The 56,509-nt window shown below is 60.3% G+C and carries 52 protein-coding genes and 1 pseudogene (2 of these 53 only partly in view); 24 read left to right on the plus strand and 29 right to left on the minus strand.

Annotation, left to right across the window (positions count from 1 at the left end; genetic code table 11):
• The 5 genes from ACP15U_RS12335 to ACP15U_RS12355 form a co-directional block, all read right to left on the minus strand.
• Positions 1-151 carry the 5' portion of a pyruvate dehydrogenase complex E1 component subunit beta gene (locus ACP15U_RS12335; protein ID WP_425045445.1) on the minus strand. Its footprint begins 1,214 nt before the window's first position, so only the first 151 of its 1,365 coding nucleotides appear in the window; the start codon lies at positions 149-151; the stop codon falls past the left edge of the window.
• Between the two features lies 1 nt (position 152).
• Positions 153-542 (minus strand): VOC family protein, encoded by a 390-nt coding sequence (locus ACP15U_RS12340; protein WP_425045446.1) that lies wholly within the window; start codon positions 540-542, stop codon positions 153-155.
• Positions 542-1,540 carry a pyruvate dehydrogenase (acetyl-transferring) E1 component subunit alpha gene (gene pdhA / locus ACP15U_RS12345; protein ID WP_425045447.1) on the minus strand — a complete coding sequence of 333 codons (999 nt, stop codon included), beginning with the start codon at positions 1,538-1,540 and terminating at the stop codon, positions 542-544. Before pdhA ends, ACP15U_RS12340 begins: the two co-directional genes overlap by 1 nt.
• A gap of 136 nt (positions 1,541-1,676) precedes the next feature.
• Positions 1,677-1,976, minus strand: coding sequence for an FtsB family cell division protein (locus ACP15U_RS12350; RefSeq protein WP_425045448.1), 300 nt, complete (start codon positions 1,974-1,976; stop codon positions 1,677-1,679).
• Positions 1,977-2,165: 189 nt separating this feature from the next.
• Positions 2,166-3,365, minus strand: coding sequence for a phosphoglycerate kinase (locus tag ACP15U_RS12355; protein ID WP_425045449.1), 1,200 nt, complete (start codon positions 3,363-3,365; stop codon positions 2,166-2,168).
• Positions 3,366-3,495: 130 nt separating this feature from the next.
• Here ACP15U_RS12355 and ACP15U_RS12360 point away from each other — a divergent pair, with 130 nt between their 5' ends.
• The 3 genes from ACP15U_RS12360 (at position 3,496) to ACP15U_RS12370 (ending at position 5,674) form a co-directional block, all read left to right on the plus strand.
• Complete coding sequence (locus tag ACP15U_RS12360) at positions 3,496-4,002, plus strand: peptidylprolyl isomerase (RefSeq protein ID WP_425045450.1); 507 nt, start codon at positions 3,496-3,498, stop codon at positions 4,000-4,002.
• Positions 3,995-4,540 carry a peptidylprolyl isomerase gene (locus ACP15U_RS12365; RefSeq protein ID WP_425045451.1) on the plus strand — a complete coding sequence of 182 codons (546 nt, stop codon included), beginning with the start codon at positions 3,995-3,997 and terminating at the stop codon, positions 4,538-4,540. The genes ACP15U_RS12360 and ACP15U_RS12365 overlap by 8 nt, the downstream gene beginning before the upstream one ends.
• Positions 4,541-4,711: 171 nt before the next feature.
• On the plus strand, positions 4,712-5,674 hold the full coding sequence (locus ACP15U_RS12370; protein ID WP_425045452.1) for a DUF3179 domain-containing protein: 963 nt from the start codon (positions 4,712-4,714) through the stop codon (positions 5,672-5,674).
• A 111-nt stretch (positions 5,675-5,785) separates the two neighbouring features.
• Here the strand turns inward: ACP15U_RS12370 and ACP15U_RS12375 are convergent, their stop codons facing one another.
• The 3 genes from ACP15U_RS12375 to ACP15U_RS12385 all read right to left on the minus strand — a co-directional run bounded on the left by ACP15U_RS12375 (position 5,786) and on the right by ACP15U_RS12385 (position 8,668).
• Positions 5,786-6,310: a bactofilin family protein gene (locus tag ACP15U_RS12375; protein ID WP_425045453.1), complete on the minus strand. Its 525-nt coding sequence runs from the start codon at positions 6,308-6,310 to the stop codon at positions 5,786-5,788.
• Positions 6,300-7,622, minus strand: coding sequence for a DUF5930 domain-containing protein (locus ACP15U_RS12380; protein ID WP_425045454.1), 1,323 nt, complete (start codon positions 7,620-7,622; stop codon positions 6,300-6,302). The genes ACP15U_RS12375 and ACP15U_RS12380 overlap by 11 nt, the downstream gene beginning before the upstream one ends.
• Before the next feature lie 188 nt (positions 7,623-7,810).
• Complete coding sequence (locus ACP15U_RS12385; protein WP_425045455.1) at positions 7,811-8,668, minus strand: ferritin-like domain-containing protein; 858 nt, start codon at positions 8,666-8,668, stop codon at positions 7,811-7,813.
• A 208-nt stretch (positions 8,669-8,876) separates the two neighbouring features.
• On the opposite strand from ACP15U_RS12385, the gene ACP15U_RS12390 reads away from it, so the two are divergent.
• The 3 genes from ACP15U_RS12390 to ACP15U_RS12400 are packed head-to-tail and all read left to right on the plus strand — an operon-like array spanning position 8,877 to position 10,838.
• Entirely contained in the window at positions 8,877-9,695 is an 819-nt protein-coding gene (locus tag ACP15U_RS12390) for an energy-coupling factor ABC transporter ATP-binding protein (protein ID WP_425045456.1), read from the plus strand.
• On the plus strand, positions 9,670-10,278 hold the full coding sequence (locus ACP15U_RS12395; protein WP_425045457.1) for an energy-coupling factor transporter transmembrane component T family protein: 609 nt from the start codon (positions 9,670-9,672) through the stop codon (positions 10,276-10,278). The genes ACP15U_RS12390 and ACP15U_RS12395 overlap by 26 nt, the downstream gene beginning before the upstream one ends.
• A 14-nt stretch (positions 10,279-10,292) precedes the next feature.
• Positions 10,293-10,838 carry a biotin transporter BioY gene (locus ACP15U_RS12400; RefSeq protein ID WP_425045458.1) on the plus strand — a complete coding sequence of 182 codons (546 nt, stop codon included), beginning with the start codon at positions 10,293-10,295 and terminating at the stop codon, positions 10,836-10,838.
• Between the two features lie 57 nt (positions 10,839-10,895).
• Here the strand turns inward: ACP15U_RS12400 and ACP15U_RS12405 are convergent, their stop codons facing one another.
• The 4 genes from ACP15U_RS12405 to bcp form a co-directional block, all read right to left on the minus strand.
• Entirely contained in the window at positions 10,896-11,456 is a 561-nt protein-coding gene (locus ACP15U_RS12405; RefSeq protein WP_425045459.1) for an antibiotic biosynthesis monooxygenase family protein, read from the minus strand.
• Between the two features lie 100 nt (positions 11,457-11,556).
• Positions 11,557-12,687, minus strand: a complete 1,131-nt coding sequence (locus tag ACP15U_RS12410; RefSeq protein WP_425045460.1) for a thiolase family protein — start codon at positions 12,685-12,687, stop codon at positions 11,557-11,559.
• Entirely contained in the window at positions 12,684-13,964 is a 1,281-nt protein-coding gene (locus tag ACP15U_RS12415) for a class I adenylate-forming enzyme family protein (RefSeq protein WP_425045461.1), read from the minus strand. Before ACP15U_RS12415 ends, ACP15U_RS12410 begins: the two co-directional genes overlap by 4 nt.
• 12 nt (positions 13,965-13,976) lie before the next feature.
• Positions 13,977-14,441 (minus strand): thioredoxin-dependent thiol peroxidase, encoded by a 465-nt coding sequence (bcp, locus tag ACP15U_RS12420; protein WP_425045462.1) that lies wholly within the window; start codon positions 14,439-14,441, stop codon positions 13,977-13,979.
• A 74-nt stretch (positions 14,442-14,515) separates the two neighbouring features.
• Here bcp and ACP15U_RS12425 point away from each other — a divergent pair, with 74 nt between their 5' ends.
• The 4 genes from ACP15U_RS12425 (at position 14,516) to ACP15U_RS12440 (ending at position 21,276) form a co-directional block, all read left to right on the plus strand.
• Positions 14,516-17,875, plus strand: a complete 3,360-nt coding sequence (locus ACP15U_RS12425; protein WP_425045463.1) for a DUF3971 domain-containing protein — start codon at positions 14,516-14,518, stop codon at positions 17,873-17,875.
• A gap of 50 nt (positions 17,876-17,925) precedes the next feature.
• Entirely contained in the window at positions 17,926-18,981 is a 1,056-nt protein-coding gene (gene queA, locus ACP15U_RS12430; RefSeq protein WP_425045464.1) for a tRNA preQ1(34) S-adenosylmethionine ribosyltransferase-isomerase QueA, read from the plus strand.
• A gap of 172 nt (positions 18,982-19,153) precedes the next feature.
• Positions 19,154-20,425, plus strand: a complete 1,272-nt coding sequence (locus ACP15U_RS12435) for an MFS transporter (protein WP_425045465.1) — start codon at positions 19,154-19,156, stop codon at positions 20,423-20,425.
• Positions 20,426-20,697: 272 nt separating this feature from the next.
• The gene (locus ACP15U_RS12440) at positions 20,698-21,276 is read left to right on the plus strand and encodes a DUF924 family protein (protein ID WP_425045466.1); all 579 of its coding nucleotides are present in this window, start codon (positions 20,698-20,700) and stop codon (positions 21,274-21,276) included.
• On the opposite strand, the gene ACP15U_RS12445 is transcribed toward ACP15U_RS12440, so the two are convergent.
• Positions 21,273-21,710, minus strand: a complete 438-nt coding sequence (locus ACP15U_RS12445) for a hypothetical protein (protein ID WP_425045467.1) — start codon at positions 21,708-21,710, stop codon at positions 21,273-21,275. The genes ACP15U_RS12440 and ACP15U_RS12445 overlap by 4 nt on opposite strands.
• A 321-nt stretch (positions 21,711-22,031) precedes the next feature.
• Between ACP15U_RS12445 and lpdA the strand changes: the two genes are divergently transcribed.
• Both lpdA and uvrA read left to right on the plus strand, forming a co-directional pair.
• Complete coding sequence (gene lpdA, locus ACP15U_RS12450; RefSeq protein ID WP_425045468.1) at positions 22,032-23,426, plus strand: dihydrolipoyl dehydrogenase; 1,395 nt, start codon at positions 22,032-22,034, stop codon at positions 23,424-23,426.
• Between the two features lie 219 nt (positions 23,427-23,645).
• On the plus strand, positions 23,646-26,504 hold the full coding sequence (gene uvrA, locus ACP15U_RS12455) for an excinuclease ABC subunit UvrA (RefSeq protein ID WP_425045469.1): 2,859 nt from the start codon (positions 23,646-23,648) through the stop codon (positions 26,502-26,504).
• A 46-nt stretch (positions 26,505-26,550) separates the two neighbouring features.
• On the opposite strand, the gene ACP15U_RS12460 is transcribed toward uvrA, so the two are convergent.
• The 5 genes and pseudogenes from ACP15U_RS12460 to ACP15U_RS12480 all read right to left on the minus strand — a co-directional run bounded on the left by ACP15U_RS12460 (position 26,551) and on the right by ACP15U_RS12480 (position 31,237).
• Positions 26,551-26,754: a YgaP family membrane protein gene (locus ACP15U_RS12460; protein WP_425045470.1), complete on the minus strand. Its 204-nt coding sequence runs from the start codon at positions 26,752-26,754 to the stop codon at positions 26,551-26,553.
• Positions 26,755-26,823: 69 nt separating this feature from the next.
• Positions 26,824-27,696, minus strand: a complete 873-nt coding sequence (gene mmsB, locus ACP15U_RS12465; protein ID WP_425045552.1) for a 3-hydroxyisobutyrate dehydrogenase — start codon at positions 27,694-27,696, stop codon at positions 26,824-26,826.
• Positions 27,697-27,786: 90 nt separating this feature from the next.
• A pseudogene (locus ACP15U_RS12470) lies at positions 27,787-28,743 on the minus strand (enoyl-CoA hydratase/isomerase family protein); the annotation flags it as partial.
• A 2-nt stretch (positions 28,744-28,745) separates the two neighbouring features.
• A complete protein-coding gene (locus ACP15U_RS12475; RefSeq protein WP_425045471.1) occupies positions 28,746-29,888 on the minus strand; it encodes an acyl-CoA dehydrogenase family protein in 1,143 nt (380 codons plus the stop codon).
• 233 nt (positions 29,889-30,121) lie between these two features.
• Positions 30,122-31,237, minus strand: a complete 1,116-nt coding sequence (locus ACP15U_RS12480) for a carboxylate-amine ligase (protein WP_425045472.1) — start codon at positions 31,235-31,237, stop codon at positions 30,122-30,124.
• A 208-nt stretch (positions 31,238-31,445) separates the two neighbouring features.
• On the opposite strand from ACP15U_RS12480, the gene ACP15U_RS12485 reads away from it, so the two are divergent.
• Both ACP15U_RS12485 and ACP15U_RS12490 read left to right on the plus strand, forming a co-directional pair.
• Entirely contained in the window at positions 31,446-32,291 is an 846-nt protein-coding gene (locus ACP15U_RS12485) for a class I SAM-dependent methyltransferase (protein ID WP_425045473.1), read from the plus strand.
• A 135-nt stretch (positions 32,292-32,426) separates the two neighbouring features.
• Positions 32,427-32,903 (plus strand): hypothetical protein, encoded by a 477-nt coding sequence (locus ACP15U_RS12490; protein WP_425045474.1) that lies wholly within the window; start codon positions 32,427-32,429, stop codon positions 32,901-32,903.
• Between the two features lie 88 nt (positions 32,904-32,991).
• Here ACP15U_RS12490 and ACP15U_RS12495 read toward each other — a convergent pair whose 3' ends face one another.
• Complete coding sequence (locus tag ACP15U_RS12495; RefSeq protein WP_425045475.1) at positions 32,992-33,591, minus strand: L,D-transpeptidase; 600 nt, start codon at positions 33,589-33,591, stop codon at positions 32,992-32,994.
• Positions 33,592-33,784: 193 nt separating this feature from the next.
• Between ACP15U_RS12495 and ACP15U_RS12500 the strand changes: the two genes are divergently transcribed.
• Entirely contained in the window at positions 33,785-34,159 is a 375-nt protein-coding gene (locus tag ACP15U_RS12500; protein WP_425045476.1) for a glycine zipper family protein, read from the plus strand.
• 85 nt (positions 34,160-34,244) lie between these two features.
• On the opposite strand, the gene ACP15U_RS12505 is transcribed toward ACP15U_RS12500, so the two are convergent.
• The gene (locus ACP15U_RS12505; protein ID WP_425045477.1) at positions 34,245-35,744 is read right to left on the minus strand and encodes a CoA-acylating methylmalonate-semialdehyde dehydrogenase; all 1,500 of its coding nucleotides are present in this window, start codon (positions 35,742-35,744) and stop codon (positions 34,245-34,247) included.
• Positions 35,745-35,883: 139 nt separating this feature from the next.
• Between ACP15U_RS12505 and ACP15U_RS12510 the strand changes: the two genes are divergently transcribed.
• The 3 genes from ACP15U_RS12510 to coaD all read left to right on the plus strand — a co-directional run bounded on the left by ACP15U_RS12510 (position 35,884) and on the right by coaD (position 37,891).
• Positions 35,884-36,780 carry a LysR family transcriptional regulator gene (locus tag ACP15U_RS12510; protein WP_425045478.1) on the plus strand — a complete coding sequence of 299 codons (897 nt, stop codon included), beginning with the start codon at positions 35,884-35,886 and terminating at the stop codon, positions 36,778-36,780.
• Positions 36,781-36,840: 60 nt separating this feature from the next.
• Positions 36,841-37,278 (plus strand): CBS domain-containing protein, encoded by a 438-nt coding sequence (locus tag ACP15U_RS12515; RefSeq protein WP_425045479.1) that lies wholly within the window; start codon positions 36,841-36,843, stop codon positions 37,276-37,278.
• A 121-nt stretch (positions 37,279-37,399) separates the two neighbouring features.
• Positions 37,400-37,891, plus strand: a complete 492-nt coding sequence (gene coaD / locus ACP15U_RS12520) for a pantetheine-phosphate adenylyltransferase (protein WP_425045480.1) — start codon at positions 37,400-37,402, stop codon at positions 37,889-37,891.
• 58 nt (positions 37,892-37,949) lie between these two features.
• Here the strand turns inward: coaD and ACP15U_RS12525 are convergent, their stop codons facing one another.
• Together ACP15U_RS12525 and gap are read right to left on the minus strand one after the other, a co-directional pair.
• The gene (locus tag ACP15U_RS12525) at positions 37,950-38,093 is read right to left on the minus strand and encodes a hypothetical protein (protein ID WP_425045481.1); all 144 of its coding nucleotides are present in this window, start codon (positions 38,091-38,093) and stop codon (positions 37,950-37,952) included.
• Positions 38,094-38,169: 76 nt separating this feature from the next.
• A complete protein-coding gene (gene gap, locus ACP15U_RS12530) occupies positions 38,170-39,171 on the minus strand; it encodes a type I glyceraldehyde-3-phosphate dehydrogenase (protein WP_425045482.1) in 1,002 nt (333 codons plus the stop codon).
• Positions 39,172-39,556: 385 nt separating this feature from the next.
• Here gap and ACP15U_RS12535 point away from each other — a divergent pair, with 385 nt between their 5' ends.
• Both ACP15U_RS12535 and ACP15U_RS12540 read left to right on the plus strand, forming a co-directional pair.
• Positions 39,557-40,528, plus strand: coding sequence for a DUF808 domain-containing protein (locus ACP15U_RS12535; protein ID WP_425045483.1), 972 nt, complete (start codon positions 39,557-39,559; stop codon positions 40,526-40,528).
• Between the two features lie 86 nt (positions 40,529-40,614).
• Entirely contained in the window at positions 40,615-41,415 is an 801-nt protein-coding gene (locus ACP15U_RS12540) for a thioesterase family protein (protein ID WP_425045484.1), read from the plus strand.
• An 83-nt stretch (positions 41,416-41,498) separates the two neighbouring features.
• On the opposite strand, the gene tkt is transcribed toward ACP15U_RS12540, so the two are convergent.
• Positions 41,499-43,520 carry a transketolase gene (tkt, locus tag ACP15U_RS12545; protein WP_425045485.1) on the minus strand — a complete coding sequence of 674 codons (2,022 nt, stop codon included), beginning with the start codon at positions 43,518-43,520 and terminating at the stop codon, positions 41,499-41,501.
• Positions 43,521-43,797: 277 nt separating this feature from the next.
• Between tkt and ACP15U_RS12550 the strand changes: the two genes are divergently transcribed.
• Together ACP15U_RS12550 and ACP15U_RS12555 are read left to right on the plus strand one after the other, a co-directional pair.
• The gene (locus ACP15U_RS12550; RefSeq protein ID WP_425045486.1) at positions 43,798-44,634 is read left to right on the plus strand and encodes a hypothetical protein; all 837 of its coding nucleotides are present in this window, start codon (positions 43,798-43,800) and stop codon (positions 44,632-44,634) included.
• Positions 44,634-45,029: a cell division protein ZapA gene (locus tag ACP15U_RS12555; protein ID WP_425045487.1), complete on the plus strand. Its 396-nt coding sequence runs from the start codon at positions 44,634-44,636 to the stop codon at positions 45,027-45,029. The genes ACP15U_RS12550 and ACP15U_RS12555 overlap by 1 nt, the downstream gene beginning before the upstream one ends.
• Positions 45,030-45,127: 98 nt before the next feature.
• On the opposite strand, the gene grxD is transcribed toward ACP15U_RS12555, so the two are convergent.
• The 6 genes from grxD to ACP15U_RS12585 all read right to left on the minus strand — a co-directional run bounded on the left by grxD (position 45,128) and on the right by ACP15U_RS12585 (position 51,997).
• The gene (grxD, locus tag ACP15U_RS12560) at positions 45,128-45,490 is read right to left on the minus strand and encodes a Grx4 family monothiol glutaredoxin (RefSeq protein ID WP_425045488.1); all 363 of its coding nucleotides are present in this window, start codon (positions 45,488-45,490) and stop codon (positions 45,128-45,130) included.
• Positions 45,483-45,758, minus strand: a complete 276-nt coding sequence (locus ACP15U_RS12565; protein WP_425045489.1) for a hypothetical protein — start codon at positions 45,756-45,758, stop codon at positions 45,483-45,485. The genes grxD and ACP15U_RS12565 overlap by 8 nt, the downstream gene beginning before the upstream one ends.
• Before the next feature lie 17 nt (positions 45,759-45,775).
• Positions 45,776-46,012, minus strand: a complete 237-nt coding sequence (locus ACP15U_RS12570; protein ID WP_425045490.1) for a BolA/IbaG family iron-sulfur metabolism protein — start codon at positions 46,010-46,012, stop codon at positions 45,776-45,778.
• 161 nt (positions 46,013-46,173) lie between these two features.
• The gene (gene purL, locus ACP15U_RS12575; protein WP_425045491.1) at positions 46,174-48,333 is read right to left on the minus strand and encodes a phosphoribosylformylglycinamidine synthase subunit PurL; all 2,160 of its coding nucleotides are present in this window, start codon (positions 48,331-48,333) and stop codon (positions 46,174-46,176) included.
• Positions 48,334-48,495: 162 nt separating this feature from the next.
• On the minus strand, positions 48,496-50,799 hold the full coding sequence (locus ACP15U_RS12580; RefSeq protein WP_425045492.1) for a mechanosensitive ion channel family protein: 2,304 nt from the start codon (positions 50,797-50,799) through the stop codon (positions 48,496-48,498).
• Between the two features lie 292 nt (positions 50,800-51,091).
• Positions 51,092-51,997, minus strand: a complete 906-nt coding sequence (locus ACP15U_RS12585) for a LysR family transcriptional regulator (RefSeq protein ID WP_425045493.1) — start codon at positions 51,995-51,997, stop codon at positions 51,092-51,094.
• Between the two features lie 171 nt (positions 51,998-52,168).
• Here ACP15U_RS12585 and ACP15U_RS12590 point away from each other — a divergent pair, with 171 nt between their 5' ends.
• Positions 52,169-55,588, plus strand: a complete 3,420-nt coding sequence (locus ACP15U_RS12590; RefSeq protein ID WP_425045494.1) for an indolepyruvate ferredoxin oxidoreductase family protein — start codon at positions 52,169-52,171, stop codon at positions 55,586-55,588.
• Between the two features lie 82 nt (positions 55,589-55,670).
• Positions 55,671-56,509: the 5' portion of a lysophospholipid acyltransferase family protein gene (locus ACP15U_RS12595; RefSeq protein WP_425045495.1), read on the plus strand. Its footprint extends 40 nt past the window's final position; the window shows 839 of its 879 coding nt (coding positions 1-839); the start codon lies at positions 55,671-55,673; its stop codon lies beyond the right edge, outside the window.

Below are 56,509 nucleotides of genomic sequence, written 5' to 3' on the forward strand. Positions count from 1 at the left end.
CGGCTTCGAACTCCATCGTGGCCTTGTCGGTTTCGATCTCGGCGATGATGTCACCGGACGCAACGGTGTCGCCCTCCTTGACCAACCACTTGGCCAAGGTGCCTTCCTCCATCGTCGGGCTGAGGGCGGGCATGAGAATTTCTGTTGCCATATCAATGTTCTCCTGCGGCAGGCGTAATCAGCCCGACGATGTTGCCGTGACCGTCCTCGACATAGGCGCAGCGGCCAATTCCGGGATAGTCTGTCGGCGGCAGAGCTTCGGCGCCACCATTTTCCAGTGCCCAGGCATAAGAGGCATCGCAGTCTTCGACCTCGAAGGTCATCGTTCCACCCCGCACCGGTGAGCCGGGATCCGGGGCCGAACCCAGGCGGCGCATCATCCCGCCCGTCAGCGGAGAGTCCTGACCGATCTGATTGCCTTCGATCAGGTTGTATTCGACATCCTCACCACCGGGCATGGGTTCAAAACGCCAGCCCAGCAATCCGGCGTAGAACTGTCTGGCTTCAGCCGGGTTCGATACATGAATTTCGAAATGGGGCATCACGACACCTCGGCGTAGATGTCGGTCCAGAGCTCTTCGACGGCAGGCTCGGGGCTTTCCTTGGCAAAGTCGGCAGCCTTGCTGACAATCCCCTTGATCTCCTTGTCGATCGCCTTGAGATCGTCCTCGCTGGCATGTTTGCCTGACAGCAGAAGGTCGCGCACATGTTCGATCGGGTCGCTGGTTTCGCGGACCTTCTTCACCTCTTCTCGGGTCCGGTACTTGGCCGGATCCGACATCGAATGCCCACGATAGCGATAGGTTTTCACTTCGAGGATGTATGGCCCCTTGCCGGACCGGCAGTGCGCGATGGCCTTCTGGCCTGCTTCCCTGACGGCCAAAACGTCCATGCCGTTGACGATCTCGCCGGGAATGCCAAAGGCTTCGCCGCGATGATAGATATCCTTGGTCGAGGTCGAACGCTGCTGCGCGGTGCCCATGGCGTACTGATTGTTCTCGATGACGAACACCACTGGCAGTTGCCAGAGCGCGGCCATGTTGAAGGTTTCATAGACCTGCCCCTGATTGGCCGCGCCATCTCCAAAGTAGGTAAAAGTGACACGGCCATTGCCCTTGTATTTGTCGGCAAAGGCAAGCCCGGCTCCGATCGGCACCTGCGCCCCGACGATGCCGTGCCCGCCATAGAAGTGCTTCTCCTTCGAGAACATGTGCATCGAGCCGCCCTTACCCTTGGACAGCCCGCCGACACGGCCTGTCAGCTCGGCCATGACGCCGCCGGGATCCATGCCGCAGGCCAGCATGTGCCCGTGGTCCCGATAAGAGGTCAGCCGCTTGTCACCCTCCTCTGTGACGGATTCCAACCCGACGACAACGGCCTCCTGACCGATATACAAATGGCAGAAGCCACCGATCAGGCTCATGCCATAGAGCTGACCAGCCTTCTCCTCGAATCGCCGGATCAACAGCATCTCGCGGTAGTACGAGGTCAATTCCTCGGAGGAAACGTTTGATTTTTTTGTGGTTTTTCGCGTAGCCATGGCGGCACTCTCCCCTCGCGCCCAGATAGTTTAGCGTTAAACTATAAGTAGATCATATCGTCGCATGTGACGAGGGGGAATGTCACCCTGCCGGCAGACGCCACAGCGCGAAGAAAAAAGATGATTGTGCCGGATGTCAGCGGATGACGATTTCGTCCGATCGCAGCACCCCGAGGACAGCGCGAGCTTGCTGATCGAGAAGGTCGAGATCAAGGTAATCGTCTGACAGGCGGCGGGTGAGGTTTTCCATTTCACCGATCTGCGCGTTCAGCCGGTCAAGATCCCGTTCCAGAGCCTGCGCCTCGGCGGAGATCTCCACCCGGCGGAACAGACCGAAATCGCCCTGCACTGCGGCAAAGGTAAAATAGCTTGCCAGCGCAAATGCCACCGCAAAAAACATCAGGGGGCCAAATCTGAAACGGTTGGACCGGATCACGTCAAAAATACCTGCGCTTTGCCTGTCTGCTCTGTTCGTTCCCGCGTTCGTTCACGGGCTTTCCAAGCGTTATGACACAGGTGATTCGCCTTGTGAATCCCTCTTGAACACCCACATGGTCTTTTTTTGGTTTCCTGTGCTGCGGTGGAACGCAGCCAATGCGGAACCATCTTTGACGGGCCGGGACGGTCAGTCCCGGCTTCCGTTCAGAGCAGCCACCCCGGGCAGCGTCTTGCCTTCCATCCATTCCAGGAACGCGCCGCCGGCGGTTGAGATATAGGTGAAATCCTCGGCCGCGCCCGATGCGTTCAGGGCGGCAACCGTATCGCCGCCACCGGCCACCGAGATCAGCTTGCCCGCGCGCGTCAGTGCCGCTGCCTTCAGCGCGGCGGCGTTAGTGGCGGCGTCAAAGGGTTCCAGTTCGAACGCGCCCAGCGGACCGTTCCAGATAACGGTCTGGCTCTGTGCAAATATACCGGTGATGACGTCGACACTGTCCGGGCCGGCATCAAGGATCAGGCCATTCTCGGGGCATTGATCCGCAGGCAGCACCAGATGCGGTGCGTGGCTTTCGAATTTCTCCGCGACCACGATGTCAGTTGGCAGGATCACTTTGCAACCGGTGCTGTCGGCTTTGGCGAGGATTTCCGCGGCGGTGTCTTTCATGATCCGCTCGGCGAGCGATTTGCCCACGTGATGGCCCTGCGCCACCAGAAACGTGTTGGCCATGCCGCCACCGATCACGAGGTAATCCACCTTTTCAATCAGGTTCGACAGCAGTTCCAGCTTGGTCGATACCTTTGCACCGCCGACAACGGCCGTCACCGGGCGCTTTGGGGCGCCGAGCGCGGATTCCAGTGCCTCAAGTTCGGCCTGCATCAACCGTCCGGCACAAGAGGGCAGCAACCGTGCGATTGCCTCGGTCGAGCTGTGCGCCCGGTGCGCGGCCGAGAACGCATCGTTGCAGAACACATCGCCAAGTCGGGCCATGCCTGCCGCCAGTTCGGGATCGTTCTTGGTCTCAGCGGCATGAAAACGGGTGTTTTCCAGCAACAGAACCTCGCCCGGCTGCAATGACTCGGCGGCCAGTTCGGCAGCGGTTCCGACACAGTCGGCAGCAAACAGAACGCGGGTTTCAAAGGCGCGCTCCAGCGTCGGAACCAGCTTGTTCAGCGACAGGTTCTCGCGGCGTTCACCGCCCGGGCGACCGAAATGCGCCAGCAGGATCGGGCGGCCGCCAGCGGAAAGGATATCACGCACGGTCGGAGCGATGCGCCGGATCCGGGTGCTGTCGGTCACAACCCCGTCCACGACCGGAACGTTGATATCAACCCGCACCAGCACACGCTTGCCGTTCAGATCCATGTCATCGAGAGTTTTCCAGCCCATGTCCCGCATTCTCCTGCATCCAACTTTTCCCGCTTCTCTAACGGAAAGTGCGACCGGGTCAATGCCGCGACTTGTCCATTCTGTCCCGCGTGATTAGGTTCGCCGCAAGCGATATGACAGGAGGGCCCAAATGGCCGATATCAACGATCCCGAAAACACCATCATCGTCGAGTTGAAAGATGGCAATGTCGTCATCGAACTGCTGCCCGACGTGGCTCCGAAACATGCCGAGCGGATGAAGGAACTGGCCCGTGCCGGTGAGTATGACAACGTGGCCTTTCACCGGGTAATCGACGGTTTCATGGCACAGACCGGCGATGTCCAGCACGGCGACATGGAAGACGGGTTCAACATCCGTATGGCCGGCACAGGTGGCTCGTCGATGCCGAACCTGCCAGCCGAATTTTCCAAGCTGCCGCATGATCGTGGAACACTGGGCGCCGCGCGTTCGGCCAACCCGGATTCGGCCAATTCGCAGTTCTTCATCAACTTCAAGGACAACCATTTCCTCAATGGCCAGTACACGGTCTATGGTCGTGTGATCGAGGGTATGGAGCATGTGGATGCCATTACCCGTGGCGAGCCGCCTGCAAGCCCTGACCGGATGATCAGCGTAAAGGTGGCCTCCGATGCGTAAACTGGCAGCCCTTCTGGCGCTGGTTGCCAGCCCTGCACTTGCCACCGAGCTCACAATCGAGATCGAAGGCGAGGCGAACGGCACCGTCACCATCGATCTGTTCGAAGACGTGGCCCCGGGCCACGTCGAGCAGATCGCTGCTCTGGCTGCCGAAGGAAAATATGACGGGGTGGTCTTTCACCGCGTGATAGACGGCTTCATGGCGCAGACCGGCGACGTTCAGTTCGGCAAGATGGGCGGTGACATGAGCCGCGCGGGCATGGGCGGATCCGAGCGGCCTGACCTCACGGCCGAATTCTCGAAAGAGTCGTTCGACCGCGGCGTCGTGGGAATGGCCCGCGGCCCCAATCCCAACAGCGCCAATTCGCAGTTCTTCATTATGTTCGCTCCGGCACCGCACCTTAACGGTCAGTATACGATCGTCGGCAAAGTCACCGATGGGATGGACGTGGTCGATGCGATCAAACGGGGCACTGGCAACAATGGTTCGGTTGTCGGTCAGCCTGACATGATGAAATCTGTCACTGTCATCAAGTGACCTGAAAATCGGGCAGGGGGGCTGTGCTCCCCTGTCTCAATCGCGGGCATTCCCTCTGCCAGCCCCACGTTGGCAGGTCGATCTGCTATCGTCCGGTCAACTCTCCGTGTGGCTATCTGGTCAAACCAGCCGGGGATGGTCAGTCTGATCCCGCCGGAGCGGAGACAGACAATGCTCGCCAGAGTTTTTCTTTTTGCGTTTCTCCTAGCAGGGGCCGTTCAGGCCGACCCTGCCAAATGGCGCGTGGAATGGCCGGAAACCAATTTTGCCCAAAGCGCAGTGGCGGATTGGTCCGAGATCCGTTCAGGCGGCCCTCCGAGGGACGGGATTCCCGCAATCGATGCCCCCCGGTTTCTTCCTGCGAGCGCTGAAAACCGGATAGGCGAGAGAGAGCCGGTAATCACGATCGAGCTCAAAGGGGGCAGACCGCGGGCCTATCCGATCCGCTACCTGATCTGGCATGAGATTGTGAATGACGAGGTTTCAGGAATACCTGTGGCGGTCACGTTCTGCCCGTTGTGCAATTCGGCTCTCGTTTTTGATCGCCGCACCCCGAAAGGAACGCTCAGCTTCGGGGTCAGCGGCAAGCTGCGCCATTCCGACATGGTGATGTTCGACCGACAGACCGAAAGCTGGTGGCAGCAGGCAACCGCAACTGCCATCGTCGGAGACCTGACCGGGACAACTCTGGTTGCGCTGCCCGGCTGGATGGAGAGCTGGGCCGACTACCGGGGCCGCAATCCGGACGGTTTGGTGATGGACGAACCCGACTTTAACAGAGCCTATGGTCGCAACCCCTATCGCGGGTATGACAGCGCCCGTCAGCCGTTTCTCTATGACGGCGCTTTGCCACCAAACGGCGTTCCGCCCCTGATGCGCGTTGTGCGCGTGGGCAACCGGGCCTGGACACTGGAACGGCTTCGTGAGGCCGGAACCGTGACCGAGGCCGGTGTTACCATCAACTGGCAACCCGGACAGGCTTCGGCTCTGGATGCCGGCAGGATTGCGCGGGGGCGGGATGTCGGATCAATCCGCGTGCAGGACGGGCAGGGGCGCGACCTGCCGCATGATGTGATGTTCGCCTTTGCCTTCCACGCCTTCTGGCCTGATGGCGTCTGGATGCATTCCGAATGAGCCGCGGCAGTTGCTCAGAGGCACGCAACCGGAACCCACTCATCTGCCAAAAGAAAACGCGCCGCGGACACCCGCAGCGCGTTCAATGTCTGGCTGAGTAAGGTTGCCGGATCAGGCGCCCTGTGTGGCCTTCGGAGCCGCAGCTGCCGCAGCCGGGTTGCCGGCGGGCTTGTTCGAACGGCCGGGGTTCAGCGGATCGTCCTGACGCTGCACCGAGCCTTCAAAATGCGCGCCGCTTTCGATTGCGATGGTCTTATGGATGATATCGCCTTCGACCCGCGCGGTTGCGGTCAGACGCACCTTGAGGCCGCGCACGCGGCCGACGATACGGCCATTGATTACAACGTCATCAGCGGTGACTTCGCCCTTGATGGTTGCGGATTCACCGATGGTCAGCAGATGCGCACGGATATCGCCCTCAACCGTGCCTTCGACCTGAATGTCGCCGCTGGTCTTGAGGTTACCGGTGATGTGCAGGTCCGATGACAGAATCGATGCAGGGGGCTTGGCCTTGGGTGCGCTTGCCTTGAAATCGCTCTGTGCGGGAGCCGCTGCCGGTGTGCTCGCCGGCGTCGGTGCCGGAGTCTGCTCGGGGGATTTCGCGCCAGGCTCGTTGATTTTGCTCTTAGAAAACATTGCGTGCAGCCTTGATGTAGGTCATTGGGTTAACAGGTCGTTTGTTGACGCGGATCTCATAGTGCAGATGCGTGCCGGTCGACCGTCCGGTGCTACCCATATCAGCAATATGATCCCCACGCGAGACCCTTTGGCCGGCCTTCACGCGAATGCGTGAGTTGTGGGCATAGCGGGTCTCGATTCCGAATGCATGCTGGATCACGACAAGGCGTCCAAAGCCCGATTGCCAGCCTGCATGTTTCACCACCCCGTCCGCCGTGGCAAAGATGTCGGTGCCGTGTGGGCCGGCAAAATCCAGCCCGTTATGCATCCGGCGTCCTCCGGTCTTGGGGTCGCGGCGATAGCCATAGCCGCTGGTAAAGCGCACTGCTGCACGGACCGGGCTTGCAAATGGGGCCTGCTGCGCTGCGATGCGGTAAAGATTGAGCGTATCCATCTGATTGAGGATCTGGTTTGTGCGCAGCTCGTCGGCCGAGGGCTCCTCACCGCGCGTGCTCAGGGATAAAGGGGTCAGCGGACCGCCCTGACCGCTATATCCGCGCCGTACCTCTTCGAGGATCCGGTCAGTAGGCATGCCCGCCTGTCGGAACATCTTGTCCAGCGGTTCAACCGAGATCGCCATCGCCTCTTCGAGCTGGCGGAAGATCTGGTCGTTCTTTTCACGCATCAGCTTGATTTCGAGCTCAAGCCCGTCCCGCTGGTTCAGCGCATCCTGAGCATCGGCAAGGATCTGGTCGCGTTCGGCGGCCGTTCGGGCAAGCGCGTCGGTCATGAAACCGGCCGAGGCCAGCAGTTCGGCCGGGGCCACATGAGCCGACCCTTCTTCTTCGGCCTGCAAAGCGGCAAGGGCCGTGCGGGCCGTCTCGCGTTCTTTCATGGTGTCACGCAGGGTGGTCTGGATCACCTCGATACCCGTCTCCAGCTCTCGCCTGCGGGTCTCGCTTTCAAGTAATTCAGATTGCATGACGGAAATCTGAACCAGCGCGGCGTTGAACCGTTCATGTGCGGCAAGGGCTTCTTCTTCACGGGTGTCGCGTTCTATCGAGATCTGGTTCAGACGTTCCTGATAGGTGCGCTGGTCACGCTTGGCCTGTTCGCGGAAATTCCCCGAACCGATGCTGTCCATCAGCAGAATGGCGGTGGCGATGATGGACCATGCGACCGCCAGCGACACGCCGGTAAAGGCAATCAACTGGGTCTCGGGCCGGAGCCGAATGAACCTGGTGTCGGTATCCGACTTCAGAAAGACCCGGCGCTCTGGAAAATGCCGTTCCAGCAGCGCATGAAACTTGATCGCCAGCCGAGTTCGCACGCGTTCCTATCCTCATCCATCCCGTATCCGGTGGCTTGCCGAGTTGGGCTGCACACCTTTTGGGGGCACTGCATATCCCGAGCTTTGAATATGGGCAAGAAACTTTGCCAAGCCGCGCCATTTGACCCCACGTAGCCACCGGAACTGGCAGAAAACCGCCGATATTCAGGTGGTTGCAATGGGCGAAATCATGCTCTGGATGCCGGGTTGCCTTCGGCCAGTGGCCAGTAGAAATCCGGGGGCAGCCCCGCCTCGGCGCGTTTTTCTTCGTTGAATGGCGGTTTCAGCGCGCCGTGGAAGTAGCGCCGCACAAGGGCGTGAAACACTTCTTTGGGGTCAGAGTTCTCGCGGCCGCACAAAAAGTGAAACCACTTAGAACCATAGGCGACGTGCCCGACTTCTTCGGCATAAATGATGTCGAGCGCGGCCACCACATCGTCAAGCCCGGCCTTGCGAAATAACTCGATCATGCCCGGCGTCACGTCCAGCCCGCGCGCCTCCAGCACCATTGGCACCACGGCCAGCCGACCCATGAGATCTTCGGCCGTGTCCTCGGCTGCCCGCCACATGCCGGCATGAGCAGGAAGCGCACCATAGTGACTGCCTAGTGCTTCAAGGCAGTCGCATATCAAGTTGAAATGTTTCGATTCTTCGTCCGCAGCTTTGACCCAGTCATCGAAGAACCCCATCGGCATCGGCACATGAGAGAACCGCGCGATAATGTCCCAATGCAAATCCACCGCGTTCAGTTCGATATGGGCCACCGCGTGCAGCATGGCGAGCCGTCCCGCCTCTGATCCCGGCCGGCGGCGGGGCACATCCCGAGGCGACAGCAGCTCAGGCCTGTCGGGTCGCGCCGGATGCAGCGGCGGGTTGGCCGTGCCGATCGGAATCGCAGGCCGGTCACCGGCGCGTGCAGCAAACCATTCAGCAGCGTATCGGCGCGACAGGGCGGTTTTGGCGCGCCCGTCAGCCGTGGTCAGAACCTCGTTGGCCCGTTCGGCCAGCGAAAGATCGGAACTTGGGTCTTGTTCATGGTCGGTCATGCAGTGCTGCATTCCCAATTCCGGACGCAAAGTCCAGAGGCCACGCGGTCAATCTCGCCGATGGCGAGCCTTTGGCACGCGTTTCCCATGGGGAGTTTCCGATAGGGGAGCCCTCTTTCCTCTGGTTCGCAAGGCGCCTTACCTAGCGTCAATTTGCGCGAATTTCCTTTCTGGTCAAACCCGGAAGCCGCTGTTAAAGGGGCCGCCAATGAATGTGGAACGACCTGTTGCCCCCGGCGCATCTGACAATGGCGCCGACCCCAGCGAAGGCCCGGCCCGTCTGACGCGCGCCGGTAAAACGGATTCGCCTGCTCGTCTGAATATGGATGGCGTGAGCTATACCAAAGGAACCACATTGGTTCTGTCAGATATCTCATTGGATCTGACCGCCCGACGCATCGGTGTCGTTGGGCGCAATGGCTCAGGGAAATCGACGCTTGTTCGCATGTTCTGCGGGCTGATAGAACCGGATGAAGGGCAGGTATCCGTCGACGGTATCGACTGTTTCTCGGACAGAAAGGCGGCGCTGGAAACTGTCGGCATCCTGTTCCAGAATCCGGATCACCAGATCATCTTTCCAACCGTTGGCGAAGAAGTTGCATTCGGCCTGCGCCAGATGGGCCAGGCCAAGGCCGACGCCGCACAGGCCGCGCAGGCGGCGCTTGACCGGTTCGGGCGTGGCGCATGGTTTGACCGGTCCGTGCAGACGCTTTCTCAGGGGCAGCGGCACCTCGTCTGCCTGATTTCCGTTCTTGCGATGCAGCCAAAGGTTATCTTTCTCGATGAACCCTATTCCGGGCTCGACATTCCGACCACTCGCGCCCTGCGCCTGTTGCTGGACGATATCGACGCCACGGTCGTGCATGTAACCCATGATCCTGCCAGCCTGAAAGGCTACGATCAGGTGATCTGGCTGGAGGGTGGCCAGATCGCTGCGCAGGGTGATACCGGGAAGGTGCTGGATCAGTTTCTGGCTCAGATGGACAGGGAAGGGGGCAAGGATGCTTTCGCTGACCTCTCCGGTTAAGACCCGCTATCACCGGTTGCCCGCCGGGGCCAAGCTGCTTGGGCTGTCGCTCGTCACATTCCTGCTGTTCGTGATTGACGCTCCTGTCTTCCCGGTTGCCGTGCTGGTCTTGACCGCAGTGCTTTACCTCGCGCCGGGACCGTCCTTCTGGGCCGAGGGGCTGCGCCTGTTGCGTCCGGTCGTTTTCTTTGTTGCGGTTGTGATGGTCTGGCATCTGATCACCTCGGACATTCTTGACGGTATTCTGATCTGTCTGCGCCTGGTCGCCGCGGTCGCGCTGGCCAACCTTGTGACCATGACAACACGCCTCGAAGACATGCTGGATGTGGTGCGCAGGCTGTTTTCTCCGTTGCGCCGCTTTGGCCTGTCACCGGACATCATCGCCTTTGCCGTGGCGCTGGTGGTGCGGTTTGCCCCAGTGTTGCTCGACAAAGGATCGCAGCTGGCCGAGGCATGGCGGGCGCGCAGTTCCAAGTCCGCGCGTTGGAACATCGTTTTACCGCTCACACTGGTCGTGCTGGACGACGCCGATCACGTGTCCGAGGCGCTGCGCGCTCGGGGCGGGCTTGATACCACTCACTGAGGAGACTGAAACAGATGGAAAGAAACGTGGTGCTGATCGCGCTGTTTGCGGCGCTGATCGCGATTTTGGGGCTGATCCCCAAGATCAACCTGATCTCGGGCGTGCCGATCACCGCGCAGAGCCTTGGCGTGATGCTGTGCGGAACTGTGCTGGGGGCGCGCAGGGGGGCACTGGCCGTGTTGTTGTTTCTGTTGCTTGTGGCGCTGGGTCTGCCGCTGCTCGCCGGTGGACGGGGTGGTCTGGGCCTCTTTGTCTCTCCGTCGGCGGGTTTCCTGATCGGTTTCCCCATTGCCGCCTTTGTGGCCGGGTTCATCGTCGAGAAGCTGAACTCGGTGCCAATCACTGCATCGGCCATTCTCGGTGCCGTGGTGGGTGGCATCATCGCGCTCTACATTCCCGGCACCATTGGTATGGCGATCACGCTCGACAAGTCGCTGGCCGAGGCTTCGGCGCTGGCGTTGCCCTTCCTGCCCGGTGATCTGATCAAGGCCGGGATTGCGGGCATGCTGACCGGTGCACTTGCCAAGGCCCGGCCCGAGGCGGTGCTGTCGCGCGCCTGAGACAGAACGACAAGCAATTGGAGAGGCCCTGCGATCTGTCCCGGGGCCTTATCCTGATTAGCTCTTGCCGATTTGTGGCGCCTCGTTGCGCTCTGTCATCGAGTAATCCCGGTGAACTGCAAAAACCCGCACTGTCTCTGCGCCCCCTTCGACGGCCCGCTCGGCCAGATCGGTTGCTGTAGCAGGATCGGTTGCTTCGCCGAGGGTTACAAAGAAATCTGGTCTGGTGATGCTTTCGTAGGCCCGGCCGCCATGTGCGGTCACCGCATTTCCGTATGAAGCCACGATGTATCGGTTCCCGGTCCCGGCGAGGTTCCCGGAACCTGGCCGTTCAAGGGCCTGCTGCCCCACCCGAATTCGGTAATCTTGGAATATCTCCCTCCTCCCCGCGATCTGACTTTGCTGATGGCTGGAGTCGCGCCGCCATGCATCTATCGCGCCCTCATCCTTCCAGAGTTGATGCGAAAGCAGCGCATCGGGATCGTCCAGCGGGCGGAACCGTTCAAGATATATCAACCCCTTATGCCGTTCGAGGCGGGGCTTGAGAACGTCCACATGGGTAAAATAGTCCGCCAGCTTTCCGGCTTTGGGGACAACATCAAAGAACAGGCAGTGCATCGGCTGACCTCGGCGCGTTGGCAATAGTGTTTACCGGAGTTTAGCCGCGCCAACCGCAGGGGGAAGGCTGCAATTTCCGAAGCCAGCAACAAACCGGACGTTAATCGGCTTCGAGGACCAGAGCCGAGCCAAGACCGCCTGCGGCCGCAATGGCGGCAAGGCCGCGCCCGCCGGTCGCCCGAAGGTCGTGATATAGCCGCACGGCCAGAACTGCGCCCGAGGCGCCGATCGGGTGCCCGCGCGCCAATGCACCACCCTTGCAATTGACGATCTCCGGAGGCAGCCCCGCCTGTTCGATACAGGCAATGGCTTGTGCCGCATAGGCTTCCATGATCTCGACCGCAACCAGATCAGTTGCGGCAAGGGAAGTCCGCTCAAGTGCCAGTTCAATGGCCGCTACCGGGGCGATGCCCGGCATTTCCGGAGGGCCACCGCAAGACGCCCCGCCCAAAATTCGCGCTGACGGCACGCCCAGTCGCGACTTCACCCGGTCAGACACTACAAGGCAGAACGCGGCCCCATCCGCAGCAACCGCGGTGTTGGCGCCGGTGATGCTGCCACTGATAACGGGCGCGCGATCACTAAGCCGTGGGGAAAGCCGTCGGGCAAACGGATCGTAGGCGACGGCGTCTGCACCCATCGGAACGATTTCACCAGCGAGCTCGATCCGCGCGGCAAGTGCCGCAGCGTGGCTGCGGGTCGACCAGTTGTCCTGTCGTTCCCGGTCGATCCCAAGCTGCCGGGCCAGCGCGTCAGCGGCGTCGGCCATGTCCGGGTCGCGATTGGGCCAAGGAGCGAATGGCGGCTGGTCGTATGGTTCCGGGGGGCTGCCATCGGCAGGATTGCGCATCCGCACCGGTCTGCGCGAGTAGCTCTCGGCCCCGCCTGCAAGCACCACGTCGGCCTGACCAGAAACCACCATCGCCTGTGCCAGCAGGATCGCGTCCAGCCCGCCACAGCATTGCCGGTCGATACTCAACCCACCGATCCGATCAGGAAGGTTCGCCCACAAGGTCGCCATACGTGCGGGATTGCCGCCGCCGCCCATGGCATTGCTCAGGATCACCTCGTCGACATTCGCGGGGGCCATCCCCGCATCGTCGAGGCAGGCAAGGAGAACCGGGGCGGCAAGTTCATGCAGGTCCAGCCCGGACAGCGCCCCGCCGCGCGGAACGACTGCGGACCGCCGCGCGGCAATCACATGGGCGGAATGCGCGGTGCGGGAGGTCACGGCGCGTTTCCCACAATTCTTTGCAGATGTTGCAGATCGGTTTTTCCCGAGGGCAGGCGCGGCCAGTCCGTGATCGGCAGCATCTGGCGCGGGGCCATCATCGGGCCGAACGTCCGGCGGCAGGCGGCGGCCAGTTTCTCGAGATCGCTCTCGTCCAGATCTGCGTGCAGACAAGCGACCGGAACCGTTCCCCGTTTTGAATCCGCACGCGGAAGTACTGCCGCCTCGCGAATACCGGGCTGTGCCCGAAGATAAGTTTCGATTTCTTCCGGGAAAAGGTTCTGGTCCGCGACGGTGAACATGCGATCACTGCGCCCGACCAGATGGAGATACCCCTGCGCGTCAAGGTAACCGACGTCGCCCACGGTCAGGTAGCCCTCGTTCCATCGGGTTCGCTCGGCTCGACCCTCGGCATAGCCTTCAAAGAGATAGGGGCTGCGCACCCAGATTTCACCGGCCGTCCCTGGCGGGCAATTGTGGCCGTCCATGTCCCGGATATGCAGTTCGACCCGGGGATAGGCCCGCCCGACAGATCCGGGTGGGGTGTCTTCATCGGCAAGCGTGATGAAGCTGGTTTCACTGGCCCCGTAGAACACCGAGATCTGCGCGTTGGGAAACAGCGCGGCTGACTGAGACCTTGTCCTCTCGTCCAGAAATCCACCGCCAATGGCGACCCGGCGCGTGGCAGTCACAGTGCCGTCCCCGGCAACATCATGAAGCAGGCGCAACTGGGCCGGAGTCGCATAGAGCAATGTCGGAGGTGTCGCGACAAGGGCAGCCCACTGGCGGCGGACAGGAAGGGTGGAAAGCACGTCGAGGCACGCCCCGACATGCAACGCTTCGAGCAGGGCGTACAGCGCCAGAGAATGCCGCAACTCACCCAACACCGCATAGCGGTCAGCCGCGCCCAGTGACCAGCGTGTGGCATTCACATCAAAGCTCTTGGTCCAGCTCTCCAATGTGCGGCGTATGCGCTTGCTGGCACCGGTAGTTCCGGAACTGAAACACTGAAAACACCCCGGCCTGCCTTTCGCAGAGGGCCGGGGTTGCCCAATGCAGAACTCCTGCCCATGCGAAAGACAAGAGAGCAATTCGCGCACCGCCGGGGCGGCCGGGTTGGGTTGAATGAAACGCACCCGGTCATCGGCAGGATCAGAAACCGGGCATTCGGTGCCTGCAACTGGTTGACCATCCACGAACAGGCGCAGCGGGTCCGGTAGCCGGAAGGGCGTATGGCGGTCTGCGGAAGATCCGTGGATATGTTGCGATGCAGGCACGATCGGGCAGCGTCAGCCCAGGGCCTTTGCGGCCTCCAAAACCTCGTCGACATGGCCTTCGACTTTCACTTTACGCCAGACGTGGGCAATCTTGCCGTCGGCGTCGATCAGGAAGGTGGTTCTGTCGATCCCCATGAACTTGCGTCCATACATGTTCTTTTCAATCCAAACGCCAAAGCGTTCACAGACATCGCCGTCCGCATCGGACAAAAGCGGCGTCGTCAGGTTGTGTTTCGCGACGAATTTGTCATGGCTTTTGACAGTGTCTTTCGAGATCCCGTAAACCTGCACGCCCTTGGCGGCAAAGTCTTGCAGAAGCTCGGAAAATCCGATGGATTCTATGGTGCAGCCCGGGGTATCATCACGCGGGTAGAAAAACAGGACGACGGGCGAACCGCGCAGGTCTGACAACGTGACCTCTCCACCGCCATCGCGCGGCAGGGTGAAATCGGGTGCGGTGTTCGTGATGTCGAGCATTTGAATCTCCGGTTGTCGGTTGGAAATGGATGGAGCACACATAGGTCGCAACGTGCAAGTGGAAAGGCTTCGAAGTGTCCGGGGAAGAGGCTGACAAGGTACAGGGCCCCGAAGGCCAGCCGTTTCGGCCCAAGCCGCGTTTTTCGCGAGCGCGCCGGACATCCGTTTGGACATTGCGTCTTCTGATCTTCGTCGGGTCGGTTCTGGTTCTGGGCGCGGTTTTTTCAATAGGCAAGGTCGTCAGCGCTCCGGACTGGTTGCGCGACCGGGTCGAAACCCGGATCCAGCAGAACCTCGGCGGGATGCAGCTCAGGTTCGGTGATCTGCAATTTGTTCTGCTCAAGGGGTTGCGGCCCCGCGTCCTGCTGCAGAATCTTGAGCTGGACGCACCCGACGGACGACCAGTGCTCAGGCTCAGTTCGGCCGAAGCCTCCCTGTCGATGGAGGCGCTTACACAGGGCAAAATCCAGCCTCGTCGCATTCGTCTGACCGAAGCGGTCGCGTTGCTCAGCCGGGCAAAGGATGGGTCGTTGTCGATCGCGCTGGGCGGGGATCCGATGGAACGCGCACCCAGCCTGCCCGAACTGGTCGAGCGGCTGGACGCGGTGTTTCTCTCGCCACAGCTTTCCAGCCTCTATGCCGTTGAAATGGAGGCTTTGACCCTGCGGTTCGAGGATGCCCGTGCCGGTCGAGCCTGGACCTTGGATGGCGGTCGCGTGAACATGCAGCGCGCGGATGAAAACCTGCGGGTGTCCGCCGGGTTCTCGGTGTTGGGCGGGCTGGACGTAGCAGGCGCGGTGGAGGCGAATTATACCAGCCGTCTTGATGGCCCCGCTGCGGAATTCGGGATCAATGTCACGGATATTCCGGCTCAGGATATCGCATCGCAAAGCGTGGCCTTCGGTTGGGTTTCGGCGCTCAGGGCACCGATTTCCGGCGCTTTGCGCGGCAGCGTGGATGGGCAGGGTGGCTTGGGCCCGATTTCAGCCACCTTGCAGATCGGTGCCGGCGCGGTCCGGCCCAACGAGGGCACGCGGCCGATCCCGTTTCGCGAGGCGCGGACCTATCTGACCTTTCGCCCCGATCAGGGGGTTCTGGAGTTTTCCGAGATTTCCGTGGACAGTGGCTGGCTATCGGGCATTGCCGAAGGGCGCGCCTATCTGGGTGGTGTAGAACAGGGACAGCTGACGGATCTGGTTGCCCAGCTCCGGGTCGAGAACCTGCGGGTCAGTCCTCCGGGGGTCTACGAGCAGCCGCTGACGCTTTCGGGCACAACCGATTTCAGCCTGGAACTGGCCCCGTTCCGTTTCCGGCTTGGGCAGATGACGGTCTCGGACGGAACAACCACCGTGCACATGGATGGCGAAGTGCTGGCGCAACCCAATGGCTGGCAGCTGGCGGCGGATCTGGGCATTGACAGCTTGACGCCGGAACACCTCATTACCCTGTGGCCCGAAGCTCTGGCGCCCAAGCCGCGCAAATGGGTGGCAGACAACCTTACCGGAGGCGACCTGCATGGCGTTGATGTGGGATTGCGGCTGGCACCCGGAGAAAAACTGCGGCTGGCGGGCGATTTCTCGTTCGAAGATACCTCGATCCGATACGTCAAGACGATGCCGCCGATCACCGGCGCGACCGGGCAGGTGACGCTGTTCGGAACCCGGTTCGCGGTCAGTCTCAGCGAAGGACAGGTTCAACCGTTTCAAGGCGGGCCCATAGACGTCAAAGGGTCTTCCTTCATCATACCTGATCTGGGAATTCCCAAGGCGGCGCCCGGTGTCGCGCGCCTGCAGGTCGAGGGCGACGTCACCGCAGCGATGGCGATGCTCAACACGCATCCCCTTAAGGTTCTGAAGGACACGCCATTGCCGATTGCCCTTGCTGACGGCCAGGCGCGGGCATCCGGCCTGTTGGCCCTGCCGCTGAAAAAGAAGGTTCCGATCGAAGAGATCAAGTTCCACTTCGATGGCACGCTTGAGAATATGAGCTCTGACGTGTTGGTGCCGGGGCAAGTTCTCAGGGCCGGGCAACTGCGCGTCCGGGGCGATCAGAGCGGGGTCGAGATTTCCGGAAATGGTCAGGTCGGGGATGTCCCCGCAACGGCCACGTGGCGCCAACCGATTGGTCCAGGTGCGCCAAAAGCCAGTCGCGTCGAGGGCGAGGTTGAGCTGTCTCAGGTCCTGGTCGACACATTCGGCATCGGATTGCCGGATGGAACGGTCAACGGTGCGGGGCCGGGGCAGTTCACACTGGATCTGGCACCCAAGTCTCCGCCGGTCGTGAAAGTGTCCTCGACCCTCGAAGGGGTGGGGCTGCGCATGGCGCCGCTAGGCTGGTCAAAACCGGCAAGCACAACCGGACTGTTCGAATTGACTGGAGTTTTGGGTGAACGGGCCGAAGTGCAGCGGCTTGTGCTGCAGGCGTCGGGGCTTTCCCTCACCGGAACGGTGCTGAACCGGGTCGGCGGCGGGCTTGAAAGGGCTGTGCTGAGTTCGGTCCGGCTGGGCGGCTGGCTGGACGCGGCGGTGCAACTGACCGGGCGCGGCGATGCTCCGCCCTCGATCAACGTCCTGAGCGGCCGGGTCGACCTGCGGAAGGCGGATTTCGGAACCTCGGGCGGCAGCAGCAGTCAGGGCCAGAGCGGGCCGCTGCGGGTTTCGCTGCAGAATCTTCAGATCACCGACAGCCTGTCCCTGCGAAATTTCCAGGGCGAGTTCTCGACGGCACGGGGATTGGATGGCCCGTTCAGCGGGCAGGTCAATGGCCAGACCACCGTAACCGGGCGGGTAGTGCCCGAAGCGGGGCGAACGGCAGTTCAGATTCAATCCGAAGACGCCGGTGGCGTATTCAGGTCGGCCGGGATCTTGACACAGGGTCAGGGCGGCAGTTTCAACATGACCCTGCGGCCCGTTGGCGCGGCCAGCTACGACGGTTCCCTTCAGGTGCGCAACGCCCGTATCAAGGATGCGCCGGTGATGGCTGCGCTGCTCAACGCCGTCAGCATTGTCGGGCTGGTGGACGAGATGGCCGGGCAGGGGATCCTGTTCACGTCAGCCGAAAGCACCTTCCGCATTGACCCCGGCAAGTTGTCGATTCTCTCAGGAAGCGCCGTCGGACCGTCCATCGGTCTGTCGATGGATGGCACATACGACACGGTGAAAGACTGGCTGGCGATGCGTGGCGTGATCTCACCGGTCTACATGCTGAATGTCATCGGTAGCGTCCTGACCCGCAAGGGAGAAGGTATGATCGGATTTACCTACACGCTTGCGGGCCCGGCCAGCGATCCCTCGGTGCAGGTCAACCCGCTCTCAGGCCTTGCGCCGGGCATGTTCCGCGAGATCTTCCGGGAGGATGCACCGGAAGCCCCCCAGCCGGGGCAGCCGGTCAAGCAGCGCGAGCCGCGGAAACCGGCGGCAGGCGGAGACCGGTAACGAAACGGTCAGGTGTGGTCATTCTCAACAACGCGATCTATAGGGCGGCCATGAAACTCAGCGATTTCGATTTCGATCTGCCCGACGACCTGATTGCGACCCGCCCGGCGGTGCCGCGGTCTTCGGCGCGGCTCTTGGTTGCCCAAGGCGATGTGATAACGGACAGCACGGTGTCCAGCCTGACCAACTGGCTGCGGCCCGGTGATCGGCTGGTGCTCAACGATACGCGGGTCATTCCGGCGCGCCTGAGCGGCACCCGGCGCCGTATCAGTGCACAGGGCGAGACCGAAGCTCGGATCGAAGTCACCTTACTGGAACCGCGCGCCGACGGCAGCTGGGGCGGGCTGCTGAAACCGCTCAAGAAGGTGAAGCCGGGCGAAGTCATCCGTTTCTCTGCCGACCTTTCGGCCACGCTGGAAGGCGTGCAGGACGGGCAGGGCGCGTTGCGTTTCAACCTGAACGGCGATGATTTTGATGCGGCACTGGCCGAGGCCGGAGCAATGCCCCTGCCGCCCTACATTGCCGCCAAACGCGCCGCAGACGAACAGGACAAGACCGATTACCAGACGGTCTGGGCCCGCCATTCAGGAGCAGTCGCCGCTCCAACCGCATCGCTGCATTTTGACGAACCTTTGCTGGCGGCTTTGCGGGCTTTCGGCGTCGACTTTACCCATGTGACGCTACATGTGGGCGCAGGGACGTTCCTTCCGGTGAAGGTCGAGGACGTGACCACCCACAAGATGCATGCCGAATGGGGTCGGGTCAGCGAACAGGCTGCTGCTGAAATTGCCGCCACAAAATCGGGCGGAGGGCGTGTTATTCCGGTCGGAACCACGGCGTTGCGACTGATCGAAAGCGCAGCCCGCAACGGTCAGATTGCTGCCTGGGAAGGGGAGACCGATATCTTCATCTACCCGGGGTTCCGGTTCAACGTGACTGATGCGTTGATGACCAATTTTCACCTGCCCAAATCGACCCTTCTGATGCTGGTTTCGGCGCTGATGGGGCAGGAGCGGATCCGCAGTGTCTATGCCCACGCCGTGCAGGAGGGATACCGGTTCTTTTCCTATGGCGACGCGTCGCTTCTGATCCCACCGGGTGCCTGACGGGAACGGCCTCTGTTCTTTCTTTGCAGGCGTCGGTTTTGATGCTGCGAAAGACGCTTGTGACAAATCCGACATGCGCTTTGTCGTAGACAAGCGCGCAGCGTCCTTTGTCTGATGACACAGGGAAACCTCGTCCTTTCAGTGCAGCTTTCACCTGCGGGAGATGCCAGCCATGCTTCAAGTTCTATCCAGCGCCTGGGCGCTTTTGTTCGGCATTGGCCTTTTGCTTCTGGGCAACGGGCTTCAGGGAACCCTGCTGGGTGTGAGGGGCGAACTGGAGGGGTTTTCCACTTTTGAAATGTCCTTTGTCATGGCCGCCTATTTCGTCGGCTTTCTTGGCGGGTCTCGTCTTGCCCCCGAGATGATCCGACGTGTCGGGCATGTGCGCGTCTTTGCTGCGCTGGCCTCTTTCATTTCGGCTGTGATGATCCTTTATCCGGTCTTTCCCGACACCATCGCATGGTCGATCGGGCGGGTGATCGTGGGTTTCTGTTTTTCCGGCGTTTACGTGACCGCCGAAAGCTGGCTCAACAACGCGACCGACAATGAAAACCGTGGCAAGGCGCTGTCGCTCTATATGATCGTGCAGATGCTCGGAGTGGTTTCGGCGCAGGCCCTGATGCTGGTTGGCGATCCCTCGGGATATGAAACATTTGTCATCGCATCGGTGCTGGTTTCGATCTCGTTCGGTCCGATCCTTTTGTCGATCAGCCCAACCCCGGCCTTTGACACGGCCAAACCGATGACCCTTCGGCAGCTCATCGAGATTTCGCCACTGGGATGTGTCGGCATGTTCCTGCTCGGAGGGATATTCGCGGCCCAGTTCGGGATGGGGGCGGTCTATGGCGCAACCGTGGGGCTGAGCCTGCCGCAAATCTCGATTTTCGTGGCGACGTTCTACGTTGGCGCGTTGTTGGTGCAATACCCGTTGGGCTGGATGTCGGACCGGATGGATCGCCGGGTGCTGATCCTGCTGGCTTCGGCTGTGGCCGGGGCAGGCGCCGTTTTCGGGATCATGTTCGGCCCAAGCTTTGAGTCCCTTCTGATTGCCGCCTTCCTGATCGGGGGGATGACCAATCCGCTTTATTCGCTGCTGATCGCGCATACCAACGACTATCTTGACCACGACGACATGGCGGCGGCATCGGGCGGGTTGATTTTCATCAACGGCCTCGGCGCAATTCTCGGGCCGGTCATCACTGGCGCACTGATGGACGACGCGGTGGTCGGTCCGGCCGGGTTCTTCGTTATTATCGCGGTTCTGACCCTGATCCTTGCACTATACGCGATCTACAGGATGACACAGCGCCCGGCGATCCCAGTGGAAGACACCGGTATCATGTCGCCGATGGCACCAACCGCGACAACAGTTGCCGTGGAGTTCGTTCAGGAGGCAACCATCGAGGCTGAGCTGGAGGAAATGCAGGCCGAGCAACAGGCGTGATCCGACCCGCAAATGGGGGTGATTTGCGACGTTTCAGGAAACAATTGCGACAAGTGTTCCTGAACTGTTGCAATTTCGCATAACCCGCGAAAAAAACAAGGAGATTCTCGTGGGTGACGTAAGGTTCTGAAATGTAAAGAAAAAACACGTTTTGATTGCGCTAACGCACTGAATTGGTTGGATTTTGTAGGAAAATGTTACTGTAACTTTTTTCGTTTTGGTCTTTAGGATTCTTATATCGCCTGGAGGGTTGTGGAAGCGGAGTATTTCCCATGGTTGGTCCAGAAGAAGTTCTGAGTTTTTGGTTGGATGAAATCGGGCCGGAAGGCTGGTATTTGCAGGACGAGGCGCTGGACGCCGAGATCCGGGATAAATTTCTGGATGCCTGGGAAGACGCGCGGGAAGGCCGCTTCTCGCTTTGGTTGACTTACCCCTCTGGTGCTCTTGCCTACATCATCCTGACCGACCAGTTCCCGCGAAACATGTTCCGTGGCGATGGGCGTGCCTTTTCAACGGATCGGGCAGCGCTGGCTGCGGCCAAGGCCGCCGTCGACAAGCGGTGGGACATGCGGATCGATGAGCCTGCGCGACAGTTCTTCTATCTGCCGATGATGCATTCGGAAAACCTCTGTGATCAGGAACGCTGCGTGCGACTGATGATGGAACGGATGACGCAAGGCGGCGCTTCAAACCTGCTACATGCCCGTGCGCATCGCGAGGTGATCCGAATGTTCGGCCGCTTCCCGTATCGCAATGCGGCGCTGAACAGGTCCACCACGGATGTCGAGGCGGCGTATGTTACCGCCGGTGGCTATGGCCAGACCGTGCGTGAGATGCAAGCCGGCGCCTAAGACCCTTCGGCCTCAGCAGGGCCGCACCCCCGAATTTCCGAGACCCGCCGGGCAAATTCTGCTCCGGTGGTTTCAACTGCGCGGTCCACCATCTGCTCAGGCGCCTGCGCCAGCCCCTGAACCCTTGTCTGCACATCCGCCATACGGCCATTGACAAGGCTCAGCCTTGAATTGAGGCGGTTCAGAGCTTCGGCGCTGATATCGCCGCCCTGCGCTGCCAATTGCGCCAGTTCCTCACGTAACCCCGCAACCTCTGTCCGCATCGCGGCAACCTCGTCGGTCAGGGGCTTCGCGACCTGTAGGTTCTGGGCAAAGGTGGCGGTCAGGTCGTCCAGTGTATCGGCAGCCCTCCACGCCAGAAACAGACAGAGCGCGATCAGGATCAGGGTCGCATTCAACAGGGCGAGAAACAGGTCTTTTAACGTCTTGGCCATTGGTAATCTTTCGCTTCAATGCAAGGTGCGCCAAATGCTGCGCTGGGTCAGATAAACAAGTCCTACAGTCTTTGACGCGGTGCGGGAACACCGGTTTTGAACATAGGGCCCACAGAGAAACGTGCTTAGCCTCACCGAGAGGTGGGCAGATCCGGAAAGCCTTGGCTCGGTCAAACAGGTCTGTATCGGTAGCAACATGATTGGTCTCCAGATCCGGACCGATGCGGATACGCCGGAAAGTGCACAACTTGCGGCAAATCGGCTAAAAGCCTAATGGTGAAGAGGTTTATCGGGCGACCGCGGGCAAGTGAGGGAACGGACATGTCTTCATCTACTTATGATCTGATCGTAATCGGTGCGGGCCCTGGCGGCTATGTTGCGGCCATTCGCGCGGCTCAGCTCGGGCTGAGGACCGTCATTGTCGAACGGGAACATCTGGGCGGTATCTGTCTGAACTGGGGCTGTATTCCGACCAAGGCGCTTCTGCGCTCGTCCGAGGTCTTTCACCTGATGGAGCGCGCCGCCGAGTTCGGGCTGAAGGCGGACAAGATCGGCTATGATCTCGATGCGGTGGTGAATCGCTCGCGCGGGGTGGCCAAGCAGCTGAGTTCGGGGATCGGCCACCTGATGAAAAAGAACAAGATCGACGTGGTAATGGGCGAGGCCAGTTTGCCCGGCAAAGGCAAGGTCAGCGTCAAGACCGACAAGGGCGTGCAGGATCTGACCGCCAAGAACATCATCCTTGCCACTGGCGCGCGGGCCCGTGAATTGCCGGGGCTCGAAGCCGACGGTGATCTGGTCTGGACCTATAAGCACGCGCTGCAGCCGCCACGCATGCCGAAGAAGCTGCTGGTCATCGGGTCCGGGGCTATCGGAATCGAATTTGCCAGCTTTTACAATACTCTGGGTTCTGAAACGACAGTGGTAGAGGTGATGGACAGGGTGCTGCCGGTTGAAGATGCCGAAATCAGTGCCTTCGCCAAGAAGGCGTTCACCAGGCAGGGCATGACGATCATGGAGAAATCCTTGGTCAAGCAGCTCGACCGGAGCAAGGGTAAAGTCACCGCCCATATCGAGACCGACGGCAAGGTCAAGAAGATGGATTTCGACACCGTGATCTCCGCGGTGGGCATTGTCGGCAATGTCGAGAACCTCGGGCTTGAGGCGCTTGGCGTCAAGATCGACCGAACCCATGTGGTGACGGACGCCTTTTGCCGAACCGGGGTCGACGGGCTTTATGCCATCGGTGATATCGCCGGTGCGCCGTGGCTGGCGCATAAGGCCAGCCACGAAGGGGTTATGGTCGCCGAACTGATCGCCGGAAAACACGCCCATCCCGTCAAGCCCGAGAGCATTGCAGGCTGCACCTATTGCCATCCGCAGGTGGCCAGCGTCGGATATACCGAGGCGAAGGCCAAGGAACTCGGGTATGATGTCAGGGTCGGAAAGTTCCCTTTCATCGGCAATGGCAAGGCGATCGCGCTCGGCGAAGCCGAGGGTCTGGTCAAAACCGTTTTTGATGCCAAGACCGGGGAATTGCTGGGCGCTCATATGATCGGCGCCGAGGTGACCGAGATGATTCAGGGCTATGTGGTTGGCCGCCAGTTGGAAACCACCGAGGAAGACCTGATGCACACGGTCTTCCCGCATCCGACCCTGAGCGAGATGATGCATGAAAGCGTTTTGGACGCCTATGGGCGAGTGATTCATATGTGACAGGCACGTCATTCGGCCAGTGCGGGAGCGAGGCTCCGCCTCGCGCTCCGGAGTATTTGTCAAAAAGATGAAGAGTGCGGTCCTGCCGAGGATGACGCGCCGGTGCGATATCTCGCCTGTTCTCACTTTGTTCACATTTTTAGGTTGGAGACTCGCCCGCGCTCGCCTATCTGTTAACCACTTGGACACCTGCAGGGGTGCGGAATGTTGGGGGCGTGAATGGCCGAACTCAAGAATATCGAAGTGCGGGGCGCACGCGAGCACAACCTCAAGAGCATCGACGTGGACATTCCGCGCGATCAGTTGGTGGTGATTACCGGGCTTTCAGGCTCGGGCAAGTCGAGCCTTGCTTTCGATACGGTCTATGCCGAAGGCCAGCGGCGCTATGTAGAGTCGCTCAGTGCATACGCCCGGCAATTTCTGGACATGATGGAAAAGCCGGATGTGGATCATATCAGCGGTCTGAGCCCAGCCATTTCCATCGAACAGAAAACCACTTCCAAGAACCCGCGTTCGACCGTTGGAACAGTGACCGAAATCTACGACTACCTGCGTCTGCTCTTTGCCCGCGCCGGCACACCGTTCAGCCCGGCCACGGGCCTGCCGATCGAGGCCCAGCAGGTTCAGGACATGGTCGATCGGATCATGGCGATGGAGGAGGGCACGCGCGGCTACCTGCTGGCGCCCATCGTGCGTGATCGCAAAGGCGAGTACCGCAAAGAGTTTCTGGAACTGCGCAAGCAGGGGTTTCAGCGGGTCAAGGTGGATGGCGAATTCTACGAACTGGATGAACCGCCCACGCTGGACAAGAAATTCCGCCATGACATCGATGTTGTGGTTGATCGTCTGGTGGTGCGGGAAGGTATGGAAACCCGGCTTGCGGACTCGCTTCGCACAGCGCTGGATCTGGCCGACGGGATCGCCATTCTGGAAACTGCACCAAAGGAGGGCGACCCGGAGCGCATCACATTTTCCGAGAACTTCGCCTGTCCGGTCAGCGGTTTCACGATCCCGGAAATCGAACCGCGTCTGTTCTCATTCAACGCGCCTTTCGGTGCCTGCCCGGATTGTGACGGGCTGGGGATGGAGCTGTTTTTTGACGAACGGCTGGTGGTGCCGGACCAGACGCTCAAGATCTATGACGGGGCACTGGCGCCGTGGCGAAAGGGCAAGTCGCCCTATTTCCTGCAAACCATCGAAGCAATCGCCAAGCATTACCAGTTTGACAAGAATACCCCCTGGAAAGACCTGTCGGAGAAGGTTCAGCAGGTGTTCCTGTATGGATCCGGCAAAGAGGAGATCGCCTTCCGCTATGATGAAGGCGGGCGTGTTTACGAGGTAACGCGCGTCTTCGAAGGGGTCATTCCGAACATGGAGCGCCGCTATCGCGAGACCGACAGCAACTGGATCCGCGAAGAATTCGAGCGCTACCAGAACAACAGGCCCTGCCATTCCTGCAACGGGTTCCGCCTGCGCGAAGAGGCGCTGGCCGTCAAAATTGCCGGGCTGCATGTGGGGCAGTTGGTGCAGATGTCGATCCGGCAGGCTCTTGCATGGATCGAGAACGTTCCCGACCATCTCACGCCCCAAAAGCAGGAGATCGCCCGCGCCATCGTCAAGGAAATCCGCGAACGACTCGGATTTCTCAACAATGTTGGTCTGGAGTATCTGACGCTGAGCCGGTCGAGCGGCACGCTTTCGGGCGGCGAGAGCCAGCGGATCCGGCTGGCAAGCCAGATCGGTTCGGGGCTGACCGGGGTGCTGTATGTTCTGGATGAGCCGTCAATCGGCCTGCATCAGCGCGATAATGACCGTCTGCTGACGACACTCAAGAACCTTCGGGATCAGGGCAACACCGTGATCGTGGTGGAACATGACGAAGAGGCAATCCGCGAAGCCGACTACGTTTTTGACATCGGACCCGGTGCCGGGGTGCATGGTGGGCAGGTGGTCAGCCACGGCACGCCCGAGCATGTCGCCGGGGATGCGGCCTCGATCACCGGGCAATATCTGTCCGGAACCCGTGAAATTCCGATCCCGGCCGAACGGCGTGGCGGCAAGAAGAAGTCGGTCAAGGTCGTGGGCGCGGTTGGCAACAATCTTAAGGAGGTCACGGCCGAGTTCCCGCTGGGCAAGTTTGTCTGCGTGACAGGTGTGTCCGGGGGCGGCAAGTCGACGTTGACCATCGAAACCCTGTTCAAGACGGCCTCAATGCGGCTGAATGGGGCCCGCCAAACCCCTGCGCCCTGCGAGACGATCAAGGGATTGGAGCATCTCGACAAGGTGATCGATATCGACCAGCGACCGATTGGGCGCACGCCCCGTTCAAATCCGGCCACCTATACCGGCGCCTTTACTCCGATCCGCGACTGGTTCGCCGGGCTGCCGGAAGCCAAGGCGCGCGGTTACAAACCGGGTCGGTTCTCGTTCAACGTTAAAGGCGGGCGCTGCGAAGCCTGTCAGGGTGACGGTGTCATCAAGATCGAGATGCATTTCCTACCGGATGTCTATGTGACCTGCGAAACCTGTAAGGGCGCGCGCTACAACCGGGAAACACTTGAAATCAAGTTTAAGGGCAAAAGCATTGCAGACGTGCTCGACATGACGGTCGAGGATGCGCAAGACTTCTTCAAGGCGGTGCCGTCTATCCGGGATAAGATGGATGCGCTGGCCCGCGTTGGGCTTGGCTACATCAAGGTCGGCCAGCAGGCGACCACGCTCTCGGGTGGTGAGGCGCAGCGGGTGAAGCTGTCCAAGGAGCTGTCAAAACGGGCCACAGGTCGTACATTGTATATATTGGACGAGCCAACAACCGGGTTGCACTTTGAAGATGTTCGAAAATTGCTAGAGGTTCTGCACGAGCTTGTGGATCAGGGGAACTCTGTCGTGGTGATTGAGCACAACCTTGACGTGATCAAAACCGCAGATTGGATCATTGATATCGGACCGGAGGGCGGCGACGGAGGCGGCGAAATCGTTGCGACGGGAACGCCGGAAACCGTGGCTGAAGAACCCAGAAGCCACACCGGTCGTTACCTCAAGGCGATGTTGGAAGGCCAGAAGGTTGCGGCGGAATAGCGGTGGGGTCGAACCCGTGTCCAACCCCGCCGATCCTACCGAAGGACTATTTCGTATTGCAGGTGTTAATCCCCAGAATCGCATAAGGCGGGCAATTTCCCATTGCGGCTGTCGCCAGCATGACTGCTCCGACAATCCCCGCCAACCATGCCCATCCTCCCGACAGTGCGGCAAAGGCAAGGGCAATCAGGGCAATGCCGATTATGGTGCGGATCACTCGGTCGGTCTGGCCCATATTCCTCGTTAACATCGGATGTTCTCCTAAAGCTGATACCCATCACACTCTAGAAGACATTCCTTGACTGGAATATGATTCAGATCAACCGCGCCCGCGCTTTTCGAAGCGCGGCAGCATAGCCGAGAAATCCATGCCAGTTCCGTCCTCGTTTTCGACGAACTGAGCGTAAAGTTTCTGTGCCATCTCACCCATCGGAGTGTCGGCATCTGCGCTTTCTGCTGCCTGCTGTGACAGGCGAAGATCCTTCAGCATCAGCTCGGCGGCAAATCCGGGCTGGTAGTCGTTGTCCGCCGGGCTTTGCGGCCCAACGCCGGGGGCAGGGCAATAGGCGTTCATCGTCCAGCTATAGCCGGAGGAGGTGGAGACCACGTCGAACATCTTTTGCCGGTCGAGCCCCAGCTTGTCGGCCAGCGCAAAGGCTTCGCAGGTGGCAATCATGGTAACGCCAAGGATCATGTTGTTGCAGATTTTGGCCGCCTGACCGGCTCCGGCATCGCCGCAATGCACCGATTTCTGCCCCATGATCCCGAACAATGGCTCGGCCTTGGCAAAGGCATCTGCCGATCCGCCTGCCATGAAGGTCAGTGTGCCAGCAGCGGCGCCGCCAATCCCGCCCGAGACAGGCGCGTCGACTGACAACAGGCCAGCCGCAGCGCATTGCTCGGCCACTGCACGGGCGCTGTCTACATCCACGGTCGAGCAATCGACCAGCGCCGCGCCGGCGGTCATCGCGGGGATCACCTCACCTGCGACGGCCCGCAGGATCTGCCCGTTTGGCAGCATGGTAATCACTACATCGGCCCCGTTGGCGGCCTCGGCCGCAGTGCCGGCCATACTCACGCCATCTACGGTGACGTCGGCCATGTCAAACCCGGTCACCTGATGGCCAGCCTTGGCAAGGTTGGCCGCCATGGGCGCCCCCATATTGCCCAGCCCGATAAATCCGATTTTCATCTGCTTGGTCTCCTCCTCGAAAGTCAGCGCGTCGCGCCCCAGGGGTCGCAGCATGTTGGACACCGCAACGGCTGGCACGGTCTGGCCAGCATATTGCCATTGCGGATTGCGGTCCTTGTCAATGATCTGAGCCCGGATCCCTTCGAGAAAGTCGCCGTGTTCCATTGACCGGTAGGTGAAACGGTATTCCAGCTCCAGTGCCTTGCGGATGCTCAGGGAGGGTCCGCGCAGCCGACGCAGGATCTCAACCGTGCAGGCCATCGACAAGGGCGAATTCCGGCTCAGGGTCTTCAGTGTGTCACGGGCAAAATCACTGTCTTCGTTGCTCAGCGTGTTGCGTATGTCATCGAGCGATTCACCGGCAAAGGTCCGGTCGATATCGGCCTGCATCCCTCGCAGCGTGCCTTTGGGGGCAGATTCGGCATGACTGGCCACATGCGCAGCATCGCCTGACGCCTCGAGCATTTCGATCAAGGCGCCCCATTTTTCCTGCGGGATGTAGTGATCTGCAAACCCGGCCAGAATCGCGTCATCGGGCCCCATCCGGCCTGCGGTGAGGCCCAGATACTCACCCAGCCGGCCCGGTGCCAGCGCAAGCATCAAGGTGCCACCCACGTCAGGGAGCAGCCCGATCCCGCATTCCGGCATGGCGATCTTGGAGCTTTCGCCAACCACCCGGTGCGAGCCGTGACAACCGATGCCAACTCCGCCGCCCATCGTGAACCCCTGCAGGAAGCTGATGACCGGCTTGGGATATTCGAAGATCATGGCGTTCATGCGATATTCGTCGCGCCAGAAGGTGCGGCCGTATCCATAGTCGCCCTTGGTCCCTGTTTCATAGAGCTCCGCGATGTCGCCACCTGCGCAGAATGCCTTGTCACCTTCGGCGTCGACGATCACGAGATCCACTTCGCCGTCTTCGCGCCAGTTGCGCAGCGCCGCGTCGATTGCCATGCACATGTCATAGGACATGGCGTTCAGCGCCTGTGGACGGGTCAGGGTGATACGGCCGGCGCGGCCGGTGACGCGGATGTCGACGTCGGGCATGATCAGCGCGCCGCCATCATGTGACGCGAGATGATCACCCGCATGATTTCGTTGGTGCCCTCGAGGATCTGATGCACCCGCAGGTCACGGACGATCTTTTCGACCCCGTAATCGGCCAGATAGCCGTAGCCGCCATGCAGTTGCAGACAGCCATTGGCCACTTCGAACGCTGCGTCGGTAACCATCAGCTTGGCCATGGCGCAGAATTTGCTGGCGTCCGGCGCGCCATTGTCGAGCTTCCACGCCGCTTGTCGCAGAAAGGTCCGTGCGGCCTGAAGCTTGGTTTCATACTCCGCCAGACGGAACTGAAGGCCCTGAAACTGGTCTATCGTTTTGCCAAAGGCCTTGCGCTCGGACATGTAGGTCATGGTCATGTTCAGCGCCGCCTGAGCCCCGCCCAACGCCCCAGCCGAGATGTTCAGCCGCCCGCCATCGAGCCCGGCCATCGCATAGCTAAACCCGCGACCTTCTTCGCCGATCAGGTTTTCTGCCGGAATCTTGCAATTGTCGAACTGCACCTGTGCGGTGGGTTGGGCGTGCCAGCCCATCTTCTTCTCGCGGGCGCCAAAACTCAGCCCTTCGCTGCCGTCCTCTACCACCACGGTCGAGATCCCCTTGGGGCCGTCCTCGCCAGTGCGGACCATGGTGACATAAGCATCGGAATAAGACCCGCCCGAGATGAAAGCCTTGGTGCCATTGAGGGAATATCCGTCATTGGTCCGCTCGGCACGGGTGCGCAGCGCGGCAGCATCCGAACCGGAGCCCGGTTCGGTCAGGCAGTAGGAGAACACCGTTTCCATCGTGCAGAGCTGCGGCAGCCATTTCTGCTTGGTTTCTTCGCTGCCGAATTTGTCGATCATGCCACCACACATGTTGTGGATCGACAGGAACGATCCCACGGCAGGGCAGGACATCGCCAGCGCTTCGAACACCAGTGTTGCATCAAGCCGCGACAGCCCGGAACCGCCAAATTCCTCGGACACATACAGCCCGCCAAAGCCCAGCTCGCCGACTTGTGGCCACAGCTCTTTCGGAATGGTGCCCTCGGCCTCCCACGTCCGCGCATGAGGCGCAATGTTGTCCTGTCCGAACGCATGAGCCATGTCGAAGATGGCGCTTTGTTCCTCGGTCAGTGCGAAATCCATGGCAGGCTCCTCCTAAGCCGGACACCGGCAGGGCACCGGGTTGGGCCGGTGATTGCCGGGAAATGAACGTGTGTTTAATTCTTACCGCCGCTGACCCCTTCGATCAAGGCGGCAATCCCGCAAAGAGGGCTTGCGGCGGTGCAAAGCCTATCAGCCCGTGCTTTCATCTTTTTGCAAAAACTCCGGGGGAGTCGCGCCAGCGACGGGGGCAGAGCCCCCACAGGGCGCCCGCCTTACAGATCGGCGTGAAACTCTTCGATCAGGTGGCGGACCACGGCGCGGCCGGGATCTTCGCCCCGGGCCTGCGCTTCGGCGTGCACCCTGCGCTGCCGCGTGGCCGAAGTGCCGGTTTCAGCGATGCGTCGCAGCCGCGTGATTTCGGCAATGGTGCCCAATGCCTCGGCATCCTCGATCAGCAATCCGGTCAGTTCGTCCAGCAAAAGGGCCATGGATTTGATCGAACGATCCCCGAAATCGATCAGCCCTTCGGCGACACCGTATCTTTGCGCCCGCCACCGGTTCTCGGCGATCAGAAACCGGTCATAGTTGCGCCAGCGCAGGTTGCGGGCCTTGAAACGGCAGAGCATGCGCAGGATCGCTTGGTTCAACGCAGCCAGCGCCAGCGTGTCTTCCAAACGGGGCGAGACATCCATGATCCGGGTTTCGAGGGTCGGAAACCGGTGCGAAGGGCGCAGATCCCACCAGATCTTGGTGGTGTCTTCGATCACACCCAGTTCTATCAGCGCCCCGGCCGTCCGTTCATATTCCGCCCAGCTGGAGAATGTGGGGGGCAGACCGGTGCGAGGCAGGTTGTCGAATACCGTCAGCCTGTAGGATGCCAGCCGCGTGTCCTCGCCATTCCAGAACGGAGACGATGTGGACAGGGCCAACATATGCGGCAGGAAATACGACAGTTGGGGCATCAGGTCTGCGCGCAGCGACTTGTCTTCGATACCGACATGGACATGCATGCCGCAGATCAACATCCGGCGCGCTACGCCGCCCAGATCAGCCTGCAGGGCGTCATACCTCTCCTTCGAGGTATGGTGCTGGTCCCGCCAGTTGGCAAAAGGATGGCAGGATACCGCAATCGGAGATAGGTTGTATTCGGATGCGTGTTTGGAAACACAGGCCCGCAGGCGTTTCAGATCCTCTCGGGCCGAGGCAACGTTGGGATGCACGCGGGTGCCGACCTCGATCTGGCATTGCAGGAATTCCGGGCTGACCTGACCTTCGAAATCCGACTGGCAGGCCGTCATCATCGCTTCGGGCGCCTCTGCAAGTTCCAGCGAATCCCGGTCCACGAGAAGGTATTCTTCTTCGATCCCCAGCGTGAAATCCTGCTGCATGGCGGCCTCCCTCGTCGCTCGTGCCAGTGAATACCGAAGCCGGTCCCTTGCCAAGAGGGGCATGGGCTGCCACGGCGCGCGGAATTGCCGCTGCGTGACAGCCCGGATTGGCGGCTTGCGGGGCTATGCCCGGCAGGAGTATGACCTGCAGGATTGCTGATTGGGGAAAGGCTCTGCCGCTGGCGGGGCAGCAAGACGGGGCCAAGCCGTGAAAAAGAGAAAGTTTCCAAAGATCAACCGGTTTCTGGATCGGTTTGACCTGCACCTGACGGATGCCCGCGAAATGAAGGCCGAGCGTACCCGCCTTGAGGCGTTCGAGGCCGCTGGCGGGCTGGATCGTCCGGCCTATGCACTCAGCCCAGGTATGACCGGGTTCGATATTGCGCAACTGGTGCAGGACTACTCGGCCTGCAAGCAGGATCTGGAGCGCCTCAAGGATCCCTCGGCCTGCTCGACCGGGTATCGTGTCAACAACGGTTATTACGACACGCCGGATGCGGATGCGCTATACCTGATGATCCGTCGATATGAACCGAACCGGGTGATCGAGGTCGGCTGCGGCAACTCGACACGCGTGACCCGGCAGGCCATCCGGGACGGCAACATCGACTGCACGCTGACCGCCATTGATCCTTATCCGCGCGCTGACATCGCCCATGTGGTCGACGCGTTTGAACAGAAACGGCTGGAAGAGGTGGATCCGGCTTTGTTCGAAACGCTGCAGTCCGGTGACGTCCTGTTCATCGATTCAAGCCACCAGATGCGGATGAGCAACGATGTGGCGCATCTGTTTTGCCGGATTATCCCGCGGTTGGCGCCGGGTGTGGTGATCCATGTACATGATGTGTTTCTGCCGTTCGAATACCCAAAGCGGTTTTTCTACGACTGCCCGTCATGGGCCGAGCAATATGTTTTGCATGCCTTGTTGCAAACCGGCGGGTACGAGATCCTCTGGCCGGGCTATTTCCTGCAACGGTCACGTCCTGATGCGGTTTCTGCATTGCCGTTTTTGGCCGAAGGTCGGGCGCAGTCGTTCTGGATCCGCAAACTCTGAGCACTGAATTCTGATCTCTGAGCTTAAGGACGCCTTAGTCTGGTCCAAATTTTGTGTTATGGGAACCTAAGGCCAGATCCGGCGGCAAAGCCGGGCATGCGCCAATGAGCAGTTTGAGAGAACAGGATTATAGCCATGAAAGCGATTTGGCGGGCGGGCGCATTGGCTGCGCTGCTGGCTGGTTGGGTCGGTGCCTCGGAAACCCGGGCAGGGCCGGACAGGATCAATATCCTGCTTGGCTCGGAACATCTGGGCGCAACGCGGGATTTCGAGGAGTTCAACCCCGGCCTGTTTCTGACATGGACCAACCTCATGTGGAAAAACCGGCTCGACCTGACCGTCGGGGCGTTTCGAAACAGCTATGGCGACGGCTCGGCGGCGGTGTCCGCAGCTTATCCGCTGATCCGGACCGAAGCCTGGGGGCTGGAGCTGTTCGGGGCGCTGGCGTGGTATCCGGGAAATGGCGATCAATTCGGACATTCGATTGGTGACATGGTGCCGATAGCGGGCGTGCAGGCCCGGTTCCACTATCTGTATATGCAGGCAATCCCGGCCGGAGGGGACGGTGTCGATGCCACTCTGACACTGGGCCTGACATTCCCGGTCAAATGACTGCATAGCCCAATCGACAGGTGGCAACCGCGACTGCCACTATAGTTTTTGTGAAGGTGTGGCAGAACCCAATGCGTTCCGCCGTGGGTCAGAGCAGCAACACCTGCGTTCCGACCTCAACCATCTCATAAAGTTCTTCGACATGCTGGTTATAAAGGCCGATGCATCCCGACGAACTCTGTCGCCCGATCTTTCGGGTGTCGTGGGTGCCATGCACAAGATAGGCCGGCCATGTCAGATACATGGCACGGGTGCCGAGCGGGTTGCCGGCACCGCCCTCCATGCGCTCCGGCAGGGTCGGATCACGTTCCCGCATCGAGGCTGTAGGTGTCCAACTGGGGTTTCGGGCTTTGCGCACAACCTTGGTGTAACCACGCTTTGTCAGCTCTTCGGTCATCGGCACGGATGAAGGGTAGAGCCGATAGGTTTGCCCGTCGCCGCCCCAGTAATGCACAGCGCGGCTTGATATGTCAGCCAGCAGACATCCAACACCAAGCGTTTCGAAATGGTCCTGCCAATTCTGTTGCCGGAACGAGGAGATGTTGCGCCGAACCGGGGTCTGCTCGCGGATCGGATCCTCAACCTGCGGGAAGGCATCGGTGCTTTGCGCGCGCAGCAGCGTCGGAGTTGCCAGCGCAGAGACTGCACCGAGCAGCGTGGCACGGCGGGTAAGGCGGGAATTCGACATGCTCTGGACCTCTTGCGGTTCTCGCTTGTTTCGCGGAACATACGCAGAGCGTCAAATGAACGCCACACACGTTTCCGTCAACGCAGGCAGTTCTTTGCCGACAAGGTTTCGGGATGTGGTAACCGGGAGGAAGCCCACATATCGTGGCGGCCAAATTTATTAAGATTTCAAGACTCTGAGGGTAGTTCGCAAGATGATCAGATCACCTTTTTTCGGTATCGCCCCGGCTGTTCTGCTTGTCGCGGGATGTGCCAATTCCGGCGCAAATTACAAACCCGTTGTAGATGGGCCGGTCGGACCGGCCTACGAGGCCGATCTGGCCGCTTGCCAGTCACTGGCCGCATCGTCTCCGACTGTCGACGGAAACACAGCGGGTTCCGCCGCCACCGGTGCAGCGGTTGCCGGGGCGTCGTCGGTGATCTGGAACGGAAACAGTGACAATCTTGCCGAAGCTGCCGCAGTTGGCCTGATTGCAGGCATCACGGGAGATGCTGTCCAGAAGAACAAGCAGCGTGAATCCGTGGTTAAGAATTGCATGCGAGGGCGGGGCCACAACGTAGTCGGCTAACTTTGCGATACGGATCCATAAAGAAAAGCCCCGGAGGATCTCCGGGGCTTTTTTCATTGTGCCGAGTGTCACGCAAAAACGTGGATTACTCCATCACCGGGATCGAGAACTCGCCGCCTTCCTTGATGCCCGAAGGCCAGCGGGCGGTGATGGTTTTGGTGCGTGTGTAGAATTTGAACGCATCCGGACCATGTTGATTCAGATCGCCGAAAGCCGATTTCTTCCAGCCGCCAAAGGTGTGATAGGCGAGCGGAACCGGGATCGGAACGTTGACGCCGACCATGCCGATATTGATGCGATTGGCAAAGTCGCGGGCGGTGTCACCGTCGCGCGTGTAGATTGCGGTGCCGTTGCCGTATTCGTGGTCCATCGCCAGACCGATAGCCTCTTCGTAGGACTTGGCACGCACTGTGGACAGAACCGGGCCAAAGATCTCTTTGCGATAGATGTCCATGTCCGGGGTCACGTTGTCGAACAGGTGCGGTCCAACAAAGAAGCCATCTTCGTACCCCTGTAGCGAGAAGTCGCGGCCGTCGACGACCAGTTTGGCGCCCTGATCGATGCCGGATTGCACGAGGCCAAGAATGTTCTGCTTGGCCGCACCGGTCACAACCGGACCGTAATCCACGTCATTGCCGGCGGTATAGGGGCCAACCTTGAGCGCCTCGACACGCGGAACCAGCTTTTCGATCAGCCGGTCGGCGGTCTCGTCACCCACGGGAACGGCAACCGAGATTGCCATGCAGCGTTCGCCTGCGGCACCGTAACCGGCTCCCACCAGCGCATCTGCGGCCTGATCCATGTCCGCGTCGGGCATGATGATCATGTGGTTCTTGGCCCCGCCAAAACACTGAACGCGCTTACCCTGAGCACAGCCGGTGCCATAGATGTATTCGGCGATCGGGGTCGAGCCGACAAACCCAACCGACTGGATGGTGTCGTTGTAAAGGATCGCGTCCACGGCTTCTTTGTCGCCATTGACGACCTGCAGGATGCCCTTGGGCAGACCGGCCTCTTCCATCAGTTCGGCCAGCATCAGGGGAACCGAGGGGTCACGCTCGGACGGTTTCAGGATGAAGGCGTTGCCACAGGCGATCGCAGGGGCAAACATCCACATCGGGATCATGGCAGGGAAGTTGAAGGGCGTGATGCCCGCAGTCACGCCCAAGGCCTGACGCATCGAGTACATGTCGATGCCCGGTCCGGCGCTGTCGGTGAATTCACCCTTCAGCATTTGCGGTGCGCCGATGCAGTATTCGACCACTTCCAGACCGCGCTGAACATCGCCAGTCGCATCCGGCAGCGTCTTGCCGTGCTCGCGGCTCAGGGCCTCGGCCAGTTTGTCCATGTCGCGGTTCAGCAGATCAACGAACTTCATCAGGACGCGGGCGCGGCGTTGCGGGTTGGTGGCAGCCCAGGCCGGCTGAGCGGCTGCGGCGATCTCGACGGCCTTTTCCATTTCTTCGGTCGAGGCCAGCGGACATTTGGCCTGAACCTCACCCGTGGCCGGGTTGAAGACGTCGGTAAACCGGCCGGACGTGCCTTTGACATGTTCGCCGTTGATGTAATGGGTCAGTTCCTGCATCGGACTCCTCCAGAAGTAAAAATCACCACAGAAAGCTGTGGCGCGGCAATTTCTCGGGTAGGATAGGCTTGCAAAATTCACCTGAACAGAGGCAACATCTCAAAAAGGTTTTGCAATTCCGCAGAGAGAAGAGGGCACAATGGATCCGCATTGGGACGATATGAAGGTATTTCTGGCAGTGGCGCGCGAAGAAAGCCTTTCCGGTGCGGGGCGTATCCTGAAACTGGATCCGGCCACGGTAGGGCGGCGGATTGCCCGGCTCGAAGCCTCGATGGAGACCTCGCTGTTCGTCAAATCGCCTCAGGGCTATGCCCTGAGCGCCGCCGGAGAGCGTCTGCTTGTCCACGGAGAACAGGCCGAACAGGCGATGAGGGCCGCAGGCGAGGCGTTGGCTGGACCCAGCGACACCCTGTCGGGTCAAATCCGAATCGGCGCACCTGACGGCTGTGCCAATTACCTCTTGCCGCAGGTCTGTTCGCGGATCGCATCAGAAAACCCGGATCTGGACATCCAGATCGTTGCCCAGCCACGGGTGGTCAATCTGTCGCGGCGTGAGGCGGATATGGCGATCACGGTGAGCCCTCCCACCGCCGGACAGCTGCTGGTGCAGAAGATAACCGACTACAAGCTGCATCTGGTCGCCTCGCGGCGTTATCTGGTGAACAGTGACCCCATCAACGGGCCCGAAGACCTGATCGGGCGCCCGTTCATCGGCTATATCCCTGACATGATTTTCGATGCAGAGCTCGACTATCTCAACGAATTGGGGGTCAAAAGAGTTCAATTGGCGTCGAATTCGGTGCCTGTCCAGTTGAAGCTGGTGGTGCAGGGGGCAGGGCTGGCAGTGGCGCATGATTTCACCATCCCCTCGCACAGGCCGTTGCGTAAAGTGCTGGCCGACGAGATCAGCCTGACCCGAAGCTTTTATCTGGTCCGTCATCAGGGGGACCAGCGCAGCGAACGGCTCAATCGCTTTGCCGAGGCGCTTGTGGATGGCCTGCGCGAAGAGGTCGCGAGGCTTGAAAACCCCGGTTGACTTGATCATTCATTACGGCAACGCTTTTCGAAACGACAGAATTTCGTGGAGGTATTGCGTATGCTGGTCCAGCAGATCTTGAAGTCCAAAGCCGGTTCCGGAGTTGTGACATTGGCCCCGGATGCAAAGGTCTCGGATGCCGCCCGGATCCTGTCGGAAAAGCGTATCGGCACCGTTGTTGTCTCATCCGATGACGGCCAGACCGCCGACGGCATCCTATCTGAGCGCGATATCGTGCGGGAACTGGCCAAAGAGGGAAGTGGCTGTCTCGACCAGAGTGTCAGCGCCTACATGACGACCAAACTGGTAACGTGCACCCGCGAGGATAGCGCCGAAGATGTGCTGACACGAATGACCGAAGGTCGGTTTCGCCACATGCCGGTTGTCGAGGATGGCAAACTGGTTGGTATCGTGACCTTGGGCGATGCGGTCAAGGCACAGCTTTCGCAACTGGCCATGGAAAAGGACGCGCTGCAAGGCATGATCATGGGCCACTGATACCTGAACGTCCGAAACCGCGAACCAATCAAACTGGGACAGGGACGCCAGTGGCGGCTTTCGGGGCTTTGCGCGTATAGACCTGCCCCGACGGAGCAAGACAAGAGTTTAGAGGAGCATTATGAGAACCGCATTGTATCCGGGAACCTTTGATCCGATCACACTGGGGCATATCGACATTATCCGGCGGGCTGCAGCACTCGTCGACAAGCTGGTTATCGGGGTGGCGATAAACCGGGACAAGGGTCCGCTTTTTTCGCTCGAGGAGCGGGTGGCGATGATCGAAGCTGAATGCGTCGAACTGTCGGCGCAAACTGGTACCGAAATCGTGGCCCATCCGTTCGAGAACCTGCTAATCGATTGCGCCCATGATGTCGGCGCCCAGATCATCGTGCGGGGCCTGCGCGCGGTCGCGGATTTTGAATATGAATTCCAGATGGTCGGAATGAACCGGGCGTTGGACGATAGTGTCGAAACGGTGTTCCTGATGGCTGATGCGCGCCGGCAGGCCATCGCGAGCAAATTGGTCAAGGAAATTGCACGGCTCGGCGGAGATGTGTCGAAATTCGTCACGCCACCGGTTCACGCCGCGCTAGAGGACAGGTTGGGCTGATGCTCTGCTTGTCTGGCAGAGCAGGATGCGGTCAGATATCCGGCAGGTCAGTTGAGATTCAGCGCCAAAAAGCGATCCATTCGAGGAACTCAAAAAGCTTCTTTCCCAGAAAGATCAGGTGCTCGGTGCCAAAGAAGGCAACATCGATGACCAGCGCGGCGATGATGAAAGACCCGAGCCAAATTGCGATCTGATTGGTCATGCTGTTCCGGTTCCAAGAAAAACGCCCGCCCAGATAACCTGAGCGGGCGTCTGATCTCAAGCGGTTAGGGCGCGGATCAGCCCAGCTTGCCCATGGCAACGGCCACATCGGCCATACGCACCGAGAAGCCCCATTCGTTGTCGTACCACGCCAGGATCCGGACCATGCGGTCATCCACAACGCGGGTCTGGTCCGGGGCAAAGATCGAGCTTTCCGGAGTGTGGTTGAAATCGGTCGAAACCAGCGGCGCGGGCTCATAGCCCAGAACACCTTTCATGGCGCCCTCTGCAGCGGCTTTTGCCGCTTCGTTGATTTCTTCGGCGGTCACATTGCGCGCGGCGCGGAAGGTCAGGTCAACAGCCGAGACATTCGGGGTCGGCACGCGAATTGCCGATCCGTCCAGTCGGCCTTTGAGGCCCGGCAGAACCTCTCCCAGCGCCTTGGCGGCTCCGGTCGAGGTCGGGATCATCGACATGGCCGCGGCACGGGCGCGGTAAAGGTCCTTGTGGCGGCGGTCCAGCGTCGGCTGGTCACCGGTATAGGCATGGATGGTGGTCATGATGCCGTGCTCGATGCCCACGGCCTCGTCCAGCACTTTGGCGATCGGAGCAAGGCAGTTCGTGGTGCACGAACCGTTGGAAATCATCGTGTGACCGGCTTCGAGTTCGTTGTCGTTGACACCAAAGACGATCGTCTTGTCGACGTTCTTGCCCGGTGCCGACAGCAGAACCTTCTTGGCGCCGCGATCAAGATGCACATTTGCCTTGGTGCCGTCGTTGAATTTGCCGGTGCATTCCAACACCACATCGCAACCCGACCAGTCCAGCTCGTTCAGGTCATAGGTCGAGAACATCTGCATGTCGCCGCGGCCCAGGTTCATGGTGCCGTCGCCGATGGTAACCTCGCCGGGGAAGCGGCCATGAACACTGTCATACTTGATCAGGTGGGCGGCGGTTTCCAGCGGGCCGGTTGCGTTGACCTTGATCACCTCGATGTCGTCGCGGCCCGAGGCTGCGATATGCGACAGGGTACAGCGGCCGATGCGGCCAAATCCGTTGATGCCAACCTTGATGGTCATGATGCGTCTCCAAACTCGTGCGGGTTGCGGGCGATATAGACGGGCAGGCGGGGTTCAGAAAGGGCAAAAGCGCCGCATTAATAACCTGTTAGCGCAAACTTGGCGCGGTTGCGCTAACAGGGCAGTCTTTGCGGCCATTCGAAGTGAACCCGTCAAGGCGCATCGATCCGGAATCCTGTCTCGGACTTGCCAGAGCGGTGGAGATTGCGCGGGGGCCTGCCTGAGTATTTCCAAGCGCGCAAACCGCTGCTTGTGGTTTTCCGCAAGTTTTTCCTTTGCTGACCTTGCATGGCAAATCCCGCGGACGAGGGCTTAACCTGCATCGCATTCCCGGCTATGAATTGGCAGGATCGGGATCCGGCAAATCAGTCTTAGGGGCGAACACATGAGCGGACTTCTGGCTTTGCTGGACGATGTGGCGGGGATCGCCAAGGTGGCGGCGGCATCGGTTGACGATGTGGCGGCAGCGGCGGGCAAGGCCGGGGCCAAGACCGCCGGAGTGATCATCGACGACGCCGCCGTGACCCCGAAATATGTGCAGGGATTCGCCCCGGCACGGGAACTTCCGATCATCTGGCGGATTGCCCGGGGATCCATATTCAACAAGCTGGTGCTGCTCTTGCCTGTGGCGATGCTGCTGGCGAATTTCGCCCCGTGGATGATCACGCCTCTGCTCATGCTGGGCGGGTCATATTTGTGTTTCGAGGGCGCCGAAAAGATCTTTCACGTCCTGTTCCCCCATGGTGACAAACACATCGAACAGGACATGTCGATTCAGGATCCGGGACATCTGGAAGAGAAGAAGGTCAAAGGGGCCATCAAGACCGATTTCATCCTGTCGGCCGAGATTATGACGATTGCCCTGTCGGCCATCGAGGCCCCGAATGTCTGGATGCAGGCCGCGACGCTGGCGGTTGTCGGTCTGGGTGTGACCATTGCTGTTTACGGGTCTGTTGCGTTGATCGTGAAGATGGACGATGTCGGGCTGTTTCTTGCCAACAACTCACGCACAGGAATTGGACGCGGACTTGGCCGGGGGCTTGTGCGGTTCATGCCGGTGCTGCTCAAGATCCTGTCGATCGTTGGCACTGCCGCGATGCTGTGGGTGGGTGGATCGATCTTGGTTCATGGTCTCGAAGAGCTTGGCTTTGGCTGGCTGGGCCATCACATCCACGACATCGCCTATGCCGTTGGTCACTCCGTTCCTGCCGGGTGGACAGCGGTGGTCGAGTGGATCGCCAAGGCAACGATGGATGGTGTTCTGGGGCTGGCTTGGGGGATGGTTCTGATCCCGCTGACCACCAAGATCATCCTGCCGCTCTGGAGCACCGTCTCCGGCAAACCGGCCGCGCATTGACGGCCTGTAATTCCGTGACGTGAGGTTATCGCTGGCCGGGTCGGGTTCCACCGATATTGTCGGCCGGGTGAGACAGGAGGACACGCATGGCCGGGCTATTGCTTTCCGAGGTTCTGAATGCGGCTGAACCCCTCGATGGCGGGTTGAGCTTTCCGGTTCCTGCGAACTGGACGCAGGGCAGGACCGCCTATGGCGGTTTTACGTCGGCGCTTTTACTGGCTGCGGCCCGGCGTGGTCACGAAGACCTGCCGCCGCTGCGGTCGGCGCTGATCAATTTCACGGCTCCGGTCGCAGAACCGCCGACGATCAGGGCGGAAACCCTGCGGCAGGGCCGGAACGTGACCACGGTGAACGCCCGCGCCGAAATCGGTGGTAAGGTCGCTGCTGCGGCAATGTTTTCTTTTGGCCGGGCGCAGAAAAGTCAGGTGGCGTTTGGGTTGAAGGCACCCAAAGCGGACGCCCCCGAGGACGCAGCGGCCTATCTATCCCCCGGTGCTCAGCGCCGCGCTGCGACATTCTTTGAGAATTTCGAGATGCGGATGATCGAAGGTGATCTGCCGTTTTCCGGCTCGGATCGCGGCTATTTGCGGGTTTGGGCACGCCATCGGGATCCGGAGATGCATGGCAGTATTGAGGGGCTGATCGCTATTGCTGATCTGTTGCCGCCAGCCGTGTTCCCGATGCTCAGCCAGCCGGGACCGAATTCTTCGGTGAACTGGATCTGCAACCTGCTGGCCGATGCTCCCCGAACCCGCGATGGGTGGTGGATGGTCGAAAGCAAACTGACCGCAGGAAGCGATGGTTACAGTTCGCAGGTCATGCGAATGTGGAACACTGACGGGGATCTGGTGGTCGACGGGATGCAGTCGGTGGTGATTTTCGTCTGAGCGACGATCCGGTCAAAAAAGATTCTGAAAAAGAAAAGCCCCGGCGCTTGGCCGGGGCTGCGTAGCGCTTTCTTGGCCGGATATCAGCCCAGCAGGTCCTTGACCTTTGCGACGGTGGCCGCAGCGGTGATGCCGAATTTCTCGTAGAGTTCGCCGGCCGGTGCAGAGGCACCAAAGCGGTCCATGCCGATGAAACCGGCCTTAGCTTCGCGTCCGCGTTCACCCAGCAGCCAGCGATCCCAGCCGCCATCGCGGACAGCCGCCTCGATGCCAACGCGGACCGGGCCTGCCGGCAGCACGCGCTTGCGATAGGCTTCGTCCTGTTCGGCGAACAGTTCCATGCAAGGCATCGAGACCACGCGGACACCGATCCCTTCGGCTTCGAGCAGCGCCTTGGCTTCCAGTGCGATGGCCACTTCGGAACCGGTTGCGATCAGGATCGCCCGGCGCTTGTTCTCGGCATCGGCCAGCACATAGCCGCCCTGAGCGGTCAGGTTCTTGGACTTGTGCTGGGTCCGCACAGTGGGCAGCCCCTGACGGGTCAGCGACAGCACCGAAGGGCTGTCCTTGAAGGTCAGCGCCAGCTCCCAGCTTTCCGCAGTTTCGACCGTGTCGGCGGGACGGAACACATAGGTGTTCGGGGTCGCGCGTGAAATTGCCAGATGTTCCACCGGCTGGTGGGTCGGACCATCTTCGCCGAGACCGATCGAATCATGCGTCATTACAAAGACGCTGGGGATCTGCATCAGCGCGGCAAGGCGCATGGCGGGGCGGGCATAATCGGTAAAGCACATGAATGTGCCGCCATAGGGACGGATACCGCCATGCAGGGCCATGCCGTTCATTGCGGCGGCCATACCGTGTTCGCGGATACCCCAATGGATGTAGCGGCCCTTGCGATTCTCGGGCAGGAACACGCCGAGATCGCCGGTCTTGGTGTTGTTCGATCCGGTCAGATCGGCGGAACCGCCAACGGTCTCGGTCATGATCGGATTGACCACTTCCAGCACTTTTTCCGACGCAGCGCGCGTGGCCAGCTTGGGCTGATCTTCGGCAACCTGCTTTTTGAGCGACCGGATTGCGCCGGACAGCTTCTTGGGCGCCTCGAACGCGTATTGACGGTTGAACTCGGCCTGCTTGCGCTCGGAGATCTCGGCAAAGCGGGCTTCCCATTCCACACGGTCGGCCGCGCCGCGGGCGCCGATGGCCTCCCACTCGGATTTCACGTCGGCGGGCACTTCAAAGGGGCCGTGATCCCAGCCATAGGCGCCTTTGGCGGCCAGCAGCTGGTCCCCGTCGGTGAGCGCACCGTGACCCTTGGAGGTGTCCTGCGCGGCATGGCCCAACGCGATATGCGTCTTGCAGGCAATCATCGACGGTTTCCGCGAGGTCTTGGCCTGGGTGATCGCGGCGTCGATGGCGCGCGGGTCATGCCCGTCAATCTCGATCACTTGCCAGCCCGAAGCCGTGAAACGACGCACTTGATCGGTGCGGTCGGCAATGTCCACGGTGCCGTCGATGGTGATGTTGTTGTTGTCCCAGAACACGATCAGCTTGCCCAGTTCGTGCCGCCCGGCAAGGCCGATCGCCTCTTGGCTGACGCCTTCCATCAGGCAGCCGTCACCGGCAATGACATAGGTATAGTGATCCACCACCTTCTTGCCGTAACGGGCGCGCTGGATTTCCTCTGCCATGGCAAAGCCCACGGCGTTGGAGATCCCCTGGCCAAGCGGGCCGGTTGTGGTCTCGATTCCCTTGGCGAGGAAATTCTCGGGGTGACCTGCGGTTTTTGCGCCCATCTGGCGGAAGTTCTTCACTTCTTCCAGAGTGATCTCGGGGTTTCCGGTCAGATAGAGCAGGGAGTAAAGAAGCATCGACCCGTGCCCTGCCGACAGGATGAACCGGTCGCGGTCCGGCCAGGTCGGATTGGCGGCGTCGAATTTCAGGTGCTTTTCGAACAGCACCGTTGCCACGTCGGCCATGCCCATCGGCATGCCGGAATGGCCGGAATTGGCGGCGGCGACGGCATCCAGCGTCAGGGTGCGGATGGCGGTGGCTTTGGTCCAGTGATCGGGGTTTGCTTTGCGCAGGGCGGTCAGGTCCACGGCAGATCATTCCTTTGGAAATCGGCAGATTGGCCGCTCAATACCAGCCATGCCCCAAATAGCAAGCACTAGCCTGCGCATAGATGCGGATCACATCAGGTCAGGGCTGCAAGTGGTTGAAACCAAAGAGGGGGTAATTTACCTCGGCATTGAGTAGACTGAACATCAGATCGGCCCGGATCCGATTCGCCGCAGATGCAGGGTGGCGTGTTCCGGGGCGGTCGCGTGGAAAAACACGCGAAAGTGCAAGAACATAACGCACGGGAAGGTGAGGGGCATGAGCCAGATCGAGGACCTGCAAAGCCGTATCACGGCAGCGATGGAGCGTATCAGCACAGGGCTTGACGTGCTTTCGGAGCAATCCGCAAACATGTTGACGGATGACTCTGGCGGCGCGGCGGAGGGGGATGCGGAAAATTTCTCCGAAGTCGCGGCGGCGCTCGAAGAAGAGAAGCTGGCCAATGCTCAGCTTGAGGAACGCCTGAAGTCACTGAAAGCCAGGCACGCGGAAGAGCTGGCCGCGCTTCAGGACACCCACGGAGAGGCGGACAGCGCGGAACTTGAAGCCGAGATTGCCGGGCTCAAGGCACAGCTGGAGCAAAAGGCAGAGGCCGAAAGCGCCCGGGACGCGGCCGAGGCCGAGATCGCGGAACTGAAGGCACAGCTTGAGGATCGCAGCCAGATCGAAGCGTTTGAGGCAGAGATCGAGACCCTGAAGGCGCAGGATCAGAGCGCCGAGGTCGAACGGCTGCAATCCGAAAATTCTGCATTGAACGAACAGCTTGCCGCGGTTGAAGACCCGCAGCCGTTGAAAGCCGAGCTGGAGATGCTTCGCGCCGAGCGGGTGACGCAGGCCGAAGTTACCGGCAAGCTGGATATGGATATTCAGCGGCTGCGACAGTCCAACGATCAGCTGCGCGAAGCCATTACCGCACTGCGCGAGGCGAACGAAGCCGGTGTTGGCGAGCCGCATCTGATCAACAAGGCAATGCTGTCCGAGCTGGATGCTTTGCGGGCCGTCCGGGCAACGGATGCCGCGGAAGCGGCCGCCATACTGGCCCGGCTCGAGCCGTTGCTGGCGCAGGCCAATCTGCCAGAAGGGGAGGAAGCGTAATGCCTGAAGTGACCATTCAGATTGGTGGCCGTGGGTTTGAAGTCTCCTGTCAGGAGGGCGAGGAAAGCTATCTGCTGTCAGCAGCAAAGATGCTTGATGACGAAGCACAAGTGCTGTCGGATCAGATCGGCCGGATGCCCGAGGCACGGATGCTGCTGATGGCCGGGCTGATGCTGGCTGACAAGACCGCCGCTGTCGAAGATCGGATCCGTGAAACCGAGGCGCAGTTGGCCGAGTTGCAGGCCGAGCTCGACAATCTGCGGGACGCACCGGCACCCGAGCCGGAAAAGATTGAAGTTGCGGTTGTGCCGCCTTCAGTGACCGACACGCTTGCCGAACTGGCAGCCCGCGCCGAGGCGCTGGCCGATCAGATCGAAGAAAGATCCGCCTCGTAAATCGCGAAAAACCAAAGAAAAAGGCCGAAGCATTCGCCTCGGCCTTTTTTGGTTTTCACGGCGCCAGTTCCTGACGGCTTATTCAAGCGCCATTCGGATCAGCTGTTGGCTTCGCGGATCTTGTCGGCGGCATCCTTGTCATAGGTGATGCCATTTGCATCGAACATGGTGTCCAGCTCGCCCGACAGGGTCATCTCGGTGATGATGTCACAACCGCCGACAAACTCTCCCTTGATATAAAGCTGTGGGATGGTGGGCCAGTCTGAGAAATCCTTGATCCCCTGACGGATTTCCTCGTCGGCCAGCACGTTCACATCGGTATAGTCGACGCCCATGTAGTTCAGGACACCGGCCACGCGGCTTGAGAACCCGCATTGCGGCATTTCCTTGGTGCCTTTCATGTAAAGCACCACGGAATTGGCCTTTATGGTATCGTCGATCCGGGTTTTTGCGTCACTCATGTTGCGTTTCCTTGTTCTCTGCGCCCTTGGCGCGGTGTTCGTTTCGAGGCCGGTTTTGCGCCTCAACTCTCATCTCTTCACTGTCGCTGTCGATCTGCACCTTTGTCACGCCATCCACTTCCCAAGGGCGGCGTTTCAGCTTGGCTGGGTCAGGGCGCATATCGACCAGCGATCGTTTCCGGTTTCGCTTCACATAGGCCTCGATCAGCGCCGCGACAACCACGACGGAGGCAATGCCCCCGGCGATCCAGGCGAGCCAGCCGCTCATGGTCGCGCCCGCCCGGCCTAGTCCGGCGCCTTGGTCGTCAGAGCCAGTGCGTGCAACTCGCCGTTCGAGCCGTCCATCTTGCCCTTCAGCGCCGCATAGACGGCCCGTTGCTGTTGCACCCGGTTCTTGCCGCGAAAGCTCTCGTCTACCACCATGGCAGACATGTGAACGCCATCGTCGCCGCCGACCTGAATCTCCGCGTCGGGAAAGGCTTCGCGAAGCAGATGTTCGATCTCGTGTGCACTCATCGGCATGAAGGTTTCTCCTGAAAAACTGCTTCAAGATGTAGAGCGATGCGCGGGGGGGTGCAAGAGAAGAGCAAGACTGCCTGGGGTCACTCTGCGCGGAATGTCAAAGGCGCGCCGGGTTGAGCCGACGCGCCGTGAACTTGATGCAGGGGGCTGTCTGCTCGGGGTCAGGCCACCGCGTCGGCAAAACTTGACCGGAACGTGTCTTGGAGCTCCGAGAGCGGCGCCTCGGACGAGCCGATCTTGACGGTGTCGCCGGTAAACCGGCCGACAGCTGCAATCGGAACGCCGACCTGACCGGCTGCGATCATCAGGGCCTCGGCCTGATCGAAATTACAGGCCACCAGATAGCGGCCCTGATCTTCGCCGAACAGGTATTCGGTGGGCGCCTCATCGAGCTGCACGCCGATGCCGGCGGCCTCGGCCAGCTCAAAGGCGGCCAACGCCAGACCACCATCACCCAGATCGGTACAGGCCTTGATCATCTCGCGGTTGGCGCGGATGAAATCGCCGATGCGGACCTCGGCGGCCAGATCCACATGCGGGGCATCCCCGTCCTCGCGGTTGAACACTTCGGCGAGCAGGGCTGATTGGCCAAGGTGGCCGGTGGTTTCCCCAAAGAGCAGGGCGATATGCCCGTCGCGGACCTCGGTTCCGATGATATCGTCTGCCGAACTCAGCAAGCCGACAGCACCGATGGTGGGGGTGGGCAAGATCGCCTGACCGTCTGTCTCGTTGTAGAGCGAGACATTGCCCGAAACGATCGGCATGTCGAGCGCGGCCACAGCGGCACCGATTCCTTTGATGGCGCCGACAAACTGCCCCATGATCTCGGGTTTTTCGGGATTTCCGAAATTCAGGTTGTCGGTGGTGGCCAGCGGTTTTGCGCCCACCGCGGTCAGGTTGCGGTAGGCTTCGGCCACCGCTTGTTTACCGCCTTCCTCCGGATTGGCCCGCACGTAGCGCGGGGTCACGTCGGAGGTAAAGGCAAGAACCTTGTCGGAGCCATGCACACGCACCATGCCCGCGCCCAGACCCGGCGTGCGGGCGGTGTCGGCCATGACCATCGTGTCATACTGTTCGTACACCCATTGCTTTCCGGCATAGTTGGGCGAAGCAAGCAGGGCGCGCAGCCCATCAATCGGATCGATCCGTGGCACGTCCGCCAGCTCTTCGGCCTCGGGTGTCGGAACCCACGGACGATCATATTCCGGTGCGGTTGAGGAGAGCTTCGAGAGCACCAGATCGGCCTTTACCTCGCCGTTATGCATGATCAGGAAGCGGTCTTCGGCGATGGTTTCGCCAACAATGGCGAAGTCGAGATCCCATTTCTCGAAAACCGCGCGGGCCTCGGCCTCGAGCTCGGGCTTGAGCACCATGAGCATGCGCTCCTGGCTTTCCGACAGCATCATCTCGTAGGCGGTCATGTTGTCTTCGCGTTGCGGAACGTTTTCGAGATCCAACCGCACACCGAGACCGCCCTTGTCACCCATCTCGACAGCTGAGCAGGTCAGGCCAGCAGCGCCCATGTCCTGAATGGAGATCACCGCGCCGGTCTGCATCAGCTCAAGCGTTGCTTCCATCAGGCGCTTTTCCGTGAACGGGTCGCCGACCTGAACAGTGGGGCGCTTTTCCTCGATCGTGTCGTCGAATTCGGCGCTGGCCATTGTGGCACCACCGACGCCGTCGCGCCCGGTCTTGGCACCCAGATAGACAACGGGCATGCCGATGCCGGACGCCGCCGAGTAAAAGATCTTGTTACTGTCGGCCAGTCCGGCCGCAAAGGCATTCACCAGACAATTGCCGTTATAGGCAGGGTGGAAACGGACCTCTCCGCCCACACAGGGTACCCCGAAGCAGTTGCCATAACCGCCGATCCCTTCGACCACCCCGTTGACGAGCTGTCGTGTCTTGTGATGATCGGGTTCGCCAAAGCTGAGCGCGTTCATCGAGGCAATCGGCCGAGCCCCCATGGTGAACACGTCGCGCAGGATTCCACCCACGCCGGTTGCCGCACCCTGATAGGGCTCGATGTAGGACGGGTGGTTGTGGCTTTCCATTTTAAAGACAACGGCCTGACCGTCACCGATATCGACCACGCCCGCGTTTTCACCGGGGCCGCAGATGACCTGCGGGCCCGAGGTGGGCAGGGTACGCAGCCATTTCTTGGACGACTTGTAAGAACAATGCTCGTTCCACATGGCCGAAAAGATACCAAGCTCGGTAAAGCTGGGTTCGCGCCCGATGATCTCGAGGATCATGTCATATTCCTCGGGTTTGAGACCATGTGCTTCGATCAGTTCGGGCGTGATGGCGGGTTCCTGCATCGTGTTTTCTGTCCCCAAGGCTGGCAGATGTTGCGCGCCTTTTAGGCCATGCCGAAGGCAGAGGGAAGGGGGAGCACGAAGCCGGTGTGATCCGCAACGAGGAACCGCCGCGAGAAGGGTCCCCGCGGCGGTGATAGCATGTCAAAGCGTCTGCGTCTGATGCTACTTCTTGCCGGAGTCCTGTTCGGCCTGTTCTACCTGCTGGTTCACGGCCTCTCCGGCAGCGGCTCCAATGGCGGCCTTTTGTTCTTCGGTCAGGTGTTCGGCTTCTTCCAGACCCGGGATCGCCACGCGCACCTCACGGCGGGCAAAGTCGATGCCGGCATCCTTGAAGGCGGTCTTGACCCGGTTATAGATCTCTTTGCGGATCGTGAACTGGGTTCCCGGCTTGGCCATGAACTTGCCGCGGATGATCATGCCGACATCGTCGAAGTCGAACACGCCCTGCGACTTGAACGGTTGCAGGAAGCCATCTTTGTGAATCGGATCCTCCATCATCTCGGCGCCGATCTTCTTGAAGATCTTCTTGACCTTGTTGGGATCGGTGTCGAACGGCACGGTAAACTTGAGCTTCATGATGACCCAGTCACGGCTGTAGTTGGTCAGTTTGGGGATCTCGCCATAGGGGATCGTGTGGACTGGTCCTCTGTGGTGGCGTAGCTGCATGGACCGGATCGAGATCTTTTCGACCGTTCCGGTGGTCCCGCCCACATCGACATATTCGCCGACGCGGAAGGCATCGTCGATCAGGAAGAAAATGCCCGATACGATATCTGTCACAAGCTTCTGTGCGCCGAAGCCAATGGCCAGACCGATGATGCCGGCACCGGCCAGAAGCGGCGTGATGTCGATGCCGATCGCCCCGAGGGCCAGCAGGGCAAAAATCACCGCAATGGCAGCCTGCGCAGAAACACGCAACAGCGGCAGGACGGTTGCCAGCCGCGATCCGCCCGCACCGCCGCCTTCTCCGGCTTCTTCATCCTGCGTGGCTCCGGCGGCGGTCATTTCCTTGGCCAGCCGGCGGTTGATCCAGAGCGAGACAACCTCGTTGAGGATATAGCCAACCGCCACGATCATCAGGAATTCGATCAGAGCCGCGCCAAAGTCACCTCCAACGCCGACCGCGGCCATGTTGCGCAGGTCGATATCCCAGGCACCGGCGATTTGCAGGACGATAAAGATCCCCGCGAGAACCCGGCCGATGCGGATATAGCTGCGCTTGGTGGCCCTGTAGGCCTGTTCGGCAATCGGACCTTCGCCGATCATTGGCGGCAGCAGGTGGCGCACCAGTCCCCGGATCAGGGTGTCAAGCGCCGGAGCGACCAGCAGCCAGAACATGGTGATATAATGCGCGCCCTGAAGAAGACGCTGCATCGTTTCGGGGTCGCCGACGGCAGACATCGCCTCGACTGCCAGCCAGGTTGCTGCGGAAACGCCGATCGCGAAATAGGGGAACGCGTTTGACACCTTGACGTCGAACTCCGAGCGGTCGGGGTCGGTGCCCAGCATCATCTGCGTAAGGCCTTCGCGCGCGGTCCACGCAATCACCGCAATATAAATGTGGATGCCCGTGTTCAACCAGAACCCGAGCCGGGTATCAGCAGCGGAAATTCCGTTGAGCGCGTTGAACGTAAGGATAAAAAGCAAGAAGCCGATCAGGATGAACAGACCGATGAGATTTCGGTAGAGGTAAGTGGCCCAGTGGTCGTTCACATTGACCAGCCGCAGATCCGACCGGTGTGGTGCCAGAACAAAGCGGGAAATGGCGGCACCGAGCCGCGGAACCCAGATCAGATACAGCACAAAAGGGGCGGCAAAGGCGATTTCCTGTTGATCGAGAACCCTGCGGCCCACAAAGGTCAGGACCGCATAAAACACCACCAGCCCCAACAGTTCACGGCAGAACCGGCGGAACAGGAAGCTTACAGCGCTGCGCAGGTCGTCGCCGCCTTGCGAGGTTTGCTTGCCCTGCCAGCGGCGGGTCGCAAACTCGGTGGCTTTTTCGGCCGCGTATCCAAGTGCCAGTGCCAGTGCGGTAAAGCCGAACAGGCTGAGCAGTCCGGCACCGCCGAATGTCGAAACGAAGTTCGAGAAGGCTAGGACCTGGTTGCTGAACAGCGCCGGGATTTTCATCACGACGTCGACCCAAGAAGCGAACATGGTGGCCGCCAGCTTTGACATGCGCTTGAAGATGCTTTCGGGCGGGGCAGACACTGCCGCCTGTTCCTCGGCGACTGCATCAAGACGGTCGAGCAACAGGGCGCGGACCTGATCGTCGGACATGCGGGCCACGAGATCGTCGACCTGATCGGGTGTCAGGTCCTCAGGAACAACCGGTGCGGTGTCGGCGGGTGCGGAAGCGCTGCCGGTAACCGGCACCTGTGCCTGAAGCGGTGCAGAGAAACTTGCAAGTGACAGTAGCAGCGCGAAAACACTGGCCAAAAGCGCGCGGATCGGAAAGGTCATGAATTCTGTCCCCGGAAACAATTTTTTCCAAACATAGCCAAGGACCGAACCTTGGCCTAGCCAAATTGTTGAGGAAATGGGCAATTCCTGGTTCGCAGTCAAAAAAAAGGCCGAGCACTAAGCTCGGCCGAAGTCCAACAGGGAGGTATGAAGATGATGAGCGTATAAGCATCATCGCCTTCATGAGTTGATTTAGGCATCACATTCAGCCCGATCAAGGTTTATCATGTCGCACTCGCAGCATTTCCGCTATGCGTTGCAAGCATACCTCAGGTGCCAAGTGGGTAGGGAGTCAGATTTTTCCCATTTCCCGCAACTGCTTGCGATGTGAAATGATTTCATCCTGAACAAAGTCGCGGAAGGCGGCAATGCGTTTGGAGTGCCGTAATTCTTCCGGGTAGGCAAGAAATACGGGCACATCGGCAGTGGCGGTCTCGGGCAGGACCGGCACCAGATCCGGGAAATCCTCGGTCACATAGCTGGGCAGAACACCGATTCCCAGATCGTTCAGCACGCCCTGCAGCACGCCGAAATAGTTGTTTACGGTCAAAAGAGACTGCGGCGAGAACGTCAGCAGGTGCCGAACAAGCTGCGCCGAGGCTCCAACCTGCGCGGCGCTTTCGTTCTGACAGATCAGCCGGTGATCGGCGATATCCTCGGCGCTCTCCGGAGTGCCATTCCGATCGAGGTAATTGCGGGATGCGTATAGCCCCATTGTGACCTGCATCAGGCGCTTGCGGATCAGGTCCGCCTGGCTTGGTTCTTTCATGCGGATTGCCACGTCGGCCTCGCGCATGGGCAGATCGAGCACGCGTTCCTCAAGCATCAGGTCGATCTTGAGATCAGGGTATTTCTCATAGAGTTTGGCCAGCCGCGGCGCAAGCCAGAGCGTGCCGAACCCGAACGTCGTTGTGACCCGCAGGTCCCCGAACACCTCTTCCTCGCTGTCACGGATACGCGCAGCTGCGGCATCGAGGCGCTTGGTCATGGCCTTCGTCGCGTCGAACAAAAGTTCGCCTTGCTCAGTGAGAATCAGGCCGCGCGCGTGGCGATGAAACAGGGTGGAATGCAGCGATTCCTCCAGCGCACGGATTTGCCGGCTGACCGCCGATTGCGACAGGTTCAACTTGTCACCCGCATGAGTCAGGCTGCCTGCATCGGCCACCGCGTGAAATATTCTGAGCTTATCCCAATCCATCTGCATCACTTTCGATCTGTCATCGAAGCCCTATATGAAAGGAATGATCTGCGCTACTTTCAACCGCCTTGCCGTGGCGAAAAGCAAAAAATCCACCTATACAGGTCAGAATTTATGACCTAATATTGGTGAAAGATGTAGCACACTGATCATGCGCGGGGGAGGCGCCCGATGAGTAAGCAAATGATTTCTCTGAACGACAGATTCGATCTGGGCAAGAGCCCGGTTCTGCTTAACGGCACGCAAGCGCTGGTGCGGCTCATGCTGATGCAAAAGGCGCGCGACATGGAGGCGGGGCTTGATACGGCTGGTCTGGTTACCGGGTATCGTGGGTCTCCGCTGGGCGCGGTAGACCTTCAGATGAGCCGGGCGGCCAAACAGTTGGCCGAGGCAGAGGTCACCTTTCAATACGGTCTCAACGAGGATCTAGCGGCGACCGCGCTCTGGGGCTCGCAGCAGGCAGGGTTGCGGGGCGATGGCAAGTTCGACGGCGTTTTCGGCCTTTGGTATGGCAAGGGGCCGGGTGTGGACCGCTCAGGGGATGCGATCCGGCATGCAAACATGGCCGGAACCGCCGAACACGGCGGTGTGCTGATGGCGATGGGGGATGACCACACGGGCGAGAGCTCGACCGTTCTGCATCAATCAGAATGGGCGCTGATGGATGCCTACATGCCGATCGTAAGCCCTGCTGGCGTGCAGGAAATTCTCGACTATGGCGTCTATGGCTTTGCGTTGTCGCGCTTTTCCGGTCTCTGGGTCGGCCTGAAGACCATGAAGGACACGATCGAGGTCACCTCTGTCGTCGATGGGCGTCCGGACCGGATGAAACTGGTGAGGCCACAGTTCGATATGCCCGAAGGGGGGCTGAACATCCGTTTGATCGACGACCGAACGCCGCAGGAGGCACGGATCATCGACTACAAGCGCTTTGCGGCCGAAGCGTTTTCGCATGCCAACAAGATGGACAAGCGGATCTGGGGCAAGCCGGGTGCCAAGATCGGGTTTGTTGCGGCGGGAAAGAACTGGCTGGATCTCGTCCATGCCTTTTCCCTGCTGAATATCGATGAAGTCGAGGCCGAGCGCCTCGGGATCACGACCTATAAGGTCGGGCAGGTTTTCCCGCTGGATATGCAGGGCTTCCACGATTGGGCCGAGGGGCTGGACCTGATTGTCGTCGTCGAAGAGAAACGCAAGCTCATCGAAGTTCAGATCAAGGAGGCGATTTTCGACGATCGCCGCGGGCGTCGGGTCTATGGCTGGTACAAGGGCGGGGCCGGAACGATGCACCGCGAGGAGTTGTTCCCGACCCGGGGCGCGCTCGACCCGATCATGATTGCCGAAAAGATCGGCGACATCCTGATCGAAGAGGGCCGCGACTCTGATGGCATCCGGGCCGGACTCCGGGCTGTGATGGACGCAAAACGGGCTGATAATGCACAGGAAATTGCGGCGCGCCTGCCGTATTTCTGTTCGGGCTGTCCACACAACACCGGAACGAAGGTGCCTGACGGGTCCCGGGCCTATGCCGGGATCGGTTGTCATTTCATGGTGCAATGGATGGATCGCGAAACCCTTGGCTATACGCATATGGGAGCCGAAGGCGCGAACTGGATCGGAGAAGAGCCGTTCTCGACCACCAAGCACGTGTTCCAGAACCTCGGCGACGGAACCTACAACCACTCGGGTGTTCAGGCGATCCGGGCAGCCTTGGCCGCTGGCACCAACATCACTTACAAGATCCTGTTCAACGATGCGGTTGCAATGACCGGCGGGCAGGAAAACGAAGGCGGCTTGAGCGCCGAGCGGATCGTCGGCGAACTGAAGTCGATGGGCGTCAAACATGTCGCGGTTGTCTATGACGAAAAGGAAGACGTGAACTTTGCGGCCTTGCCCAAGGATGTGGAAACCCACGAACGCGCCGAATTGATGAACGTGCAAGAGAAATACCGCGAGATAGAGGGTGTTTCGGCCATCGTCTACATCCAGACCTGCGCAGCCGAGAAACGCCGCCGCCGCAAGCGCGGCACCTTCCCTGATCCGGACAAGCGTGTGTTCATCAACACGGACATCTGCGAAGGCTGCGGTGATTGCGGTGTGCAATCAAACTGCGTTTCGATTGTGCCGGCCGAGACCGAATTGGGACGAAAGCGCGCCATTGATCAGTCGAGTTGCAACAAGGATTTCTCGTGCGTGAAAGGATTCTGCCCGTCCTTTGTGACGCTGGAGGGCGCAAAGATCCGCAAGGAGGCCACGACCGAGATCGACCTGCCGGACCTGCCGCAGCCCTTACTGCCCGAGATCAAGGGCACGCATAATGTGGTGATAACAGGCGTCGGCGGAACCGGCGTGGTCACCATCGGGGCGGTGTTAGCGCAGGCCGCGCAACTGGATGGCAAGGGCGCCGGCATGATGGAGATGGCCGGTCTGGCTCAGAAGGGTGGCGCGGTGCATATCCATTGCCGGCTGGCCGAAAAGCCCGAGGATATCAGCGCGATCCGCGTGGCCACCGGCGAATGCGACGCTCTCATTGGCGGTGATCTGGTGGTCAGCGCCGGTGCCAAGACCATTGGCCTTCTGCGCGGTGGATCGGCAGGGGCCGTTGTCAACAATCACGAGATCATCACTGGCGATTTCACCCGCAACACCGAATTTCAGATCCCGTCCGACCGGCTGGAACTTGCACTGGAAGCGCGGCTGAAGGATCGTCTGGCCCTGTTCGACGCGTCTGAACTGGCCCGGGCGGTGATGGGAGATTCGATCTTTTCGAACATGATGGTTTTTGGGGCGGCGTGGCAGCGGGGGCTGCTGCCGATCCGGCACCAGGCGATCTGGGACGCGATCGAAATGAACGGCGCGGCGGTGGACCGTAATCAGCGTGCTTTCGAAATCGGCCGCTGGGCGGTGGAGCATCCCGAAGAGGTGGCGAAGATCCTCACACCTGCGATCGTCGATCTGCCGAAGACACCGGATCAGAAAATCGATTTTCGGGCGGATCATCTGGTGCTTTATCAGGGCAAGAGGTTGGCAAAACGATATCGCAGGATGCTGGATGGGATCGAGGATTCGGATTTGAAGCTCGCGGTTGCAGAGGGCTATCACAAACTGTTGTCCTACAAGGACGAATACGAAGTCGCGCGCCTGCTTCTGTCGAGCCGGGAAAAGGCGAAGAATGAGTTTGATGGTGATCTGAAAATGACCTTTCATCTGGCGCCCCCGGTACTGGGCGGCAAAGGACCGGATGGTCGCCCCAAGAAACGCGAGTTCGGCGAATGGATGGAAACAACGTTCAAACTGCTAGCGCGGATGAAGGGCCTGCGCGGCACGCCGCTGGACGTCTTCGGATACTCTGCCGAGCGCCGGATGGAGCGTGCTTTGATCCGGCAATACGAAAAGGACATGAAGTCGGTGTTGCCGTCGGTCACAGCCGACAATCGTGACATTGCCGTCGCGCTGGCCCGATTGCCGCTGGATATCCGGGGCTTTGGTCCAGTGAAACAGGCCAACGAGGCCAAGGCGGCCAAGCGCCGCGAGGAATTGCTGGCGGCCTTCCGTGCCGGTGGGCCGGAGCTCGAGAAAGCGGCTGAGTAAAACCGTCACGGTCCCGACACCTGCGCTAGGCAAACTCCGGGTGTGCCCTTAATTACCCAAGGGCAACCCGGAGATCCGTGACATGCCGACGCGACGCCACATTGCCCGCGACATTTCATATGCCCACTCGGCAGAAACCCGCAGTGGCCGAGCCGTGATCCGCCTGATGGAGAACACTACGGGGCGGCTGCGCCTGATCCGCCGGGCCAGCGGTTACGAGCAGGAAGTGGCAAGCGGCCGCGATTTCTGGGAGGTGATAGTCGAACGATACGGGCTGACTCTGGATGTGGTCGGAGGCGCATTGTCGAACATCCCGCCGGATCGGCCTGTGATCCTGATCGCCAATCACCCTTACGGCATTCTCGACGGCCTGGTGATGGGCCATATCCTTGCCCGAACGCGGGGGGATTTCCGCATTCTCGCCAATTCCGTGTTCCGCAAGGCCGAGGACCTGAACCGGATCGTGCTGCCGATCTCGTTTGACGACAGCCGCGAAGCGATGCGCCTGAATCTCGAGACCCGCAGCAAGGCACTGGACTATCTTAGGCAAGGCGGTGCGATCGGGGTTTTTCCGGGCGGCACCGTTTCGACCGGGGCCCGGCCGTTTTCGCATCCGATGGACCCGGGCTGGCGTGGCTTTACCGCGCGGATGGTGAGCAAATCCGAGGCAGTTGTCGTTCCGCTGTTTTTCGACGGGCATACCAGTCGGCTGTTCCAGATCGCCAGCCACCTCCATCAAACCCTGCGCATGGGCCTGCTGATCAAGGAGTTCAAGAAACGGGTGGACACGCCGATACGTGTGGTCATCGGAGAGCCGATCCAACGCGACATTCTCGACCCATTGGCGAAAGACTCCCGGCAGATGATGGATTTTCTGCGCAAAGCCACGTATGAGCTGTCTCCGACACCGCTGGAATCTTT

The sequence above is a fragment of the Primorskyibacter sp. S87 genome, from assembly GCF_049801055.1.
Lineage (GTDB): Bacteria > Pseudomonadota > Alphaproteobacteria > Rhodobacterales > Rhodobacteraceae > JBNAGF01.

Bases quoted from the DNA above. Each gene is read 5' to 3' on its own strand.
- ACP15U_RS12340 (WP_425045446.1), bottom strand. From the start codon at position 542: ATGCCCCATTTCGAAATTCATGTATCGAACCCGGCTGAAGCCAGACAG.
- pdhA (WP_425045447.1), bottom strand. From the start codon at position 1,540: ATGGCTACGCGAAAAACCACAAAAAAATCAAACGTTTCCTCCGAGGAA.
- ACP15U_RS12355 (WP_425045449.1), bottom strand. From the start codon at position 3,365: ATGGGCTGGAAAACTCTCGATGACATGGATCTGAACGGCAAGCGTGTG.
- ACP15U_RS12360 (WP_425045450.1), top strand. From the start codon at position 3,496: ATGGCCGATATCAACGATCCCGAAAACACCATCATCGTCGAGTTGAAA.
- ACP15U_RS12365 (WP_425045451.1), top strand. From the start codon at position 3,995: ATGCGTAAACTGGCAGCCCTTCTGGCGCTGGTTGCCAGCCCTGCACTT.
- ACP15U_RS12370 (WP_425045452.1), top strand. From the start codon at position 4,712: ATGCTCGCCAGAGTTTTTCTTTTTGCGTTTCTCCTAGCAGGGGCCGTT.
- ACP15U_RS12375 (WP_425045453.1), bottom strand. From the start codon at position 6,310: ATGTTTTCTAAGAGCAAAATCAACGAGCCTGGCGCGAAATCCCCCGAG.
- ACP15U_RS12385 (WP_425045455.1), bottom strand. From the start codon at position 8,668: ATGACCGACCATGAACAAGACCCAAGTTCCGATCTTTCGCTGGCCGAA.
- ACP15U_RS12390 (WP_425045456.1), top strand. From the start codon at position 8,877: ATGAATGTGGAACGACCTGTTGCCCCCGGCGCATCTGACAATGGCGCC.
- ACP15U_RS12395 (WP_425045457.1), top strand. From the start codon at position 9,670: ATGCTTTCGCTGACCTCTCCGGTTAAGACCCGCTATCACCGGTTGCCC.
- ACP15U_RS12400 (WP_425045458.1), top strand. From the start codon at position 10,293: ATGGAAAGAAACGTGGTGCTGATCGCGCTGTTTGCGGCGCTGATCGCG.
- ACP15U_RS12405 (WP_425045459.1), bottom strand. From the start codon at position 11,456: ATGCACTGCCTGTTCTTTGATGTTGTCCCCAAAGCCGGAAAGCTGGCG.
- bcp (WP_425045462.1), bottom strand. From the start codon at position 14,441: ATGCTCGACATCACGAACACCGCACCCGATTTCACCCTGCCGCGCGAT.
- queA (WP_425045464.1), top strand. From the start codon at position 17,926: ATGAAACTCAGCGATTTCGATTTCGATCTGCCCGACGACCTGATTGCG.
- ACP15U_RS12435 (WP_425045465.1), top strand. From the start codon at position 19,154: ATGCTTCAAGTTCTATCCAGCGCCTGGGCGCTTTTGTTCGGCATTGGC.
- ACP15U_RS12440 (WP_425045466.1), top strand. From the start codon at position 20,698: ATGGTTGGTCCAGAAGAAGTTCTGAGTTTTTGGTTGGATGAAATCGGG.
- ACP15U_RS12445 (WP_425045467.1), bottom strand. From the start codon at position 21,710: ATGGCCAAGACGTTAAAAGACCTGTTTCTCGCCCTGTTGAATGCGACC.
- lpdA (WP_425045468.1), top strand. From the start codon at position 22,032: ATGTCTTCATCTACTTATGATCTGATCGTAATCGGTGCGGGCCCTGGC.
- uvrA (WP_425045469.1), top strand. From the start codon at position 23,646: ATGGCCGAACTCAAGAATATCGAAGTGCGGGGCGCACGCGAGCACAAC.
- ACP15U_RS12460 (WP_425045470.1), bottom strand. From the start codon at position 26,754: ATGTTAACGAGGAATATGGGCCAGACCGACCGAGTGATCCGCACCATA.
- mmsB (WP_425045552.1), bottom strand. From the start codon at position 27,696: ATGAAAATCGGATTTATCGGGCTGGGCAATATGGGGGCGCCCATGGCG.
- ACP15U_RS12475 (WP_425045471.1), bottom strand. From the start codon at position 29,888: ATGGATTTCGCACTGACCGAGGAACAAAGCGCCATCTTCGACATGGCT.
- ACP15U_RS12480 (WP_425045472.1), bottom strand. From the start codon at position 31,237: ATGCAGCAGGATTTCACGCTGGGGATCGAAGAAGAATACCTTCTCGTG.
- ACP15U_RS12490 (WP_425045474.1), top strand. From the start codon at position 32,427: ATGAAAGCGATTTGGCGGGCGGGCGCATTGGCTGCGCTGCTGGCTGGT.
- ACP15U_RS12495 (WP_425045475.1), bottom strand. From the start codon at position 33,591: ATGTCGAATTCCCGCCTTACCCGCCGTGCCACGCTGCTCGGTGCAGTC.
- ACP15U_RS12500 (WP_425045476.1), top strand. From the start codon at position 33,785: ATGATCAGATCACCTTTTTTCGGTATCGCCCCGGCTGTTCTGCTTGTC.
- ACP15U_RS12505 (WP_425045477.1), bottom strand. From the start codon at position 35,744: ATGCAGGAACTGACCCATTACATCAACGGCGAACATGTCAAAGGCACG.
- ACP15U_RS12510 (WP_425045478.1), top strand. From the start codon at position 35,884: ATGGATCCGCATTGGGACGATATGAAGGTATTTCTGGCAGTGGCGCGC.
- ACP15U_RS12515 (WP_425045479.1), top strand. From the start codon at position 36,841: ATGCTGGTCCAGCAGATCTTGAAGTCCAAAGCCGGTTCCGGAGTTGTG.
- coaD (WP_425045480.1), top strand. From the start codon at position 37,400: ATGAGAACCGCATTGTATCCGGGAACCTTTGATCCGATCACACTGGGG.
- ACP15U_RS12525 (WP_425045481.1), bottom strand. From the start codon at position 38,093: ATGACCAATCAGATCGCAATTTGGCTCGGGTCTTTCATCATCGCCGCG.
- gap (WP_425045482.1), bottom strand. From the start codon at position 39,171: ATGACCATCAAGGTTGGCATCAACGGATTTGGCCGCATCGGCCGCTGT.
- ACP15U_RS12535 (WP_425045483.1), top strand. From the start codon at position 39,557: ATGAGCGGACTTCTGGCTTTGCTGGACGATGTGGCGGGGATCGCCAAG.
- ACP15U_RS12540 (WP_425045484.1), top strand. From the start codon at position 40,615: ATGGCCGGGCTATTGCTTTCCGAGGTTCTGAATGCGGCTGAACCCCTC.
- ACP15U_RS12550 (WP_425045486.1), top strand. From the start codon at position 43,798: ATGAGCCAGATCGAGGACCTGCAAAGCCGTATCACGGCAGCGATGGAG.
- ACP15U_RS12555 (WP_425045487.1), top strand. From the start codon at position 44,634: ATGCCTGAAGTGACCATTCAGATTGGTGGCCGTGGGTTTGAAGTCTCC.
- grxD (WP_425045488.1), bottom strand. From the start codon at position 45,490: ATGAGTGACGCAAAAACCCGGATCGACGATACCATAAAGGCCAATTCC.
- ACP15U_RS12565 (WP_425045489.1), bottom strand. From the start codon at position 45,758: ATGAGCGGCTGGCTCGCCTGGATCGCCGGGGGCATTGCCTCCGTCGTG.
- ACP15U_RS12570 (WP_425045490.1), bottom strand. From the start codon at position 46,012: ATGCCGATGAGTGCACACGAGATCGAACATCTGCTTCGCGAAGCCTTT.
- purL (WP_425045491.1), bottom strand. From the start codon at position 48,333: ATGCAGGAACCCGCCATCACGCCCGAACTGATCGAAGCACATGGTCTC.
- ACP15U_RS12580 (WP_425045492.1), bottom strand. From the start codon at position 50,799: ATGACCTTTCCGATCCGCGCGCTTTTGGCCAGTGTTTTCGCGCTGCTA.
- ACP15U_RS12585 (WP_425045493.1), bottom strand. From the start codon at position 51,997: ATGGATTGGGATAAGCTCAGAATATTTCACGCGGTGGCCGATGCAGGC.
- ACP15U_RS12590 (WP_425045494.1), top strand. From the start codon at position 52,169: ATGAGTAAGCAAATGATTTCTCTGAACGACAGATTCGATCTGGGCAAG.